The organism is Aliidongia sp., from assembly GCF_035943795.1.
In the GTDB taxonomy this organism is placed as follows: Bacteria; Pseudomonadota; Alphaproteobacteria; order ATCC43930; family CGMCC-115725; genus Aliidongia.
Map to the genome: position 1 here is coordinate 1 of NZ_DASZBY010000003.1, position 41,691 is coordinate 41,691.

Annotated in this window: 39 protein-coding genes; 11 read left to right on the top strand and 28 right to left on the bottom strand. The window is 67.2% G+C overall.

All coding sequences use genetic code 11. The features are described 5' to 3' along the window. Positions 1–139: 139 nt before the first annotated feature. From VGV37_RS00325 to VGV37_RS00345, 5 genes are all read right to left on the bottom strand, one after another. Positions 140–1,666, bottom strand: a complete 1,527-nt coding sequence (locus VGV37_RS00325) for an L-aspartate oxidase (RefSeq protein WP_326877590.1) — start codon at positions 1,664–1,666, stop codon at positions 140–142. Positions 1,667–1,673: 7 nt separating this feature from the next. Then, the gene (gene nadA, locus VGV37_RS00330; RefSeq protein WP_326877591.1) at positions 1,674–2,657 is read right to left on the bottom strand and encodes a quinolinate synthase NadA; all 984 of its coding nucleotides are present in this window, start codon (positions 2,655–2,657) and stop codon (positions 1,674–1,676) included. A gap of 126 nt (positions 2,658–2,783) precedes the next feature. Beyond that, complete coding sequence (locus tag VGV37_RS00335; protein ID WP_326877592.1) at positions 2,784–3,722, bottom strand: NUDIX hydrolase; 939 nt, start codon at positions 3,720–3,722, stop codon at positions 2,784–2,786. A gap of 96 nt (positions 3,723–3,818) precedes the next feature. After that, positions 3,819–5,687, bottom strand: a complete 1,869-nt coding sequence (locus tag VGV37_RS00340; RefSeq protein WP_326877593.1) for an aspartyl protease family protein — start codon at positions 5,685–5,687, stop codon at positions 3,819–3,821. A 208-nt stretch (positions 5,688–5,895) separates the two neighbouring features. Continuing rightward, the gene (locus tag VGV37_RS00345) at positions 5,896–6,162 is read right to left on the bottom strand and encodes a hypothetical protein (protein ID WP_326877594.1); all 267 of its coding nucleotides are present in this window, start codon (positions 6,160–6,162) and stop codon (positions 5,896–5,898) included. Between the two features lie 309 nt (positions 6,163–6,471). Between VGV37_RS00345 and VGV37_RS00350 the strand changes: the two genes are divergently transcribed. Next, a complete protein-coding gene (locus tag VGV37_RS00350; RefSeq protein ID WP_326877595.1) occupies positions 6,472–7,680 on the top strand; it encodes a sensor histidine kinase in 1,209 nt (402 codons plus the stop codon). Positions 7,681–7,689: 9 nt separating this feature from the next. Here the strand turns inward: VGV37_RS00350 and VGV37_RS00355 are convergent, their stop codons facing one another. After that, entirely contained in the window at positions 7,690–7,977 is a 288-nt protein-coding gene (locus VGV37_RS00355) for a hypothetical protein (protein ID WP_326877596.1), read from the bottom strand. A gap of 66 nt (positions 7,978–8,043) precedes the next feature. Between VGV37_RS00355 and VGV37_RS00360 the strand changes: the two genes are divergently transcribed. Beyond that, positions 8,044–8,283 carry a hypothetical protein gene (locus tag VGV37_RS00360; protein WP_326877597.1) on the top strand — a complete coding sequence of 80 codons (240 nt, stop codon included), beginning with the start codon at positions 8,044–8,046 and terminating at the stop codon, positions 8,281–8,283. Here VGV37_RS00360 and VGV37_RS00365 read toward each other — a convergent pair. Continuing rightward, entirely contained in the window at positions 8,266–8,475 is a 210-nt protein-coding gene (locus VGV37_RS00365) for a DUF1289 domain-containing protein (RefSeq protein ID WP_326877598.1), read from the bottom strand. The two genes, VGV37_RS00360 and VGV37_RS00365, sit on opposite strands and share 18 nt — an antisense overlap. A 138-nt stretch (positions 8,476–8,613) precedes the next feature. Here VGV37_RS00365 and VGV37_RS00370 point away from each other — a divergent pair, with 138 nt between their 5' ends. After that, positions 8,614–9,030, top strand: coding sequence for a GFA family protein (locus VGV37_RS00370; protein ID WP_326877599.1), 417 nt, complete (start codon positions 8,614–8,616; stop codon positions 9,028–9,030). A gap of 11 nt (positions 9,031–9,041) precedes the next feature. Here VGV37_RS00370 and VGV37_RS00375 read toward each other — a convergent pair whose 3' ends face one another. From VGV37_RS00375 to VGV37_RS00405, 7 genes are all read right to left on the bottom strand, one after another. Continuing rightward, on the bottom strand, positions 9,042–10,412 hold the full coding sequence (locus tag VGV37_RS00375) for a virulence factor family protein (RefSeq protein WP_326877600.1): 1,371 nt from the start codon (positions 10,410–10,412) through the stop codon (positions 9,042–9,044). 8 nt (positions 10,413–10,420) lie between these two features. Beyond that, positions 10,421–13,000 carry a bifunctional lysylphosphatidylglycerol flippase/synthetase MprF gene (gene mprF, locus VGV37_RS00380; RefSeq protein ID WP_326877601.1) on the bottom strand — a complete coding sequence of 860 codons (2,580 nt, stop codon included), beginning with the start codon at positions 12,998–13,000 and terminating at the stop codon, positions 10,421–10,423. Between the two features lie 157 nt (positions 13,001–13,157). After that, positions 13,158–14,213 (bottom strand): DUF4340 domain-containing protein, encoded by a 1,056-nt coding sequence (locus VGV37_RS00385; protein ID WP_326877602.1) that lies wholly within the window; start codon positions 14,211–14,213, stop codon positions 13,158–13,160. 13 nt (positions 14,214–14,226) lie between these two features. Further along, the gene (locus tag VGV37_RS00390) at positions 14,227–16,188 is read right to left on the bottom strand and encodes a GldG family protein (RefSeq protein WP_326877603.1); all 1,962 of its coding nucleotides are present in this window, start codon (positions 16,186–16,188) and stop codon (positions 14,227–14,229) included. A 10-nt stretch (positions 16,189–16,198) separates the two neighbouring features. After that, on the bottom strand, positions 16,199–16,933 hold the full coding sequence (locus VGV37_RS00395; protein ID WP_326877604.1) for an ABC transporter permease subunit: 735 nt from the start codon (positions 16,931–16,933) through the stop codon (positions 16,199–16,201). Positions 16,934–16,959: 26 nt separating this feature from the next. Continuing rightward, positions 16,960–17,904 (bottom strand): ABC transporter ATP-binding protein, encoded by a 945-nt coding sequence (locus VGV37_RS00400; RefSeq protein ID WP_326877605.1) that lies wholly within the window; start codon positions 17,902–17,904, stop codon positions 16,960–16,962. 68 nt (positions 17,905–17,972) lie between these two features. Further along, positions 17,973–18,872, bottom strand: a complete 900-nt coding sequence (locus VGV37_RS00405; RefSeq protein ID WP_326877606.1) for a LysR family transcriptional regulator — start codon at positions 18,870–18,872, stop codon at positions 17,973–17,975. 86 nt (positions 18,873–18,958) lie between these two features. Here VGV37_RS00405 and VGV37_RS00410 point away from each other — a divergent pair, with 86 nt between their 5' ends. The 3 genes from VGV37_RS00410 to VGV37_RS00420 all read left to right on the top strand — a co-directional run bounded on the left by VGV37_RS00410 (position 18,959) and on the right by VGV37_RS00420 (position 22,721). Continuing rightward, positions 18,959–19,891: a DMT family transporter gene (locus VGV37_RS00410; protein WP_326877607.1), complete on the top strand. Its 933-nt coding sequence runs from the start codon at positions 18,959–18,961 to the stop codon at positions 19,889–19,891. An 81-nt stretch (positions 19,892–19,972) separates the two neighbouring features. Further along, entirely contained in the window at positions 19,973–21,640 is a 1,668-nt protein-coding gene (locus VGV37_RS00415) for an adenylate/guanylate cyclase domain-containing protein (RefSeq protein ID WP_326877608.1), read from the top strand. A gap of 148 nt (positions 21,641–21,788) precedes the next feature. Beyond that, complete coding sequence (locus tag VGV37_RS00420) at positions 21,789–22,721, top strand: hypothetical protein (RefSeq protein ID WP_326877609.1); 933 nt, start codon at positions 21,789–21,791, stop codon at positions 22,719–22,721. Between the two features lie 4 nt (positions 22,722–22,725). Here VGV37_RS00420 and VGV37_RS00425 read toward each other — a convergent pair whose 3' ends face one another. Further along, on the bottom strand, positions 22,726–23,202 hold the full coding sequence (locus VGV37_RS00425) for a glutathione peroxidase (protein ID WP_326877610.1): 477 nt from the start codon (positions 23,200–23,202) through the stop codon (positions 22,726–22,728). 19 nt (positions 23,203–23,221) lie between these two features. Next, entirely contained in the window at positions 23,222–23,749 is a 528-nt protein-coding gene (locus tag VGV37_RS00430) for a cold-shock protein (protein ID WP_326877611.1), read from the bottom strand. A gap of 181 nt (positions 23,750–23,930) precedes the next feature. Between VGV37_RS00430 and VGV37_RS00435 the strand changes: the two genes are divergently transcribed. Further along, positions 23,931–25,127 carry a phosphoglycerate kinase gene (locus VGV37_RS00435; RefSeq protein WP_326877612.1) on the top strand — a complete coding sequence of 399 codons (1,197 nt, stop codon included), beginning with the start codon at positions 23,931–23,933 and terminating at the stop codon, positions 25,125–25,127. On the opposite strand, the gene VGV37_RS00440 is transcribed toward VGV37_RS00435, so the two are convergent. Continuing rightward, entirely contained in the window at positions 25,116–27,107 is a 1,992-nt protein-coding gene (locus VGV37_RS00440; RefSeq protein ID WP_326877613.1) for a PAS domain-containing sensor histidine kinase, read from the bottom strand. The two genes, VGV37_RS00435 and VGV37_RS00440, sit on opposite strands and share 12 nt — an antisense overlap. A gap of 17 nt (positions 27,108–27,124) precedes the next feature. Next, positions 27,125–28,261, bottom strand: coding sequence for a DUF2336 domain-containing protein (locus tag VGV37_RS00445; RefSeq protein WP_326877614.1), 1,137 nt, complete (start codon positions 28,259–28,261; stop codon positions 27,125–27,127). 279 nt (positions 28,262–28,540) lie between these two features. Between VGV37_RS00445 and VGV37_RS00450 the strand changes: the two genes are divergently transcribed. Further along, on the top strand, positions 28,541–28,762 hold the full coding sequence (locus VGV37_RS00450) for a hypothetical protein (RefSeq protein WP_326877615.1): 222 nt from the start codon (positions 28,541–28,543) through the stop codon (positions 28,760–28,762). Between the two features lie 27 nt (positions 28,763–28,789). Here the strand turns inward: VGV37_RS00450 and ftsY are convergent, their stop codons facing one another. The 5 genes from ftsY to VGV37_RS00475 all read right to left on the bottom strand — a co-directional run bounded on the left by ftsY (position 28,790) and on the right by VGV37_RS00475 (position 33,011). Then, positions 28,790–29,716: a signal recognition particle-docking protein FtsY gene (gene ftsY, locus VGV37_RS00455; protein ID WP_326877616.1), complete on the bottom strand. Its 927-nt coding sequence runs from the start codon at positions 29,714–29,716 to the stop codon at positions 28,790–28,792. After that, positions 29,713–30,954 (bottom strand): tRNA (N(6)-L-threonylcarbamoyladenosine(37)-C(2))-methylthiotransferase MtaB, encoded by a 1,242-nt coding sequence (gene mtaB, locus VGV37_RS00460; RefSeq protein ID WP_326877617.1) that lies wholly within the window; start codon positions 30,952–30,954, stop codon positions 29,713–29,715. Before mtaB ends, ftsY begins: the two co-directional genes overlap by 4 nt. Before the next feature lie 10 nt (positions 30,955–30,964). Next, positions 30,965–31,801, bottom strand: a complete 837-nt coding sequence (gene dapF / locus VGV37_RS00465) for a diaminopimelate epimerase (RefSeq protein WP_326877629.1) — start codon at positions 31,799–31,801, stop codon at positions 30,965–30,967. Positions 31,802–31,866: 65 nt separating this feature from the next. Further along, on the bottom strand, positions 31,867–32,160 hold the full coding sequence (locus tag VGV37_RS00470; protein WP_326877618.1) for a DUF1244 domain-containing protein: 294 nt from the start codon (positions 32,158–32,160) through the stop codon (positions 31,867–31,869). Between the two features lie 68 nt (positions 32,161–32,228). Beyond that, positions 32,229–33,011, bottom strand: a complete 783-nt coding sequence (locus VGV37_RS00475; protein WP_326877619.1) for an SDR family oxidoreductase — start codon at positions 33,009–33,011, stop codon at positions 32,229–32,231. A 203-nt stretch (positions 33,012–33,214) separates the two neighbouring features. On the opposite strand from VGV37_RS00475, the gene VGV37_RS00480 reads away from it, so the two are divergent. Together VGV37_RS00480 and VGV37_RS00485 are read left to right on the top strand one after the other, a co-directional pair. Further along, positions 33,215–34,165, top strand: a complete 951-nt coding sequence (locus VGV37_RS00480; RefSeq protein WP_326877620.1) for a 3-hydroxyacyl-CoA dehydrogenase NAD-binding domain-containing protein — start codon at positions 33,215–33,217, stop codon at positions 34,163–34,165. A gap of 67 nt (positions 34,166–34,232) precedes the next feature. Further along, the gene (locus VGV37_RS00485) at positions 34,233–35,213 is read left to right on the top strand and encodes a zinc-dependent alcohol dehydrogenase family protein (protein WP_326877621.1); all 981 of its coding nucleotides are present in this window, start codon (positions 34,233–34,235) and stop codon (positions 35,211–35,213) included. A 2-nt stretch (positions 35,214–35,215) separates the two neighbouring features. Here VGV37_RS00485 and VGV37_RS00490 read toward each other — a convergent pair whose 3' ends face one another. From VGV37_RS00490 to VGV37_RS00510, 5 genes are all read right to left on the bottom strand, one after another. After that, a complete protein-coding gene (locus VGV37_RS00490) occupies positions 35,216–36,520 on the bottom strand; it encodes a sensor histidine kinase (RefSeq protein ID WP_326877622.1) in 1,305 nt (434 codons plus the stop codon). 210 nt (positions 36,521–36,730) lie between these two features. After that, the gene (locus VGV37_RS00495) at positions 36,731–37,210 is read right to left on the bottom strand and encodes a DUF2147 domain-containing protein (RefSeq protein WP_326877623.1); all 480 of its coding nucleotides are present in this window, start codon (positions 37,208–37,210) and stop codon (positions 36,731–36,733) included. A gap of 8 nt (positions 37,211–37,218) precedes the next feature. After that, positions 37,219–38,448 (bottom strand): acyl-CoA dehydrogenase family protein, encoded by a 1,230-nt coding sequence (locus VGV37_RS00500; protein ID WP_326877624.1) that lies wholly within the window; start codon positions 38,446–38,448, stop codon positions 37,219–37,221. A gap of 10 nt (positions 38,449–38,458) precedes the next feature. After that, complete coding sequence (locus VGV37_RS00505) at positions 38,459–39,511, bottom strand: phosphotransferase (protein WP_326877625.1); 1,053 nt, start codon at positions 39,509–39,511, stop codon at positions 38,459–38,461. 114 nt (positions 39,512–39,625) lie between these two features. Beyond that, entirely contained in the window at positions 39,626–40,570 is a 945-nt protein-coding gene (locus VGV37_RS00510; protein WP_326877626.1) for a hypothetical protein, read from the bottom strand. 341 nt (positions 40,571–40,911) lie between these two features. Here VGV37_RS00510 and VGV37_RS00515 point away from each other — a divergent pair. Then, the coding region (locus VGV37_RS00515) for a hypothetical protein (RefSeq protein ID WP_326877627.1) at positions 40,912–41,691 on the top strand (780 nt) is incomplete at its 3' end.

The window sequence follows — 41,691 nt, forward strand, 5'->3', positions numbered from 1 at the left end:
CCGACGCTACGACGCGCTCGCGAAGATCACTCGAATAGGGACAAGCCATGACTGCTGGCCTCCGTCTCCAGCAGTCATGTTGAATCAGATTTTCGAGCCGGGGGGAATCCCGATTCAGCTAAGAACGAACGCGCTCTAGTCACGCGGCGAACCCCGATACGCGAGCGGTTTCCGCGGCGGTCAGCGGCCGGCGGCGGGCGAACGCCCCGTTCGGGGCGGGATGGTCGGTCCGATAGTGGCCGCCGCGGCTCTCCGTTCGGTCGAGCGCGGCGGTCGCCATCATCAGCGCCACCAGCGCCGGCGCGGCGGCGGCGGTCCGACGGCGGGCGATCGGTGCCAGGCCCCGGATCGCCCGGGCCAGGCCGGTCTCGTCGCGCAGAACGCCCACATGGGCGCCCAGCAGCCGGCGGATTTCGGCCAAGCCATCGGGATCGGCCGGCAGCACCGCCGGCACCGCGGCCGACGATACCGGTCTGGAATGCTCCCGATCGGCCATGTCGCACGCTGCGGCCTGCGCCATCACGACGGCTTCCAGCAACGAATTGGAGGCGAGCCGGTTGGCGCCATGCAGACCGGTCGACGCGCATTCGCCAGCGGCCCAAAGGCCGTCGAGCGCCGTGCGCCCACGCCCGTCGGTCATGATGCCGCCCATGTGATAATGGGCAGCTGGCCGCACCGGGATCGCCATGGTCGCGGGATCGATGCCCGCCGCGCGACAGACTGCCGTTACCGCCGGAAACCTGCTGAGAAAGCGAGAGCCAATCGCGTCCCGCCCGTCGAGGAAGACGCGATGGCCCGCCTCGAGTTCAGCCCAGATCGCCCGGGCGACCACGTCGCGCGGCGCCAGTTCGGCGCGCGGCACGGCGGCCATGAAGCGTCGCCCGGTTTCGTCGATCAGGATCGCGCCGTCGCCGCGCAACGCCTCGCTGGCGAGCGGCATGGGATCGGCACCGATGTCGATCGCGGTCGGATGGAACTGCATGAATTCGAGATCGACCAGCGGCACGCCGGCCCCGGCCGCCAGGGCCAGGCCCTGCCCGATCGCACCCAGCGGGTTGGTGGTATGGCGCCAGAGCCCGCCGAGGCCGCCGGTCGCGAGCAGGACGCGGCCGGTTGGTAGCACGAAAGCTCGGCCGTCCTGGGCGAGTGCCATCCCTTCGACGCGGGAGCCGGCGACCAGCCGATACGCCTCGGTCGCTTCGAGCACGGTGATGGACGGCGTCGCCCGTACCGCGGCGATGACGGCTTTCATGATCTCGCGTCCGGACGTGTCGCCGCCGATATGCAGCACGCGTGGCCGACCGTGCGCCGCCTCCAGGCTCGCCAGCAGGCGACCTTCGCCATCCCGGTCGAACGGCACGCCGCAGCGGAGCAGTTCTTCGACGGCTGCAGGAGCGGCCTCGACGATCTGCCCGACCATCGCCGGATCGCACAGGCCGGCACCGGCCGCGATCGTATCCGCAGCATGCAGTGCCGGCGTGTCGCCCGGCAGGATGGCCGCGGCGAGACCGCCCAACGCCCAGCCGCTCGCCGCCCCCGTGCCGAGTGGCGCCTTGGTCACGACCACGACCGGACGTGGCGCCAAGCTGAGCGCAGCCATGAGGCCGGCGAGACCGGCGCCCACGATGACCGGACGGCCGGCGAGCCCCTGTGGATCGATGGTCATGGCAACTTCACCCGATCGCGATCATGCGTTCGACCGAGCGGCGCGCCCGGTCGGCCAGTTCGGCCGGGATCGTCACCGCATGGCTCATGGTTTCCAGCGCATGACGGATCTTGGGCAGGGTGATGCGCCTCATGTGCGGGCACAGGTTGCACGGCCGCACGAACTCGATGTCGGGATAGTCGACCGACACATTGTCGGCCATCGAGCATTCGGTGACGAGCGCCACCCGCGCCGGCCGATGGCTCCCGACATAGCCGACCATCGCCGCGGTCGACCCGGCGAAATCGGCAGCCTCGACCACCTCGCGCGGGCATTCCGGATGGGCCAGCACGACCACGCCCGGATGGCTCTGGCGCAAGGTCGCGATGTCGGCGGCGGTGAAGCGCTCATGCACCTCGCACTGCCCCGCCCAGGCGATGATCTCGACCTTGGTTTCCGCCGCGACGTTCTGGGCCAGGTATCGGTCGGGCAGCATGATGACGCGCGGCACCCCCAGGCTTTCGACCACCTTCACCGCATTGCCCGAGGTGCAGCAGATGTCGGACTCCGCCTTCACCTCGGCCGAGGTATTCACATAGGCCACGACCGGCACGCCCGGATAGCGCTCGCGCAGCAGCCGCACGTCGGCGCCGGTGATCGAGGCGGCCAGCGAGCACCCCGCCGCCGGATCGGGAATGAGCACAGTGCGGCCGGGATTGAGCAGCTTCGCCGTCTCGGCCATGAAATGCACGCCGGCCAGCACGATCACGTCGGCCCTGACACGGACCGCCTCGCGCGCGAGCGCCAGCGAATCGCCGACGATGTCGGCGACGCCGTGGAAGATCTCCGGCGTCTGGTAGTTGTGCGCGAGCACGATGGCGTTGCGCTCGCGCTTCAGCCGTTCGATCGCGGCGATATCCTCGGCGAAGAACGGCCACTCCAGCGGCGGAATGAACCGGGCCAACCGGTCTTGAAGTGAAGTGCTGTCGGTGGGAGCAGGCAAAGTCGGCATCGCGGACTCCTTTATACTCGTTTGGAGCATTTCTGGGGAGAAAAAGAGCCGGAACGATCCGGCCGACTTATGCTACTCATGAGTATAAATGGTTTGTCAACCGTCTCCGCCGCCAAGGCGGTCGGGTCAGACGGTACGCGACAGCGGCAGCTTGGTGCCGGACACGGCACGCTCCGCCAGGATCTCGCGGCGAAAACGCACCAGCTTGGCGGGGCGGCCGCCGGTGCCGGCCTCGATCTCGCCGGTCTCTTCGACCAACCCTTCGCCCTCGATGAACCGGCGGAAATTCTGCTTGTGCAGGCGGCGGCCGGCCAACGCCTCGACCGAGCGCTGCAGGTGCAGCAGGGTAAAGGCCGCGGGCAGCAGCTCGAACACGACCGGTCGGTATTTGATCTTGGCACGCAGGCGGGCGATGCCTGTCGCCAGGATGCGCCGATGGTCGTGCTCCATCGCCTCGCCCGGGACCAGCCGGTCGGTCGGGACCGGACGGGTCCGGGCGGCTTCCGGCACGAGGCCCGCCTCGTACAGCAACTCGAACCGCTGCAGCACCAGATCCTCGTTCCAGCTGCGCTCGGTAGCGCCGAAGGTGACGGCGGCACGCTGGCTGCGCTGGCGGCGGACGGCAGGATCCGCCGCTTCCTCTGCCCAGGCGGCGAGGCGGGGCAGGATGAGTTCGACGACCAGCCGGTTCGGCCCGCCGCGCCAATCCTCCCACGGCAGATAGCGATACCAGTTCTGCCAGCCGGCGCCCGGTCGCGAGCCGCCGACCTCGCGGGCCAGGCCGAGATAGCTGAGCGAGATGACCCGCTCGATATGCCCTGGCGTCCGGTCGCGGTCGGCGAAGGTATAAAGCTGTTCGACATAGCCCAGCGGCTGACGGGTCTGCGCCTCGACCCAGGCGCGCAGGCCCAGCTCGAGCGTGCGATGATCCGGCTCGAACGGTCCCGACGGCAACGCGCCTCCGGCACCGACCACGAGTACGCGCGGCTCGTCCGCCGTGACCGCAACCACGACGGCGCTCAGTTCGAGCCGCAAGGGCTCAGAAGCCGGATCGATCGGAGGCATCGCGCCCTTCATTTGAATACCAACGGTATTCTATCCGACCCGAACCTCCGGACCAAGCACGCAGGGGCGGCCCGAGCCACCGCCCCCGTGCCGGAGCTAGATCAGATCGCCCAAGGTCAGTGGCACGTCATGGGAAGCACCCCCGTCCTGCATGACCCGGAGCGTCAGCGTCGTTCCCGGAGCGCCCTTGAACTTTTCGCGCAGGTCGCTGAGCGGGATGTCGGACGATGGTGTGCCATCGACCGCGACGATGCGGTCGCCGGCCTTGAAGCCCGCCGTCTCGCCGCCGCTTCCGGCCGTCACGTCGGCGATCGACACATTGCCATCCGGCTCGCGCATCAGCCACAGCCCGGAACGGTCGAACAGGTCGGCCGTGTCGAAGGCGGCATTCGGCTGCAGGTAGAGCACCTGATGACCATAGTCGAGCGTCAGCGTGAAGCGCCGCAGCAGATCGCCGCCAATGTTGCCGGCGGTCCGGGCCGCGGCACCGACGCCGCGCGTGCCGCCGGCGATCAGGGTTACCGGCTGCTTCAGGATGATCGAGCCGATCTTGAACTCGTCGGCCCGCGCCAGCAATTCCCGGGCGGGACCGCCCAGGCCATAGCCGGCCGTCGCCAGGCGCGTCGCATGATAGCGTTCGGTCAGATGGTTGGCCTCGGCGAACGGCCCCATCACGGTCAGCGCCGAGCGGGCCCCGGTATCGATCTCGAATTCACCGGAAACGCCGTCGATCGACGCCTCGATCATCGGGATATGCTCGTCGAACTTGAACGGAACGGCAACGGCACCCGCCGGCGGCTTGAAGGCAGAGGGCCGGGTCAGCGTCATCTCGCCCTTGGCATAGTCGATCGTCATGACCGTCCGCTTCGGGATCTCATAGCCCAGCAGACCGGCGGCATCGAGGCCCTCGACCTTCGCGGCCATCGAAAAATCCGTCGTCAGGAAAACCTGGTCGCTCAGCTTGAATCCGCCGAGATCGACCGACCGGACCTTGGCAAGCCCCATGGCCGACGTGGCCTGGCCGAAGCCGCCGCCCGGCAACGCGCCTTCGGCCTTGACGCCCAGCGACATCGCGTGCGCGGTGTCGAGCAGGGCCGACGCCCCGGTGTCGAACATGAACTGTTGCGGCGCCTGTCCGTTGATCGCCGCTTGGACATAGATGTGGTTGTTGGCCAGCTTGAACGGGATCGTGAGCTGGTCCCGCCCGACCGGGAACGGGTCCGTCTCCTTGGGCGGCGGTGGTGGCGCGAAACGCTTGGCGGCAAGGGTGCCGCCCGCCTGCAGAACGGCCGCAGTCGATATCGTATCGAACTTGGCCTCGCCCATGGTGTCGCGGTTTTGGAAGGGCAATCGAACCCCGCCGACCTCGCGATAGTCCGACAGGATCTGCGTGTGAGGTTGCGCGCCGGTGATTTCCACCTCCCGCGCGATCCGATGGCTGGTCCGCTCGAACCAGAGCTCGAACGGCTCGGACCCCTTCGGGGTGACCTTCACCGCATCGTAGGTGACGCCGTCGGTGTGCCGCTCGCCGACATAGAGGCGGGTGGCCGGCCAGCGCGCCGGCCAGAAGAAGGCGTAAGCCGATCGATAGGACTGCTCGATGGCGGAGGCGAGTGCCTCGCCGCCCTCCTCTATGCGGACCTGGCCCGACGGATCGGTACTCCAGGCGGCCTTGCCGTCCCATCCCTGGGATCCGGTCGCCGGCCCCAGCACGAATTTCTGAATGCTCAGCACGTGGCGAAGATCGATCAGGTTCTCATACGTGCCTTCCAGACCATTCGCGGCGAGACTGCCACGCTCGGTCAGGCTCTTCAGCCTGTCCCAGCCGGCGCCGCCGGTCGCCGCCTTGGCTTCGGCCAGCAGATGATCGGCCCGGATCGCAGGGTCGTCGGCCGCCATCGAGGCCGTAGCCGCCGCCAGAGCGAATCCGGCCAGCGCCGGCGCCATCTTATTCAATAGCCTCATCTTACCCCCTTCTCGGCGGAAACGGCGTTCCGCACTTGCGACGCTTGAAGCACGCCGCGTGCCGAAGGCAGAATCTCGCTTAAGAGGTTGGAATTGATGAGATTTATTAAACGATCCGCAGAGTGTGGTGAAATTCCCCACCGCTCGATCGCCGATCTCGCCACTCGCATGGCGAAATCGCCATTCAGCCCTGAGACGCCTTCGGCACTCAGCAGAGCGACGGCGCCGCCGTCATTTCCAGATGGTCGAACTCAGTGCACTGGCAGATATCGCGATCCGGCGGCACGGCGCGGGCGACCAGTCGCGAGATCGCCCGGTCGGACGAGGGCGAATTGCCGGTCGGCGCGCCGGTGAGCGTCGGAACGACGAACACGATCGCAAACAGGGCGACCACGACGGTCCACGCAGCCACGGTAGCGCGGCGCATCCCGTGCCGCCGGTCGGCCTTCGACCGGTCGAAATAGGTGTTGCGCATGAGGGCACCTCGGAAAAATCGAAGAAGCGTTTGCACCGCAATCGCTTTGAATGAACCGAAACATGGCGATGGCCGACAATTAATAAAACTGCAATATCGCCGCACTGGCATGCGGGCGCCGGATGGGTCTCCTCTCTATTGCAGCGCCGCGAACGCCTGGAAAAATCAAGCTTATTTCGATGCATGCCGGCCATGCCCATGCCAACGCCGTCCACACGGCGGAATTGTAAAGGGCTTCGCAAAAAATCAACCTTCTTCGGGTATGGTCCTCCTACGTTCTTTCAAGAACATTGGGGACCCTGCATCGTCATGGCCGTCTCGCTGTCTGCCAATGCCCCCTGGCGGGCCAATCTCCTGACGCTGCACGCCCGCTTCCTGCCGCCCTCGGCAAGCTGCGGCGAGGCTTATCGCGTGCTGGCGGACGACCTCGAACTGCCGGGCCTCGCGATCATCGAGGACGGGCGGATCGTCGGGTCGATCGACCGTCACAGCCTGCTCTCGACCTTTGCCCGCCCCGTGGTGCGCGACGTCTACGAGCGCCGGCCGATCGCCCTGCTGATGGACCGCGCCCCGCTGATCGTCGGCCCCGAAACCAGCATCAGTGAATTGTCGGAACGCATCGGTCGCGACAAGCCATCGGCGCTGATGAGCGGCTTCATCATCGCCGACGATGGTCGTTTCGTCGGCATTGGTTCGGTCTTGGACATCCTGCGGCTGCAGGTCGCGGAGAGCCGCCAGCGCGGGCTCGAACTCGAAGCCGCCCGGGCCGAGGCGGTGCGGGCGGATGCGGCCAAGTCGCAGTTCCTCGCCCACATGAGCCACGAACTGCGCACGCCGCTGAATGCGGTGATCGGCTTTGCCGACATCATCCAGAGCGAAATGTTCGGGACCGGCGAGGCCGCCTGGAAACGCTACAAGGATTATGCCGGGGACATCGGCGCAAGCGGCCGGTTCCTGTTGGAGGTCATCAACGACATCCTGGACCTGAGCAAGGCCGCCGCCGGCAAGGCGGAATTGCGCGAGGATCGCGTGTCCGTCGCCACCCTGCTGATCGGGGTCGACCGGTTCTTCCGCGAGCGCGCGCGGGACGCGGGCCTCGCCCTCGACATGCGGATCCCCGACCAGGACATCGAGTTGTGGGCCGATGAAACCAAGCTGAAGCAGGTAGCGCTGAATCTGGTCTCGAACGCGGTCAAATTCACGCCCGCAGGCGGACGGATCAACGTTTCGATGGCACTTCAGGCCGACGGGCAACTTCGGCTGACGGTGGCCGACACCGGCATCGGGATCGCCGAAAGCGACCTCGCCCGGATCTTCGAGCCGTTCATCCAGCTCGACAGCTCGCTGTCGCGACGCCATGCCGGCACGGGCCTGGGCTTGCCGCTCGCTCGCAGCTTCGTCGAACTGCACGGCGGCACGCTCGACGTCGCCAGCCGGCCGAACGCCGGCACCACCGTGACCGTTCTGCTGCCGTCCAGCCGCATCCAAGCGATCGACGCGTTCCGCACCGCGGTCTGAACGTCCGCGTCAGAGCGGTCGATAGCCCTTGTCGGTCATGCAGCTTTGCATGATCTGGGCGGCATAGTCCGCGTCGCCGCCGGTCAATTGAGACCTCTGCGACCCATAGTCGCCCATTTTACGCCAGTCGCCACCGCGGCTGGCCGTGATATCCTGGTCGATATCGGCGCTCTGCTTGGTGACGGCCCGCATCTCGGACCTGCATTCGGCATAGTCCGCGTTGCGCTGGTTGTCGTCTCCACCGGACTTGGTCCAGTTCCGGGCACCGGTCGAGCAGGCGGCCAGACCGGCCAGCACGGCGATTGCCCCGAGGCGGCAAGAAAGTGTTAACGCATTTACAGGCTTCATGAACGGATGCGTCCCATGCTTTGCATTTCCCTGCTTGTCCTGCTCGGTGCCGTGGTCGCCGGCTGCGCGCCTGCCGTCGACACCTGCGACCAGTTCGCGCCGGCCGCCGGCAAGCTGCCGAAGGATTGCCAGCCCAAGCCGGTCACCAGCCAGCCCTACAAGCAGGCCAAATATTGCTATTCCAGCCTTGGCCAGACCGATTGCTATGCCGAGCCGCAGCCGGGCCGCGCCGGCTACCTAGGCGCCGGAGACTAACGCCGGGGCCGCCGCCACGGCGCAGCGCCGCTCGGCCAGGCTCGACTTCACCATCCGCCGCTCGCCCAGGCTGAGCCCGCCCCAGCGTGCAATCTCCTGCAGCGTCCGAAGACAGCCCCGGCAGAAGCCGCTCGCCTGATCCAGCTCGCACACGCCAACGCAGGGCGAAGTCGCGGTCGCGTCGCAAATCACATCCGGCCCCATCCAAAATGCGTCAAACCGCCGGACCTTAGTCGAGCCGGGCCGCGCCGTCCAGCAATGGGCTCGTCCGGCAGTGTCCCGGCTTGAAATCCGAACGCGATCCCGCTTCACGAAACGGAGGGTTTTCCAATGATTGATGCCCGATGCACTTGCGGCGCTCTCACACTGACGCTTTCAGGACCATCGAGGCTGGTTGTCGCCTGTCATTGTCTCGACTGCCAACGGAGAACCGGTGCGCCATTCGGCGTAGGCGCCTTTTATCCGGTCGACGCCGTCGCCATTGCCGGGATCGCGAAAGAATTCACCCGCGATTCAGCAAGCGGCGGCAAGGTCCACACCTATTTTTGCCCAACCTGCGGATCGACGATCTATTGGAAGGCCGATAATCTGCCATCGCTGATCGGCGTTGCTGTCGGCGCCCTGGCCGACCCCAACCACCCGGCGCCCGTCAAATCGGTTTTCGAGCGGTCGAAACATGGTTGGGTTCGGATCGCGAGTGCCGTCGAACATTTCCCGCAAAGCAGCGTGGCAAAGCATTCGACCTGAGACGACACCATTCATCCCCCGCGCTTGCGCACCCCGTCCAGGATCCGCTTCGCCAGCGCCGCGTAATCGCCGTCGAAATGGTGGCCGCCGGTCGTCTTGACCTGCTCGACCCCTTTGTCGGCCAGCGCCGGACAGACCGTGTCGTCTTCCTCGGCGCCATAGAAGCACTGGATCAGCGCGGGCGGCACCTTCGAGACCTCGGGCAGGATCGGCAGGGCGTCGTCGCTGGGCGCGGCGCCCAGCCAGCCGCCCATGGTGATCTCGAAATCGGCGTTGTTGGCGAAGCCCAGCAGCGCCATCAGCACGACGTGGCCGCGCTGCTCGTTGGTAAGCCGATTATAGGTGAACGGCAACACGTCGGCGCCGAATGAATAGCCGATCAGCGCGACCTTGCTGGCATGCCACTTCGCCATGTAGGCCTTCATCACCGCCGCCAGCGCGTGGGTCGTCTCCTCCGGCGTCTTCTTGCTCCAGAAATAGCGGAGCGAGTCCCAGCCGACGGTCGGCACGCCCTGGCGCTGCAGGTTCTCCGCGATCGTCTTGTCGAGATCGCGCCAGCCACCGTCGCCCGACAGCACGATCGCCATGGTGGTCGAGGGATGATCGACCGGCAACTCGACCAGCGGCAGCGATGCGAGCCCGGTGGGGTCGGCGTCGGGCTTGTCCAGATGGGCTTGGACGAGCGCGGCGAGCCCGTCGCCAGGCGACATGCCGGCGGCGAGATCCTCGACGGCGACGGGCGTCCCCTCGCTGGCGAGCAATGCCAAATGCGTCCGTATCGGCTTCGGCACCGTCGAGGTCAGGCCGACCGACCAGAAACCCTGCAGATCCTTGTCAGGTCCGTAAGTGTAGCCGCCGATGATCAGGTTCGCCGCGGCCTCCGGGCACAGCGGTCGACGGGTCGGGATCGCGATCGCGGGGTCGATCGACACGGCGCCGGCGAAGGTCGCGGACGGCACCTGGGCCAGCGCCGCCTCGGCGAGCGCCCCGCCCAGCCCGATGCCGGCGAGGATCGGCGAACGATAGGTCGCATAGGCGCGATCATGCTGGAGCTGCCGGCTCAGCCCTTCGATATCGCCGCCGAGGTTCAGGCATTTGTCGGGCACCCCGTCGAGCGTCACGAGATAGCCGTCGGTATCGACCTCGATGACCAGCGCGCCGCCCGCGGATAGTTTGGCCGCGGCACCGTCGTCATCCGCCGCCGGCGCGCCATGCCGGGAAAACAGCACGACGAGGCCGCGCATCTCGCCCTCCGGCTCGCTCAGGCGCACCGTGCCCAGGCGCCCGCCGTCGATGAGCGCGGGCGGGGCGGCCGAGGCCGGCGCAGCCGCGATGATTCCCCCCGCCACCATGGACCAGGCCAACAGCCGCTTGCTCGTCATCCGGCCCCTCATGCCTTGCTGCTGCCGGCCAGCACGACCACGTCGGCCAGCGCCACGAACGGCCCGATGGCGCCCGAGGCCGCCAGGTAGCGCGGTTCCCACAGCGGATGGAACTTGTTCTTGAAGGTCCGCAGCCCCTGGAAATTATAGACGCGCCCGCCATGTTCCCAGACCAGCCCGGCGATGCTGTGCCAGCGCGACGCGAGCGGCGTGCGGCCGATGCCCGACAGCGGCGCCATGCCCAGGCTCAGGCGTTCGAAGCCGTCCTCGCGCAGGCGCTGGGCGAGGCAGGTGAACAGGAATTCCATGGCATAGGGCGAGGCGTCGGCGGTATGGCGCATGATGCCGACCGTCGCCTCAGTCCGCCGATCGGTCGTCATCAGGCTGACGAACGCGACCGGATCGCCCGACTGGCTCAAGAGCGCCACCGAATGGGCGGCGATGAAGCTCGGCTCGAACGCGGCGACGGAAAAGCTCTTTTCCTTGGCGCGGCGGGCGGCGAGCCAGGCGTCGGAGATCCGGGTCAGGGTGGCGATGCGCCGCTGGGCCGCCTCGGGCGTCAGCATCTCGAGGGTCAGACCTTCGCGCTCGCCGCGCTTCAGCGCATAGCGCAGCCCCGACCAGCGGCCGCCCTGCAGCGTGAAGTCGGCGAGCGGCACGATCGCCTCCTCACCCAGCTTCAGGATCTTCAGGCCGGCATCGAGATAGAGCGGCAGGCTGTCGGCACGCACCTGGTAGAAGGCGGCGCGGCCGCCATGCTCGTCAGCCAGTTCCACGAAGCGCCAGATCAGCTCCGGCCATTCGGCGCGCGGACCGACCGGATCGTAGAGGGCGACCCAGCTACGCCCGCGCTTGGCATACATCAGGAAGCTCTGGCCGGAAGCGGAGAACAGGAAGCTCTTGTCGCCCATCATGGCGAGCATGGCCTCGCTGCGCCCCTGCTCGCCGATGATCTTCTCGACCTGCCCAAGCTCGGCCGGGCTGGGCGGCGCCACCCGGCCGGGGGCCGTGCGCAGCAGCTGGCCGGTGCCCAGCACCAGCGCCAGCACCGCCATGCCGAACAAGGCGCGCAACGCCCGCGGGGCCTGCTCGTCGAACTCGAAATGCCACCAGAGGTCGCGGGTATAGGCGACGTCGCGGAAGGCGAAGAACAGGATCCAGGACGAGCCGGCGAGTACGACTGCGACGCCGACGAACCATTCGACCGTGAACGGCTGTCGCAGGAACGAGGCGGGCCGGCTGAATTGCCGGCGGGTCGACAGCAGCATCAGGATGAAAAAACTGATGAACGCCAGTTCGTCCCAGGCCAGCCCCTTGCCGATCGACAGGCCCAGATTGACGAAGGCCAGCAGCAGGGCCAGCCACCAGGCCCCGTCCAATCGGTGATAGAGGCCGCGCGCCACGAACAGAAGCAGCACGCCGGCGAGGCTACCGAAGAAGTTCGACATCTCGACCGCCCAGAGCGGAAACAGGTCGTGCAGCGCCGCCAGCCGTTTACCGAACGCCGGCGTGGCGCCCGACACGATCAGCATGACGCCGACGAAGAAGGTCATGACGCTGAGGTAGATCGGTGCCAGCAGCCCGGCGCCGCGCAGCACCCGTTCCGTAGTGCCGGTCGTGCGCCCGGCCAAGCGTGTGAGTTCATAGGCCGCCAGCAGCACGCCGGCCAGCATCAGCGGCAACAGGAAATAGACCGCGCGATAGGCCAGCAGCGCCGCGGCGGCGAGGCTGGGCGAAACGCGGCTGCCGAGCGAGAAGACCACGACAGCCTCGAACACGCCGATGCCGCCCGGCACGTGGCTGAGCACGCCCAGCGCCGTCGCTGCGGCATAGATCGCCGAGAAGGTAGCGAAATCGACCCGCCCGTCGGCCGGCAGCAGCAGCCAGAGCGCCGCCGCGGCGCCCGCCAGGTCGATGGCGGTCAGCAGGATCTGCGCGAGCGTGAGCCCGGCGCCGGGGATCTCGATGATCCATTGGCCGAAGCGGATCGGCGTGCGACGGGCGCCGCAGAACACGATGACCAGCGCCGTCGCCACGAGGACCGCGATGCCGCCGGCATGCAGAGCCTCGACGGAAAGATGCAACAGGTGACCGACGATCTTGCCGGCGAAGACCACGCTGGCGCCGGCATAGGCGGCGAGCCCGATGCCGAAGCCCGCGGTGATGAACAGCATGATGCGCGTGATCTGGTCGGGCTGCACGCCCACGGCACCATAGGCGCGATAGCGCACCGCCCCGCCGGTCAGCGCCCCGAACCCGACCGCATTGCCCAGTGCAGACCCGCAGAACGACCCCAGCAGCAGGGCCGAGGCCGGAATCTTCGCGCCGACATAGCGCAGGGCGCAGACGTCGCGCGCAACGAGCGCGGCGTAGCTGATCGCGGTGGCGCCGGCCGACCAGAGCAGCAGCCGGTTCGGTGTGCGGCGCATGGCCCGGATCATCGCGTGATAGTCGATGCCATGAGACAGGCCATGCAGCAACGCCAGCACGATGCCGCAGGCGACCAGCGCCGTGACCGGCGCAATGAGGCGCCGCAAGAGTCCCACGGCACCCTGGGGTCCGTCCGCCGGGACCTCTACCTCCTCCACCCGATCACCTCCGCTGGAATCTCGCGAGAGGTGTAGCGCATCGGGAGGCCTTCCCGCCACTCACGACCCCAGGAGGACTATCAACGGTGCCATTCTCCAGGCGGTTCCGTCGCGGGACGATGGGCAGCGGCGCGTCCCTCACGCCCCCAACGTCAGATCACGAACCCTTCGCCGCCGGCGCCTGCAGGTCGGCGAGCTTTGTCTCGAGCGTCTTCACCCGGGCATCCGGGATCTTATAGGCCCAGCCGTTCGTCCTCTGAGCGATCTCCTCGGCGGCTTTTGCACCGTCGCCGGTACCCTTCGCCGCGAATTTGACCCAGGTGGCGCCATCCTGATCGACCAGTGTCAGGTCGAGCGCCAGCCCATCGAACGTTTCGACATGCGCGGTCGCGACCGGCAACGCGGTGAGTTTCGCCGCCGGCTCGATGTCGGTCAGATCGAGATACCGAAATGCCGCCGCGAGATCGCCGCCCGGATTGTCCGACTTCGGCTTGAAATCCTTAGGCAGGTCCAGGATCGCCAGCTTGGCTTCGGCCTTGTCGCGCGTGAGCACCAGAGGTTTCGTCCCAGCGGCCGCCGGCGTCAGGCTGATCAGCCTGATCTTGTCGGCATCGAGATCCACCAGCTTGCGATCAACCCAGCTCAGCGTATCGCCGGGCAGGTCGAACGCCGGCGCGGCCAGCCAGGTATGCGGATCGTCCGGCTTGCGGACATAGAGGCCGTCGTCGCTGCCGGCCAGACCATAGCGCCGGCGGCCGACGATCAGCTTCACGATATCGGCGCCGTTGGCATCGCCGAGCGCAACCGCCTTCGACTCCGAGCCCTTGTCGCCCGGGTTGCCGAGATCGAGCCGATCGTAGAGTTTCGGCCGTTCCGTCTTGGGTTCGACCGTCTTGAGGTCGACCAGAGCGGCCAGGATCGGGCGCAGGATGCTGCCATCGACCGGATAGCCGCCCTTGTCGGCCAGCATCCAGCCGTCGAGCGGCAGTTCCCCGGCCTTGGCCGCCGGGCCTTTACGCTCCAGCGTCACGGTGCCGCTGGCACCGGTCACCGTCAGCTTGGCGGCGCCGGCGATCCAATCCTTGAGGCTCGGGAAAACCGACCCGGTCGCGACATTGGCCATCCGGGTGCCACCCGGGGTCGGCACGAAGACCGCTGCCGCGGTCACAAGTACGGTGGCGGCAGCGAAGGTGATGAGAGTGTTGCGGCGCATCTCGTTCGCTCCCTCAGACCGCATGCGCGCGGCGCTTGCGCCGCTGCGCCCGCACCATGCCGATGACCAGGGCCAGGAGCGCGATCGCGATCGGCACCAGCGCCACGTCGAGCCCGACCAGCAGGCCCTTCAGCCGGTCGATGTCCTGGCGCAGCGCCAGCTGGACCTGCCGCAATTGCTGGCGCGTCTGGATGATGGTCGAGGACAGGTCGTTGATCGACTGCTGCTGCTCGGCGGTCAGAGGCACCTCTTTACCGTCGGGCCCCTTGGTGGTGCGCAGTTCGCTGAGCTTGGTCTGGGTTTCGCGCAGCTTGTCCTGCAGCTCCTTTTCCTTGGCACGGTAGCTGTCCTCGGCCTGGCGCTGCAGTTGATCGACCACGGTGAACGGCCGCACGGCGCTGCCACGCGAGCGCAGGCCGATCAGGTCGCCGGTCCCGGCCAGGCTGTCGACCGCGTTCTGCACCAGATCGCCATTGTTGGCCGTGGGGGTCGCCGCGCGCTGGCCGAAGAAATCCTGCACCTGGACCCAGAAGCGGTCGTCGAGCAGGTCGCTGTCGGCGACGACGATGACGTTGATCGGCTCCTGGGCCGTCTTGACCTGGTTCGGGTCGGCCGCGAATTTCGGCGCATCCGGCTTCGGCGCATCTGCCGCTTTGGAGGGATCCGGCTTGGCCTCTTCGGGCTTTTCGTCGACCGGCTTGCCGTCGGGGAAGGCGGTGTCGGCCGGGCCGGTGATGCGGGCGGCGAGCGTGTAGCGCTCCCCCGTCGCCTTGAAGCCGGCGAGCAGGCCCAGCACGTCGGGCAGGCCCTGAACCTTGGCGGTATCGATCAGCTCGGCCTGGGCGGACGAGCGGACCAGCCACTCGAACTTGGTCTTGGCCTCCTTTATCGGCCGCAGTGCACCCGCGGTCGCGAAATTGAGCTGGCCCAACTGGCCGGTCACCGGATCGTCATGGTTGATCTGGTCGCCCTTGAGGTTGAGCCACGCCAGATATTCGGCTGCCTGCACGCGGGTCCCGGTGCCGGCATTGACCTTGCGCGCGGCCAGCCGGTCGCCGACCACCTTGCCCGGCACCAGCTCCACGCCCCAGGCCTTCAGCAGCCGGTCGAAGCTGGCGGTCGACGGACCGCTGCCCGGCGGGCTGAGCATCGAGGGGTGGGCCTGAGCGAATTCCGAGCTGGGATCGGCGAACACCAGGGCATGGCCGCCCTTCATCACGAACTGGTCGATGGCATATTCGGTCTTGGCCGGCAGCTTCTGCGGCTGGACCACCATCAAAAGATCGATGTCGTCCGGCACCTTGTCGAAGCTCGTTGAGACGTCGCGCACGTCGAAGCCCTGGCGCAGCTGATCGAGCACGACCTGACTCTGCGTCGGCTGCCCCTGCATGCGCGCCATCGGGTCGCCGTCGAGCGACAGGCTGGAGACCAGGCCGATGACCTTTTTCTTCGGAAACGCCAGCTGTTGGATCAGCTTCGTCAGGTCGTATTCGAGGAAACGCTCGCGATCCGGTTGGAAGAACGCGATGTTCTGCTTGTCGTCGGTCGAGTTGGAGCCGGCCAGGCCGAAATAGACCTGCTCCCCGCCCTCGTCCAGGGGCACGCCCTGCAGACCGGCGGCGGTCGCCTGGTCCTCGACCTCGGAATAGGGCTGCGGATCAAGGATTTGCAGGTTGATCTTGCCGTGCGCATCGGCGGCATATTCCTGCAGCAGTTCCCGCACCCGCTGGGCGAATACACCGAAGCTGGGAACCTGGTCGCCCAACTCCTTGGAATAGAACAGCTTCAGCGTGACCGGCTCGTCGATCTTGGCCAGCACCGCCTTGGTGCCGTCCGACAGGGTATAGAGGCTCTGGTCAGTCAGGTCGAAGCGGTCGCCGCCGAGCAGCTTGCCCGACAGCGCATTGACCGAGATCAGCAGGACCGCGGCGAGGCCGAGCCCCGCCAAAGTCATTCCGGTAGCGGAACGGCTCATGGAATGCACCTCAATCCGCCTTCTTCAGCTCGACGAGGATCGTGTTCGCAAACAGGAACAGGCCGATCACCGAGCCGAAGAAGATGACGTCGCGCAGGTCGACCACGCCGCGCGTGATCGCCGCGAAATGCGACAGGAAACTCATGGAGGCGACGGTCTCGACCACGCCGCCGGGAACCCAGGCCGTGACCGGACCCAGCACGAGCGGCGAGCCCGATGCCGTGAACAGGAAGCACACGACCGCGCTCACCACGAAGGCGATGACCTGGTTCTTGGTGATGGCCGAGATCGCCGAGCCGATTGCCAGGAACGCGCCGGCCATCAGGAAGCTGCCGATGTAGCTGGCCAGGATCACGCCATTGTCGGGCCGGCCCAGGTAGTTGACCGTCAGCCAGAACGGGAAGGTCAATGCCAGCGCGATTCCGGTGAAGGCCCAGGCCGCCAGGAACTTGCCAACCACCGCCTCGCCCGTCGTGATCGGCAGTGTCAGGAACAGCTCGATCGTGCCCGTCTTGCGCTCCTCCGCCCACAGCCGCATCGACAGGGCCGGGATCAGGAACAGGTAGAGCCAGGGGTGGAAGTTGAAGAATACCTGGAGATCCGCCTGGCCGCGTTCGAAGAAGCCGCCGACGTAGAAGGTCAGCGCCCCGGCCATGACCAGGAAGATCACGATGAAGACGTAGGCGAGCGGCGTAGCGAAATAGCTGGCCAGCTCACGACGGAATACGACACCGACGGTGCCCATGGGCAGGATTCTCCCGGAAGCTTTTTCTAGTTCTTGGCGGCGGTGATGTCGCGGAACACGCCGTCGAGCCGGCCGCGCTCCAGCCGCAGTTCGGCGATGACGATGCCATGGCCGGCCATGAGTTCGCGCACGACGGGCAGCAGGTCGGCTCCCGGGCGCGCCAACACGTAGAGCCCCGCGGCCTCCGCGCGGCCGCCCGGTTCGACCCCGGCGACGCCCGGCAGGGCAGCCAGCTCGCCCGCGATGCCGTCGCCCAAGGGTTCCACCCCGCGCACGAACACCGCATGGTGATAGCGTGAGCGCGCCTCGAGTTCGGCGGGCGTGCCGTCGGCCAGGACCGATCCATGGGCGATCACCATGGCGCGGGTGCAGACGGCATCGACCTCTTCCAGGATATGGGTCGAGATGATGATCGCCTTGTCCCGGGCCATGCCGTGGATCAGCGCGCGCACCTGGTGTTTCTGGTTGGGATCGAGCCCGTCGGTCGGCTCGTCCAGGATCAGTACCTCCGGATCGTGCAGCAGCGCCTGGGCCAGGCCGACGCGCCGCTTGAAGCCCTTGGACAGGGTCTCGATCGGCTGGTACATCACCCGGCCCAATTCGACCCGCTCCGCCGCCTCGCCGACGCGGCGCTTCGCCTCGGCACCACGGTAGCCGCGCACCTGGGCGATGAAGCCGAGAAAGCCGGCCGGCGTCATGTCCGGATAGGCGGGGGCTCCTTCCGGCAGGTAACCCAGCTTGCGCTTGGCCTGCAGCGGCTCCCTGGCCACGTCATGGCCGCAGATGACCGCGCGGCCGGCGCTCGGCGCCAGGAAACCTGCCGCCATCTTCATGGTCGTCGACTTGCCGGCGCCGTTCGGCCCGAGAAAGCCCAGCACTTCGCCCCGATCGACCGTGAAGCTGATGCCCTTGACCGCCTCGACCGGCCCGAATCGTTTGACGAGGCCATGAATTTCAATGAGATGAGTCACCGGCTCGGCACCCCCTGTACGCGTGGCTGCCGGGTTAGCAGAAAGCTTCGGCCTTGGGAACCTTCCCGTCACGCCGGCTCCGCGCGACCGAAAGTCGCGAGCGCCCGCAGCGGGACGTGATCGAGGAACGCCTGCCCCGCCGCGCCCAGCGCCCCCGGGCGGCTCACACACCACAGCGTGCGATGCAGCACCGGATCGAGCCGGAGGATCGCCAGGCCGCCGCGATCCTCCGGCAGCGCCAGTTCCGGCATGATGGTGAAGCCCAACCCCTCGCGCACCATGGCCGCGAGCGTCGTGTTGTCGCGCACCATGAAGCGCACGTCGGGCGCGCTGTCGGCGGCCGCCAGCAGTTCTTCGATCATGGTCTCGCACCCGCCGCCGGACAGGATCATCGGCAGGCCGTCGAGTGCCGCCAAGCGGATGCGCCGGCGTGCAGCAAGAGGGTCGGCGGCTGCAGCCACCACGACATATTCGTCCTCGGCCACCGCCTGGCGGTCGAGATCAGCATGGCTGCGGCTGGTGATGCCCAGGTCGACCGCGCCGGCCAGCACCCAGTCGCGGACCTCGCCGTCTGTGCCCTCGTGCAGGGTGACCGTGACCTTGGGGTAGCGCGCCTGGAACGGCTTGATCCATTGGGGCAGCAGCCGGACGGTGGCGCTCTGCACGCCGCCGATGCGCAGTCGCGCGCCCGCGAGATCCGTGCCGCGCCCACCGCAGGCCTGGAGCCGGTCGAGCGCCGCCAGTGCGGCCAGCGCCTCGCGGTGCGCCGCAGCGCCGGCCCGGGTCGGCACCGCCCGGTCCTTGCCGCGCACCAGCAACGGCAGGCCCAACCCCGCTTCGAGCGCCGCCACCGCCTGGCTGACGGCCGATTGGCTCAGATGCAGGCTCGCCGCCGCCGCAGTGAAGCCGCCGCTCTCCACGACGGCGGCCAGGCATTGCAGCTGGGTCACTGTGATATTAGTTCTCATGATTCAATCCATAACGAGGATTAATTTTTCTTATTTTAAATCACCGCCTATGCCTGGGCAATCTTCCATCGTTCCCGAGCCCGCCGATGCCTCAGCACCTCCGCCCATCCCGTCGTCTGGCCACGGATCTTTGTCTGCTCGCCGTTGCGATCGCCTGGGGCGGCAGCTACGGCGCCACCAAGGTGGCGCTGCGCTCCGACGGGGTGCTGACCTTCCTGGCGCTGCGCTTCGCGCTGACCAGCCTCGGCCTCGCCCCGTTCGCCGGTCGCGCACTCATCGCACGGCCTGGGATCCATCTTCGGATCGGCGCGCAGATGGGGGCGATTCTGTTCCTGATCTTCACGCTCGAGACCTATGGCGTGAAATATACCTCGGCCTCGAATGCCGCCCTGCTGATCAGCCTGTGCGTGCTGTTCACGCCGCTCGTCGACGGCCTGCTGACGCGGCAGCGGCCGGATCCGGCAATCTTCGGCTTGGCGATCCTTTATATGGCAGGTGCAGCGCTGTTGACCGGCGCGGGCGCGGAAGGTCTGCGCTCGGGCGACCTGCTGATCCTGGCGGCGGCAGTCTGCCGGGCGCTGATGGTGACGGCGACCAAGCGCTGGACCCTCGGCCGGCAGGATTTGTCGTCGGGCGCGCTCACGCTCGTGCAACTGGCGACCGTCGCCGCGCTGACTGCGACCGTCAATCTATCCCTGCCGACACCGGAGCCCTGGACGATCCCGCTCGACGGACCGTTCCTCACCTCGCTGGTGTTCCTCGCGGGGATCTGCACCGGCTTCGCCTTCTTCGTACAGACCCATATGGTCCGCGCCACCAGCCCGACCCGCGTCGCCTTCCTGATGGGCCTCGAACCGCTGTTCGGCGCGGCGTTCGGCATCCTGCTGCTGGGCGATCGGCCCTCCCTGGGCGGCATCGCCGGCGGGATGTCGATCCTGGCGGCGGTGCTGCTCGGGTTGCGCCAGGAGGGGCGGCGGGCGCAGCCGGCACTCGTGGTGGCCGCGAGCGAAGGTGCGTGATATTTCTTGGGGCAGAAAATGCCATGGCGCCGAGTCCTTCTGGCATCGCGCCACTCATCCCCGCAAGGAATGCCCGTTCCCGTGCTCAACCCGCAGCTCGTCAACAAGGCACGGCTCTACAGCGGGCTGACCCTATTCACCTATGTCTCGATCCATTTGATCAACCATGCGCTGGGGTTGGTTTCGGTCGAGGCGATGCAGGCGATGCTCGACGTGGTCGAGCAGATCTGGGAGAGCCTGCCGGGCACGATCGTGCTCTATGGCGCGCTGCTGCTGCATATTTCCCTGGCCCTGCTGGCGTTGTACCGGCGGCGGTCGCTCCGGATGCCCGGCACGGAAGCAGCCCAGCTCTGCCTGGGTTTCCTCATTCCCTTCCTGCTGGCCCAGCATCTGGCTTCGACCCGGCTCAGCTACGATCTCTATGACGGTGACGACACCTATCGCGCCGAGTTGCTGAAGTTCTTCACGCTGAGCCCTTCGAGCGGCGTGCTGCAGATCGTGCTGCTGATCGCCGCCTGGATCCACGGCTCGATCGGGGTCAACTATTCGCTGCGGCTCAGGCCCTGGTATCCGGAACTGAAGACGTCGCTGTTCGCGCTGACGGTCCTGGTGCCCGTGCTGGCGGTGCTGGGTTTCCTGGAGGGCGGTCGCGAGGTCGCCGAGATGGCCCGGGATCCCGAATGGCGTGCGCGCCAGATCGCCCATCACGCCCTGACGCCCGAGGCCATCGCCCATCTGGAACATCTGGTAGCCTGGATGCGCGGCACCATGGCGGTGCTGATCCTGGCCGTGCTTGCCCTGCGCCTGGTGCGGCGGCAATGGCAGCGCCGGCGCGGCACGTTCCGGGTCAGCTATCCGGACGGTCGACGCATCGAGGCCCTGTTCGGCACGAGCGTCCTCGAGGTCAGCCGCATGGCGCGGATACCCCATGCGTCGGTCTGCGGCGGACGCGGGCGCTGCTCGACCTGCCGGGTGCGTGTCGTAGCCCCGGCGAGCGCGCTACCGGAGCTGTCGGATCTCGAGATGAAGGTGTTGCATCGGGTCGCCGCGGCACCCAACGTTCGCCTGGCCTGTCAGCTGCGCCCGTCGGGCGACCTCACCGTGACGCCGCTACTGATGCCGACCGTCGGCGTCGGCGACAAGCAGGTCCAGTCCCGCCACATGACCGGCAGCGAGCGCGAGATCGCGATCCTGTTTGCCGACATCCGCTCTTTCACCGAATTGGCCGAGACCAAGCTGCCGTACGACGTGGTGTTTCTGCTGAACCGCTATTTCGAGGAGATGGGTCGCGCCATCGAGGGAGCCGGCGGCCGGGTCGACAAGTTCATCGGCGATGGCATCATGGCCTTGTTCGGAGTCGAGAGCGGCATCGAGGCCGGCTGCCGCGCGGCGCTGGCCGCGGCAGCGGCCATGTCCGAGCGGCTGGTCCACCTGAACCAGGTGCTGAGCGCCGACCTGGCGAGCCCGCTCAGGATCGGCATCGGCATTCACGCGGGTCCGGCCATCGTCGGCGAAATGGGCTTCGGCCAGACCGTGTCGGTGACCGCGATCGGCGATGCCGTCAATACCGCGAGCCGGCTCGAAACCATGACAAAGGAAGCGGGCGTGCAACTGATCGTGTCGGAGGAGGTGGCGCGCCATGCCGCCGCCGACCTCGACCGTTTCCCCGCCATGGAGATCATGGTGCGAGGGCGCGTGCAGCCACTGACGATCCGCAGCATTCCGCTGGGCAGCGATCTGGCGGGCTAGCGGCAATCCAAAAAAGGATTCGGGCGGCGGCGGGCCTGCGTCATTGCAGCGCAACATACTCTCCGGATAGGGTCAAAACCCGGTTCCCCCTCAACGTGACGGCGGTGCTATGGAAGACACCGAGGTTCGAGCTCCGATCACGGTTCCGGTGAAGCGCCGGTCCTTTGCCCGCCTGCGCCGCATCGCGACGCGCATCCCGACCTATTTCGCCGACGCGGTCGACAATCCGGAATGGCTGGTCATGTTCGCCCTTGGCCGGGTCATGCCGGTCCGACGCGCCTACCGGCGGTTCCGTGCGGTCCCAGCCCCCATCCCCACCGTCGAGCGCACGATCTTCGCCACGCGCGATGCCGCCGCCATCGCCACGACGGTGCGGACCGACGGCATCCGGCCGGCCCTCGACCTGCCCGAAGCGATCACACGGGAAATCCACGACTTCGCCCTGGCCACGCCGTGCTACGGCAACATGGACCGGCGGCTGGAATTCCTGGCGCCCGACCATGGTGCCGCCGAGCAGCAGTTCGGCCGTCCTCTGCTGACCGGTCATTATTTCGACCGGGTCGAGCAATGCCCCGCCATGACGACCGTCCGGCAGGACCCTCTGCTGCACGCCGTAGCCGCGGCTTATCTGGGTCCCCGGGTCCGGCTGGCTGCGGCGCGGCTGTGGTGGAGCTTCCCGACCCGGCCGCGCGAGGAGGACCTGCACCTGGCCTCGCAGGACCGGTTCCATTTCGATCTCGACGATTGGCAGACGCTGAAATTCTTCTTCTACCTGACCGACGTAGACGAACGGGCCGGGCCGCACGTCTATATTCGCGGCAGCCATCGCCAGCGGCTGTGGAGGCACCAACTGACCCTGCTCGTCGGCCAGCCGACCGATGAAGTGGTCGCCGCCTATGGTGCCCGGAATGTCCTGTCGGTCATGGGCGAGGCCGGCTATGGCTTTGCCGAGGATCCGTTCGGCTTTCACATGGGCACGGCGCCACGCGCTACGCCACGCCTGATGATGGAGATCGCCTTCGGCGTCTCCGCCGCGTCCAGGCGGCGTTTCTACGGCGAGCCGGTCGTCGGTCTGAAATAGCCGCTCAGCCCTTCAGCGCCGCCTCGATCGCCCCGAGCAGTTCCGGCGCATCGGGTGCCGTGCGCGAGCCGAAGCTCGTGACTTTTCCATCGCGGCCGACCAGGTATTTGTGGAAATTCCATTTCGGTGCCGCGTCGGCACCCAGCTCCGCCACTACCCGTTCATAGAACGGGTGGGCGGCCGGGCCGACCACAGGCACCTTCGACGTCATCGGAAAATCGACTGCGAACCTGGTCGTGCAGAAACTGTGGATCTCGGCTTCGGTGCCCGGCTCCTGCGCCCCGAAATCATTCGCCGGCACCCCGATCACGACCAGCCCCTGGTCGCGATACTGTTTCGACAACGTCTCCAGCCCCTCATATTGCGGGGTGAGGCCGCAGAAGGAGGCGACATTCACCACCAGCAGCACCTTGCCCCGGTAGGCATCGAGCGGCATCGGCCTGCCGTCGATCGACGTGAATGCGAAATCAAAAGCGTCCATGGACATTCCTTCGCCTCGTTCAGAGCAGTTCGACCGACGTCGCCTCGCGGCCGCGCGGCGCCGCCTTGACCTGCATCTTGACCAGTTGGCCGGTTTCGAGCGTGCCCAGGCCCGAGCGGCGCAGGACCGTACCATGGACGAAGACGTCCTTGCCGCCGTCGCTGGCCGAGATGAAGCCGAAGCCTTTGACCTCGTCGAACCATTTGACCGTGCCGTCGAGTTCCTCGGTCGGACCCGCCGGCCCGCGATCGTACCCGCCGCCGCGCGGTGCCCGGGGGACGGCACTCGTCTCGTCGACCGACAGGATGGCCGCGACCGCCAACCCCCTGGGTCCCTGGATCACGTCGCAGACGATGGTGGCACCCTCGGCAATCTCGTCGTGTCCGGCGTGGCCCAGCACGGCGGCCGGCAGGAACACGTCGCCGGTCCCATCGGCTGGGGTCACGAAACCGAACCCCTTGGTCCGATTGAACCATTTGACCGTTGTCGTCAATCGACGCGGATCGCCGTTGCCCGAGCCGCTCCGCGGCCCCTGAGAGTCGCCCATGAAATTCGCCGCCTTCGCCGGTCCGCATCGCCAGAGCCGAAAGCCTAGCATTCCTGGGCAGCCTTGAAAACGACCGGGCCGAGGCGAACCGGAAGCCGCGCCGACCGTTGACACGAGGCGGGCCCGCGCCCTATGGCAACGATCCAGCCGACATTTCATTCGCCCCCGGGAGAGAGACACCATGGCCGCATACAAGACGCTGGATCAGCTCGAGGTGGCGGGCAAGCGCGTGCTCGTGCGGGTCGATCTCAACGTCCCGATGCAGGACGGCAAGGTTACGGACGCCACGCGTATCGAGCGGCTGGTCCCGACCATCGAGGCGCTGGTCAAGGCCGGCGGCCGGGTCGTGCTGCTGTCCCATTTCGGCCGGCCGAAGGGCAAGCCCACACCGGAAGCCTCGCTCCGCCAACTCGTGGCGCCGCTGTCGGCGGCGCTCGGCGGCCGCACGGTCGCCTTCGCCGAGGATTGCATCGGGCCGGCCGCGGAGAAGGTCGTCGCCGACCTCCGGGACGGCGATGTGGCGCTGCTGGAAAACCTGCGCTTCCATCCGGGCGAAGAGATCAACGACCCGGGCTTCGCCTCGGCCCTGGCCAAGCTCGGCGACTTCTACGTCAACGATGCCTTCTCCGCCGCCCATCGCGCCCATGCCTCGACCGAGGCGCTGGCCCACCTGCTGCCGAACGCGGCTGGATTGCTGATGCAGGCCGAATTGGAGGCGCTGTCGGCGGCGCTGGAGAAGCCCGAGCGCCCGGTGGCTGCCATCGTCGGCGGCTCCAAGGTCTCGACCAAGCTCGATCTGCTGAACTCGCTGGTCAGCAAGGTCGACCTGCTGATCATCGGCGGCGCCATGGCCAATACCATGCTGCTGGCCCAGGGGGTCGAGGTCGGCAAGTCGCTGGTAGAGCGCGACATGCTGGAAACGGCGCAGGCCCTCTTCGGCGCCGCCCGCAAGGCCGGCTGCACCATCGTGCTGCCCGAAGATGCGGTCGTGGCCGCCAAGCTGGCGGTCGGACAGGACACGACGACCGTTCCGATCGGCCAGGTGCCGGCCGACCAGATGATCCTTGATGCCGGACCCAAGACGGTCGCGACCATCGTCGCCAAGCTGGAAGGGGCGAAGACCCTGGTGTGGAACGGCCCGGTCGGCGCGTTCGAATTTCCGCCGTTCGATGCCGGGACGAACGCGATCGCCCGGGAAGTGGCCCGGCTGGTCGCGGCCAGGAAGCTGCTGGCGGTCGCGGGCGGCGGCGACACGGTCTCGGCCATGTCCCATGCCGGCGTGATCGACAAGCTCAGCTATGTCTCGACCGCCGGTGGCGCCTTCCTCGAATGGCTCGAGGGCCGGGAATTGCCAGGAGTGAAGGCACTAACTGCCTGACAGCGAGGGCGGCTGTTCGATCGCCTCGTCCTCCAGGAGGTCGAACCGGTCCGACGGCAGCCGGATCGTGACCGTGGTGCCCTGGTCGATTTCGCTTTCGATCAGGATCTGCCCGTTGTGCAGTTCGACCATGGCGCGGGTCAGCGGCAGGCCGAGGCCCGTGCCCTCGTATTTTCGGCTCAAGGTACCGTCGACCTGGCCGAACGGCTTGAGGGCGATCGCGATATCCTCGGCCGCGATGCCGATGCCGGTATCGATCACGCGCATCAGCAGGTCGCCGTCCGGTGCGCGCTCGGCCTCGACCCGGACCGAGCCGCCGGCCGGCGTGAACTTGACGGCGTTCGAGATCAGGTTCAGCAGGATCTGCCGCAGTTTGCGGGGATCCGCGCGCAGCGGCGCGAGCCCGTCCGCCACTTCGGCCACCAACCGCAGGCCGCTGCGCATCGCGCGTTCCCGCATCAGGCGCACCACACCGTCGATCACGCTCTTGAGATCCAGCGCTTCCTCGTTGAGGTCGAGCTGGCCGGCCTCGGCCTTGGCCAGGTCGAGGATGTCGTTGATGAGTTCCAACAGGTGGCGGCCGCTGTTCAGCACGTCCTGCAAGTATTCGCGGTAGGGCTTGGCGATCGGCCCCATCGTCTCCGCGATGATCAGTTCGGAAAAGCCGATGATCGCGTTCAAGGGCGTACGCAGTTCGTGGCTGATGTTGGCCAGGAATTCCGACTTGGCGCGGTTGGCGCTTTCGGCCACTTCCTTCGCCTCGAACAGCGCGCTCTCGCGACGTTTCAATTCGGTGATGTCGGTGCGGATGCCGACGATCGACCCGTCGGCCGTGATCCGGTCGGTGGCCCGGATCCATCGACCGTCGGCCATCTGGTATTCGATCGCCGACATCATCGTCGCCCGCTCGGTCAGCGTCACGGCCAGCAGTCGCTCTGCGATCTCGTTTTCGTGCATGTCTCCGCAGGCGAGCGAGGTGCTGACGATGTCGTGAAAACTCTCGCCGGCATGGATCCGGCGCGCGCTGAGCGGATACATCGCAAGGAAGCGCTGGTTGCACAGCAGCAGCCGCTCGTCGCTGTCGAACAGCGCGAAACCTTCCGAGATGCTGTCGATCGCCTGGGTCAGCTGGGTGCGCGACTGCGCCACCATGCCCAGCGCCATCGCTTCTGCCGTCACGTCGCGGTTGGTACCGCGATAGCCGCGAAAGCGACCGTCGGCCGGATCGAACACCGGCAGGCCGGCCATACGGCATTGCCGTTCGGTGCCGTTCGCATGGCGCATCAGGAACGGCTTGTCGCGGAACGGGCGGGGCTGGAACGGGTCGAGCGCGCTCGGCGCCATCTCGCCCTGCTCGTCCACGAAGCGACCGAGATCGAGCAGGTTGCGGCCGATCAGTTCGCGCGGATGGAAGCCCAGAAGCTCGTTGACCCGCGAAGAGACCGCGGTCAGCACCAGATCCGATCCGGTTTCCCAGATCCAGTCGGAAACCAGGCGGGCGACGTCGTCGAGCCGGTCTTCCGCCGCGGCCAGCTGTTGGCGCAGACGACCGGTCAACGACGATTCCTCGACCGCGGTCGCGATGCCGACCAGCGTCCCGTCGGGCAGGAAGGCACCCCAATGCTCCGAGCGGACAGTTTCCCGACCGGTCGGTGTCTCGACCTGGTCTTCGCGCAGATGGGTCGCCCCGCGCGCCAGCCCCGCGACGACCTCGGCCAACGGCCAGGGCAGCAGCGGGGGCGCGCCGGCATCGCCGCCGATACGCTGGGTGAAGTCGCGCCAGGCCAGATTGCTCCACAGCGCCCGGCCTGCGGCATCGCTGATGAGGATACCGCCGCCGCGGCCGAGGAAATCCAGCCCGACCACGTCGAGGATGAGCCGGCACCGCGGATCGAGCATACCCGAATATTCGGCTGTGGCGGCGACCGGCTCGGCCGAGGTCGTCAGCTGCGGCCTCTCGGCGATCGGAAGAGACGACACATTCGCTCCCCTCGACGTCAGTGCCGCGTCGGCGCGCGTTGCGGCTGTTCGATCTGCCAGATGGCCCGGAGGAAATTCGGATCGCGCTGCCATTTCTTCAACAGCATGCCCGCCGCGTCGTCCTTGATCCGGTCGTAGAGACCCAGGATGCCGGCCATATCGGCCAGGTGATTGACCGTATCGCGACCGCGCGCCTTGCGGGTCAGCACATAGATCGAGGCGAAGGTCGACTTGTCGATCCCGCTGCCCTTGCAGGCGATCGCCAATCCCTCGCCGCCCGGCTCGAACAGCATGCGTTGCACCAGTTGCAGGCGGATGCCGGTATATTTCCCGAACAAAGCGGCAAACAGCGCCACCTCGCCTTCGCGCAGCGTCTTCACGATCAGCGCCGGCGTGATTTCCTGGCGCTCGGCCAGTTCGTCCGCCAACTCGACTGCCTTCGGCCGATGATCGTCGCCGTTCTCGGTCAGGGCCTTGACGGTGGATTCCATCGTCTCGTCGAGTTCGCCCGGATCGATTTCATAGCGATCGAGAATGTAGGTCCGGAGCGCTGCCGAAACCCACCAATACATCCGCTTCGCGAGCGTCGTATCGAGGTCGGGCCGGCGCAGCAGCGGATTCTGGTAGGTATCGACGCGCTGCGACTGCTCGACCAGATATTCCATCGTCCGCTGCGAGATCTTGGCGTTGTGATTTTCGAGCAGGGTCTTGATGACGTCGACGCTGTCCGTCGCGATCAGCGCCTCGGAAACTTCCTCGGACACGGACTTGCGGATGCCGATCGCCAACTGATGCTCGAGCGTGCGGTTGCGGATGATCTCGATCAGTTCGAGATCCTGCAGCACGTCGCTGTTGACCAGCAGCGGGTGGGCCACCTCGATGTCGTCGTTCGCCAGCGCGATGACCAGGTCGTGCGGCGCCCGCGGCTGCTCCGACAGCCGTTCGGCCAGCGCCCGGCGCACGGAGACCTCGACGTCGTGGATCAGCTGGCGCAGGATTTCCGTCATCAGCGACCGTTCGCGGTCGCTCAGTACGTCATGCTGCGAGAAGAACAGGTCGCCGATGGTCGCAACCAGCATGCGTCGCCCGGCGACGGTCTTGTCCCGCGCCAGATCGAACAGATACTCGAGATCGTCCCGCTCAACCTTCGACATTACGATCCCCTGAAGGATTGGCCGATGGCAGCGCCAATCCTGAAACGAACGTGAGCACCAGTGATACCAGGTCTCGTAACTTGTCCGGCATTCAACGCAAATTCATCTGCCTCGTTCGTCAATACAATATCCGATCTGGCGTCTTGAGAAAGTGTTAAACGAACGAATTTCGCCGGCGATTGACATATCCGTTGCAACCGCAAAGTCGCGAGGTCGCCAAGCACTTCTCGTCGTGGCCGATTGGTGGTAGAGTGCTCGTAGCCCAACTAGGATTTTCCGATGTCGATCGCCCTGTCCAACGCGATCCCGCCCCCTCCGCCGCAGCCGACCGTGCTGCCGGCGCAGGTCCAGGTCGCCCAGGGCTCCTCCGTGCCGGTGCCGGCCATCGCCGTGACCGCGAACGACAAGGGCGGCAACTCCCGCGAGTCGAAGAACGATACCGGCAGCAAGTCCGAACAGAACGACCAGCGCCGCGGCAAGGTTGTCGATCTCTACGCTTGAGGCCAATCAAGCTGGGAGCTTGAGACCTTAACTCAGCCCGACCAAGCTGCGTGCGAAGGACGACGCCTCGAACGGGCGCAGGTCTTCCGCCGTTTCACCGACGCCGATGGCGTGCACCGGGATGCCGTAGCGTTCGGCCAGGCTGACCAGCACGCCGCCGCGCGCCGTGCCGTCCAGCTTGGTCATGACGATGCCGGTCACGCCGACCAGCTCGCGGAAGATCTCGGCCTGAGCATGGGCATTCTGGCCGACCGTGGCATCGAGCACCAGCAACACGCTGTGCGGAGCCGCCGGATCGCCCTTTTTCAGCACGCGCACGACCTTCTGCAACTCGGCCATCAGGTCCGTGCGATTCTGCAGCCGACCGGCCGTGTCGATCAGCAGCACGTCGGCACCCTCGGCGCGGGCCGCCTGGAGCGCGTCCAGCGCCAACCCGGCGGCGTCGGCGCCGGTCGGCCGCGTCGTGATCGGGCAGCCGGTCCGGTCGGCCCAGATCTTCAGCTGCTCGACCGCAGCCGCGCGGAACGTGTCGCCCGCCGCCAGATGCACGGCCATGCCGGCATCGCGATATTGCTTGGCCAGCTTGCCGATCGTCGTGGTCTTGCCGCTGCCGTTCACACCCACGACCAGGATCACGTGCGGCTTCAGCGCGCGATCGATCTTGAGCGGCTTGGCGATCGGCTCGATCAGCTCGACGATGACCTCGGCCAGGGAGGCGCGGACCTCTTCGGGCGAGACCTCCTGACCGAAGCGCGTCTTGCGCAGACGGCCGGTCACCTCGGTCGCGATCGCCATGCCCATGTCGGCCTGGATCAGCAGTTCCTCGAGTTCGTCGAGTGTCTCGTCGTCGAGCCGCCGGCGCGCGAAGATGCCGGTGATGCCTTCGCCGAGCTTGGCGGAAGACCGGCCGAGGCCCCGCTTCAGCCGTTGCAGCCAACCGCCGCCTTCGCTCACTCGACCTCTCCCATCAACTCATCACCTTCGACTGCGGTCACCCGCGCCCGGAACAAGGCACCCACATCGACCGGCCGGTCGGGCCGCAGCGGCGCGTAATGCGCGGTATGGCCGATCCCACCCCGTTCCATCAAGACCTCCGCGATGGTCCCGACCTGGGCCGCGAGAAATTCCCGGCTCGCCACCGCGCCCCTGGCGCGAAGCCGCGCCGCGCGATCCTTGACCTGCTCGCCCGGCACCGGCGGCATGCGCGCGGCCGGCGTTTCCTCCCGCGCACTATAGGGGAAGACGTGCAGATGGGTCAGCCCGGCCTCGTCGACCAGATCGAGCGTGCGCTGGAACGCGTCCTCGGTCTCGGTCGGAAATCCGGCAATCAGGTCGGCGCCCAGCGCCACGCCGGGACGCAGCGACCGGGCGCGCGCCGTGACCGCCAGCACATCGGCGCGGGCGTGACGTCGCTTCATGCGCTTCAGCACCAGATCGTCACCGGCCTGGACCGACAGGTGCAGATGCGGCATCAGCCGCGGCTCGTCGGCGATCAGGCACCACAGATCCTCGTCGATTTCGACCGGGTCGAGCGACGACAGGCGCAGGCGCGGCAGGTCCGGCACCAGGGCCAGCAGGCGCCGCGCCATCTGCCCCAGCGACGGCTTGCCCGGCAGGTCGGCGCCATAGGCGGTCAGGTCGACGCCGGTCAGCACCAGCTCACGATAGCCGCCATCGACCAGCCGGCGCGCCTGGGCGACGATCTCGCCGACCGGCACGGACCGGTTCGGTCCGCGCGCCAAGGGGATGACGCAGAAGGTGCAGCGATGGTCGCAGCCCTGCTGCACCTGTAGGAAGCCGCGGGCATGGCCGTCGAAACCGTCGAGCAGGTGGCTCGCCGTTTCGGCCAGGGCCTGGACGTCGCCGACCAGCAGCGGGGCGGCATCGGCGGCCCAGCCGGCCGCCGTCAGCTTCTCGCCGTTGCCCAGCACGCGGGCGACCTCGGGCATCGCGGCGAAACGGTCTGGATGCAGTTGCGCGGCACAGCCGGTCACGATGATAGGCGCATCGGGCCGGCGGCGATGGGCGCGGCGGATCGCCTGGCGCGCCTGGCGCTCAGCCTCGGCCGTCACGGCGCAGGTATTGACGATGACCGCGTCCGTCAGGCCCGCCTCGCCGGCCAGCCGACGCATGACCTCGGACTCGTAGATGTTGAGCCGACAGCCGAAGGTCAGGAGTTCCAGGCCTGCCATGTCGGGCGGATCAGGCCGCGTCGAACAGCGACGGGTCGAGCGTGCCGGTGAAGCTGGTCGCGACCGGCCCGGTCATCAGCACATGGCCGTCCTCGCGCCATTCGATGGTCAGGCGCCCGTGCTTCACCAGGATCTCCGCCTTACGCCCGGTCAGCCCGCGCCGCGCGGCCGCGACGAGGGTGGCGCAGGCGCCGCTGCCGCAGGCGAGCGTCAGGCCGGCGCCGCGCTCCCAGACCTGAAGACGGATGCGGCCGGGCGAGACGACCTGGGCGAAGCCGATGTTGGCGCGAGCCGGAAAGATCGCGTGATGTTCGAGAATGGACCCGAGCCGCGCCATGTCGACCGCGTCGAGATCGGGCACGAAGAAGGTCGCGTGCGGATTGCCCATGGAGCAGCAGGTGGCGTCGCCCAGGCCGTCGAGCCCGATCGGCACCGCGAGCGTATCGATGGCCTGGGCCAGCGGCACCGCCTGCCAGTCAAGCCGCGCCGGTCCCATGTCGACGGTGATCTCCCCGCCCGCACGGTTGGCCGGCAGCAGGCCGGAGATGGTCTCGACCACGATCCGGTCGCGGCCGCTTTCGTCCAGCACCTTGGAAACGATGCAGCGCGTAGCGTTGCCGCAGGCGCCGGACTCGCTGCCGTCGGCATTGAGGATGCGCATGAATACGTCGGCGCCGGCCGATTGCGGCGGCTCCAGCACGATCAACTGGTCAAATCCGACGCCGGTGTGGCGATCGCCGATCGCCTGCGCCGCCGCCTCGGACACGCGGATCGGGCGCACGCGTCCGTCGATCACGACGAAGTCGTTGCCCAGCCCATGCATCTTGGCGAACGGTACGGTTTCCATAAGGATCATATAGGATGCCGCCCGATCGCCTGTCCACCCGTGCCCGGCGCGGATCGGTCCCGACCTTAGAGCTTATGCAGCTTGTCGAACGCGGCTTTCTGTTCGGGCTTCGCGTCGCGCTGGTGCTTCGCCTTCCACTCGTCGTACGGCATGCCGTAGACGATTTCGCGCGCCGCCGGATCCGGTACGGTGATGCCCTGCTCCTCTGCCGCCTCGCGATACCAGCGCGACAGGCAGTTGCGGCAGAAGCCGGCCAGATTCATCAGGTCGATGTTCTGCACGTCGGTGCGTTCCTGCAGATGCGCCACCAAACGACGGAACGTCGCCGCCTCGAGTTCGGTCTTCGTCTTGTCGTCCATCGGGATTCCCTTCGATCAGACGCCGTCGACCGCGTCGGAGCATATATGGGCGCTCAGAGCGGATGTGCTTAGAGACTTCCGCCGACCATGGCTCCACCATCGACGACGATCGTCTCGCCGGTCATGAAATAGCCGGCCTTGGAGGCCAGGAACACCGCGGCGCCGGCGATGTCGCGCGGATCGCCGATGCGGCCCAGCGGCGAGGCGTTCAGCACGTTCTTCAAGGTCGCCGGATCGTCCCACAGCGCCTTGGCAAAGTCGGTCTTGACCAGGCCCGGCGCGATCGTGTTGACGCGGATGCCCTGCTTGCCCCAGTCGAGCGCCAGGTTGCGCGCCAGATGCATGTCGGCCGCCTTGGACACGCCATAAGCGCCGATGACCGGCGAGCCGCGCAGGCCGGCGATCGAGCTCAGGAAAATGATCGAGCCGTCGCCCTTCCCGATCATGCCGGGCGCCACCATCTGGGACAGCCACAGGTTCGAGCGCACGTTCGCGTTCATGATCTTGTCCCAGGCATCGTCGCCGATGCCGGAGACCGGGCCGTAGTACGGGTTGACCGCAGCGTTGCACACCAGGATGTCGACCGGGCCATGGGCCGCGACCGTGCCGTCGACCAATGCCTGCAATTGCACCTTGTCGTTGATGTTGGCGCCGATCGCGATCGCCGTGCCGCCTTCCGCCTGGATTTCCGCCACGACCTCATGGCAGGCGTCGACCTTGCGGCTGGAAACGGTGACCCGCGCGCCATGCCGCGCCAGTTCGACCGCAATGGCGCGGCCGATGCCGCGCGACGAACCGGTGACGAGGGCGGTCTTGCCGGTAAGGTCGAAAAGCGAGGGAACGGTCGACATGGGACGGGGCTTCCTTCGGAGGTTTCCTGGATCCTGATCGGCGACGGCTCCGTGGGCCGACCGCTCGTTTGTTTGGTGATGCTAGCCTCTGGGGCTCATGACGCGCAACAGGTGCCACCCGTTTTGGCGTCTCCCGATTTGACAGCCGGTGCGGCGCCCCCGATCATCGGGGACGACACGCGAGCATCGAGGAGGAAGCGGCCATGGTCGAGGCGAGCGAGCAGCAGATCCGACGCGTCGCCTGCATCGGCGGCGGCACGATCGGGGCCAGTTGGGCCGCCTATTTCATGGCGCGTGGCCTGGACGTCACCTTGGCCGATCCGGCCCCCGACGGCGAGGACGCCGCCCGCCGCATCATCGACGGCGCCTGGGGCACGCTGGAACGGCTGGGTCTGGCGCCGGACGCCTCGCCCGACCGCTGGCGCTTCTTCAGCGATCCGGTCGCGGCGACCGACGGCGCCGATTTCGTGCAGGAGAGCGCACCGGAGCGCTATGAGATCAAGCTCGAGCTGCTGGAGCATCTGTCGGCGGCGCTGCCCCGCGAAATCATCATCGCGTCCTCTTCGTCCGGCTTGTTGATCAGCCGGCTGCAGGAGGCTTGCACCTATCCCGAGCGCTGCGTCATCGGCCATCCGTTCAACCCGCCGCACATCGTTCCGCTGGTCGAAGTGGTCGGCGGCCTGAAATCCGCACGCTGGGCGATCGACCGCGCGATGCACTTCTATCGCTCGATCGGCAAGCATCCGATCGAAATCCGCAAGGAGGTGCCGGGCCATCTGGCGAACCGGCTTCAGTCGGCATTGTGGCGCGAGGCGGTGCATCTGGTGGCGGAAGGTGTCGCCACGGTCGCCGACGTCGATGCCGCGATCAGCGAAGGCCCCGGCCTGCGCTGGGCATTGATGGGACCGCACCTGACCTTTCATCTGGCCGGTGGCGCCGGCGGCATGGCGCACTACATGGATCACCTGGCGCCGGCCGTCTCTGGCTGGTGGCCGCACCTGGGTCATCCGACCCTGACATCGGAACTGCAGGCACAGATCATCGAAGGTGTCGCGGCGGAAGCCGACGGCCGGTCGGTCGAGGAATTGGCTCGCCGCCGCGACGAGTTCCTGGTCCGGGTTCTGGAGGCCCGCCGCCTGGTCGAAGGAAAATAGATTTTCCCGCCATTCCCGCGGACACGGGGAATGATGGTCAGGCAAACTTCCGACAAAAGGAGCCTTCATGCGCAGCCTCATCTTCAATCGCTTCGGCGAACCGTCCGACGTGCTGACCCTGGAGGACGTGCCGGCGCCGGAGCCGGGCGAAGGCCAGGTGCGCGTCAGGCTGGGCGCGCGATCGATCAACCCGTCCGACGTGCTGACCGTGCGCGGCCAATATGGCCGCCGCCCGAAGCTGCCGGCGACGCCCGGCTATGAGGCGGCCGGCACGATCGACGCGGTCGGTCCGGGCGTCACCGGCTGGCAGGTCGGCCAGCGGGTCATCCCGCTGGGCATCGAAGGCACCTGGCAGGAGGCGATCATCGCGCCGGCCAAGGCGCTGATGGCGACGCCCGAGGGGCTGCCCGACAAGATCGCCTGCCAGATGCTGGCCAATCCCCTGACCGCGCATCTGCTGCTGTTCGACCTGCTGGATGCCAAGGCCGGTGACTGGGTCGTGCAGACTGCCGCCGGCTCGACGCTCGGCCAATTGATGATCCAGTTGGCGAAGCTGAACGGCGTCAACCTGATCAACGTCATCCGCAGCCGCGGCGGCGTCGAGGCGCTGAAGGCGGCAGGCGCCGAACATGTCGTGGTGACCGAGGACGAGGACCTCGCCGCCCGCTTCACCGAGATCGCCGGCAAGACCCCGATCACCAAGGCGGTCGATGCGGTCGCGGGCGAGACCGGCGGCAAGCTCGCCACCGCATTGGGTTTCGGCGCCACCCTCGTGGTCTATGGCGCCCTGTCGATGCAGCCGATCCCGCTCGATGCCGGGCGGCTGATCTTCCGCGGCCTGACCGTCAAGGGTTTCTGGCTGACCGATTGGTTCCGCACCGCGACCCGCGAGACGCGGGACAAGACGCTCGGCGAGATCGGCAAGCTGCTGGCGAGCGGGCAGCTCGTGCCGCCGGTCGAGGCGGAATACGACCTGGCCGACGTCCAGGCCGCGATCGTCCATTCCGAACGGCCGGGCCGCACCGGAAAGATCATCCTGGTCGGCTGACCTCAGGCGACGCGACGCGCGGCCGGTGGAAAGACCAGCCGCGCGGTCGTTCCCTTGCCCGGTGCACTGTCGATCGCGAAGCTGCCGCCATGCAATCCCATCAACCGGGCGACGATGGACAGGCCCAGCCCCGAACCCGCGCCTTCACGCCGGGCCGTCATCGCGCCCAGCTTGCCGAACGGCTCCAGCGCGTCATGCAGGCAATCGTCGCTCATGCCGATCCCCGTATCGGCCACTTCGACCAGGGCACCGCCGCCGGGAGCGGGCCGGACGCGGATCGCAAGCTGACCCTCGCGCGGGGTGAACTTGATGGCGTTCGACAGGAGATTGAGCAGCACCTGGCGGAACGCCAGATCGTCGGCCTCGATCTCGACCGATGGATCGACCGATACCTCGACACTCAGCCGCTTGGTCTCGATCTCCGACCGGACCAGGCGCAGGCAGGCCCGGGTCAGCGCCGCGGCATCGAGCTTGCCCGGCGCGATCTCGCGCTTGCCCGCCTCGATCTTCGACAGGTCGAGGATGTTGTTGATCAGGCTCAACAGCAGATTGCCGCTGCGGTGGATGTCCTCGACATAGCCGAGGTACCGGGGATGGCCGAGCGGGCCGAAGGCCTCGCACAGGATCGTGTCGGAAAAGCCGATGATGGCATTCAGCGGCGTCCGCAGGTCGTGGCTCATCGCCGCCAGGAACATCGACTTGACCTTGCTCGCCTGCTCGGCCTGATCGCGCGCGAGCGCCAGTTCGCGGGCGATCCGCCGATTTTCGGCGATCTCCGCCTCCAGCTCGGCATTGATCCGCGTCAGATCGGCCGTCCGTTCCGCGACGTGACGTTCCAGCTCGGCGTTGAAGCGTACGAGTCCGGTCTCGATCTCGGCATGGCTCCGAAGTTCCTCCGCCAGGAACAGGTTCGCATCGCGCAACTGCATGGGACTGGCCGCCGCCAACAGGCGCGGCAGCAGCGGCCATAGCGTGAAGGCGGTGGCAAGCGAGGCGAACGCCGTCGCCGCCTTGGTCATGCCTTGCAGGACATAGACCGGTTTCCAATAGGTCACCACCTCGATCACGTGGGTGAAGCCGCACAACAGGATGAAGGCCGAGAACAGCAGGAAGGTGCCGGGGATGGTGATGTCCCGGCGGCGAAGCACCAGGATCACCAGGAACACCGGGATCGAGAAATAAGCGGCGGCGATCGCCAGGTCCGAAATGAGGTTGAGGGCCGCGACCCGCCCGTCGCCGGTCAGGCAGAACTCGTGGGGCAGGAAACCGTCGGTGGAAAACAGCCAGTCGAGCGCTTGGGAGAACATGTCCGTCCCTCCACCAAAGCGCGCCATCCGGCAGGCCGTCGCCTTCGCGCAAGAAAGTGGCGGCCCATCCGATCGCCGGAAACCAGCTGGTCGCGCGGTGAGATTCAACAAGCAGCCGAATTGTACCGCCCGCAGAACGGGAAACACAATTCACTTTTCCTCCAGGGGTCGAAAACCAATGGGCCTGCGGATTGAGCAGACCGGGTGGCTTCAGGCCGGCATGCACTCGGTCAACGCCGTAGGCGGGCGCGACCAGACCTGGCTCTTGCCCAGCCACGGCACACCGATGAAACCACGGACGCGCAGGTTGCCGTCGTCCTGCAGGACCATGCGCGACTTGTAGGTATCGCCGTCCTCGGGATTGTAGATCCAGCCATCTTCCCATTCGCCCTGGCCGGTCTTGTTGAAGCCACCGATCATCGGCAATTGGCACAGCGTCCGCGTCTTGAGCTTCGCGTCGGGATTTTCGTTGTCGAGTTTGGGCTTGCCGGCCGGATCCAGCGGCTCGCGCAGCCAGGCGATCTTGCCGCACAGCTGCTGGCCGCAGGGCGCGATCAGGATACCGGCGCGCTGGGTCTGGTCGAACCACCAGCCGGTAATGTCGTCGCCGCCCGCCCGCGCCGGCATCGCCGACAGGAAAGCACCGGCGCCGATGAGCAGCGCCAGTCCCAGGATCGATTTGCGAATCATCGCCTCCTTCATTGTGCCTTCGGCCGCCGCGCGGCCTGTTCCTTGACTTCCAGGCGGGCGATGGTCCGCAGATGGACCTCGTCCGGGCCGTCGATGATCTGCAGCGCCCGGCCCCAGGTCCAGAGTGCCGGCAAGGGTGTGTCCGGCGTCAGCCCGGCAGCGCCGAAGGTCTGGATCGCCCGGTTGCAGATCGCCGTCTGGATGCGGGGCACGATCACCTTGATCAGACCGACCTCTTTGCGGGCACCCTTGGTGCCATACTTGTCTATGAGCCAGGCCGCTTTCAGCACCAAGAGCCGCGCCTGCTCGATTTCCAACCGGGACAACGCGATCCATTCGGCGACCGTTCCATGGTCCCGCAGCAGGCTGCCAAAGGTCTTGCGGCGCCCGGCCCGCTCGACCATCAGTTCGAGCGCCAGCTCGCATTGACCGAGCGAGCGCATGCAATGGTGGATGCGGCCGGGGCCGAGCCGGGCCTGGGCGATGGCGAAACCCTCACCCTCCTGGTGGACCAGATTCGCGACCGGCACGCGCACGTTGGTGAAGCGCATCTCGCAATGCCCTTCGTGCGCCAGGTGGTGCATGATGGTCGGGTTGCGCACGACCTCGACGCCGGGCGTGTCCATCGGCACCAGCACCATGGAATGCCGGCGATGGCTCTCCGGCCGATCCGGGTTCGACAGACCCAGCAATATCAGGATCTTGCAGCGCGGATCGGCCGCGTTGGTGATGAACCATTTGCGCCCGTCGACGACATATTCGTCGCCCTCGCGCCGGATCGTGGTGCGCACGTTGGTCGCGTCCGATGAAGCCACGTCCGGTTCGGTCATGGCAAAGGCGGACCGGATCCGGCCGTCGAGCAGCGGCACCAGCCAGTCCCGCTTCTGCTCGGGCGTGCCGAACATATGCAGCACTTCCATGTTGCCGGTATCGGGGGCGCTGCAGTTGAACACTTCCGACGCCCACATGTAGCGGCCCATGATCTCCGCACATGGTGCGTAATCCATGTTCGACAGCCGCGTGCCTGGCTCGTCATCATTCAGGTGCGGCAGGAACAGGTTCCACAGGCCGGCGGCGCGCGCCTTGGCTTTCAACTCGTCGATGAACGGCGGCGGAAAGATGCCGTCCCGCTCGACCACCTGCTGCCATTCCGGATCGCGCGAGGCGACATGCTCGGCCATGAAACCCTTGAGACGGGCCTGGATCGCCTGCGACGTCTCGGAAAATTCGAAATCCATCGATCCTCTCCTACGAAACCAGGGCCCAGGCCCGGTCGGCCAGCAGCAGCCCGCGCGCGCCGACCCGTTCGGCGTCGGGGCTCGACGCGTTGCCGAGCTTGGCCCGCGCCAGCACGCCTTCGACGATGACCGCCAGGCGGAACATGGCGAAGGCCTGGTGGAAGGCCGTGATGCCTTCGGTCCGCCCGGCGAGCGCGCAATAGTCGGCGACATGCTCGTCGAGGCCGGGAATGCCCTCGGCCGCGAGATCAAGGTCGGCGATGCCGCCCATCTCGCCGGCGGGCACATGATAGCTGATGCAGTTGAAGGCGAGATCGGCCAGGGGGTGGCCGAGCGTCGACAATTCCCAGTCGAGGATGGCAATCACACGCGGCTCCGTCGGATGGAACATCAGATTGTCGAACTTGAAGTCTCCATGGGCGATCGTCGCCTCGTCGCCCGGCGGCACATGGTCGGGCAGCCAGCGGCACAACGCGTCGATCGACGGGTTCTCGCGGGTCTTGGAATGGGCCCACTGATCGGTCCAGCGGCGGATCTGGCGGGCATAATAATTGCCGGCCTTGCCGAAATCGCCGAGCCCGATCGCGACCGGGTCGACCTGATGCAGGGCGACCATCGCCGCGGCCATGGCATGGTAATGGGCACGCCGCTCTGAAGGCGGCAGTTCGGGCAGTGCCGCCGTGCGGAACACCCGGCCGGTCAGGCGCTCCATGACGTAGAACGGCGTGCCGATCACGCTCGCGTCTGTCGCGTAATGCAGCATGCGCGGCACCGGCACATCGGTGTCGGCCAGCGCCGCCATGATGCGGTACTCGCGATCGATCGCATGGGCCGATTTCAGCAGCGGCCCCGGCGGCTGCTTGCGCAGGATATACTCGCCGGATGCCGTCACGACCAGATAGGTCGGGTTCGACTGCCCGACCGACATTTGCCTGATCGCCGTGATCGGGCCGGTCGCGAGCACGCGGTCGAGATAGGCGCCCAGCTCGGCCTCGGGCAGCCGGTGCGCCGCCCGGACCTCGGTCGTCTCATTCTGGCCGACCAGGCCTCCCGATCGCGCCATGTCGCCTCCCCTCGCCCGCGGCAAACAGCCGTTTGTTCTTCAGGTTCGCCGGGGACGATGGCCGATCGCGCAGCACTTGTCCATGCGGCGCGAGGCCGGTTGCAAAGGCAGATCTCAGGCAGAGATATTGATGGCCACCTTCGACAGATCGATCGATTGCGCCGCGATCTCCGCACCGCTGGCGCCGGATGCAATGGCCGATTGCGCGGTGGACGCCGCCGCCTGGTTGAACTCGCCGCCGAGCTTCTTCGCCTCGTCCTTCTTATGCTTGTCCGGGGAAAGATTGAGCAGGGACAGCGCCTTGGTCTCCAGCTTCTTCAGTTCCTTGAACGCCGCCGTGACCTCGCTGAAGAAGTCGCCCGGATTGTCCGCCGCCGCCTGGTCCGGATCCGGCGGAGTGCCCTGGCCGTTGCCGGAACCGGCCGCGGTCCCGGCAACCGGAGAGGCCGCAGCCGGCACGTTCGCCGCGGCAGGACCGGATGGGGCCGTCTTCGCGTCCTGTTGCGCAGATTGGGCCGCCTTGTCCGCTGCGGCCTTCGCCGCCTGGGATGCCTGATCGGTCGCGGCCTTGGCGGTGCTCGCCGGATCGTCGCCGGTCGCGGCCGCGCTGGTCGCCTGTGCCGCAGCCGTACCGGCTTCGGACGTCGCCGCGGCGGCCGGCGTGGGCGCGCCCGGCAACGCGCTGCCGCTGTTCGCGGCATAGTCTTTGGCAATGCTGGCGATCTGCTTCGCGAGGCCTGTGGTCTGCTTGGCCAGCTCTTCCGGCCCGAGGCCGATGCCCAGCAGCTGCAGAATGCGCAACTGCTGAATGGCGGCCTTCAGCTGCTTGGCGTCGAAATCCTTCTGGGATTCCGAAGAGAGCTGCGAATTGAGCGCGCCCAGCACCAAGCTCGCGGCCGGGCTGGTCGCGATGATGTCGGTCGGGTCATCGGCTGTCGCGAGCCGATGCCGTTGCTGAGCGGTGGTCGTTGAGGGACCCGGCTTCGCGGCGGTGCCTTGTCCCTGCCTGGCCTGGAGGTTGGGGCCGACAGAAAGCCGCTGAACGCTGAAGTCAGACATCGGGTTTCCTTTTAGGATGCCGAGGACGCGCCCGAATTTTTCGGCCGGCGTGCGAACATGCACAGATATATATGACGACTGCGACCTGGGGTGCGGAATTTATATGTTGGATGTCGTCATGGTTGCTTAACCCTTTGCAGTGAACTGAGCGGCCCGCCAGGTCGCTGGCTATAGCTGACCGATGCGAACCTGTTTCCGGGGCACAGCAAAATGTTCCCATTTTGTTCTCTACAGATTCCGAAACATCTGAGATAGATTTCCCATCGCTCGCATGACGCCCGCCCGGATCCCTCCGCGGCGGGCTTTTTGTTTTGCGCTTCCAGCAAGAAGGACCCTGCTTCATGGCAGCATCCCCCGGCCCTTCCGAGGCGGGCCTGTTCGCGCGCGTGGTCGGTGGCCTGCGTTATGCGGTGACCGGTACGGCGCCCGCCTGGTTCGGCCCGTCGCAGCCGCTCCGGCCCGAGGCGCCGGCCGAGACCGCGGGCCGGCAGTTCGACTATCCGGTCGGCTATAATCTGCGGCTCCAGCCGCGCCAGGACGAGGGCACCGGCTTCGCGGAACTGCGCGGTTTGGCCGACGCCTACGATCTGGTCCGCCTGGTGATCGAGACGCGCAAGGACCAGATCGAAGCGCTCGACTGGACGGTGCGGCCCCGGCGCGGCGGGTCCTCGGACGATCCGCGGATATCCGCGATCCAGGACCTGCTGCGTTCGCCGGACCGAGAGCATCCCTGGGGCACCTGGGTGCGGCCGCTGCTGGAGGACCTGTTCGTGCTCGATGCGCCGACGCTCTATGTCCGGCGCACCGCCTCGGGCGCGCTCTGGGGCCTGGAGGTGGTCGACGGCGCCACGATCAAGCGGCTCTTGGGACCGGACGGGCGCACGCCGCGGCCGCCGGACCCGGCCTACCAGCAGGTGCTGAAGGGCGTGCCGGCGGTCGATTATACCGCCGACGAGCTGATCTACGCGCCGCGCAATCCGCGGCCGCACAAGGTCTATGGCTATTCGCCGGTCGAGCAGATCCTGATGACGGTCAACATCGGGCTGCGGCGCCAGGTCAGCCAGCTCAACTATTTCACCGAGGGCAACACGCCGGAAGCACTGATCGGCGTGCCGGAGCAA

Excerpts from the sequence above, each read along its gene's own strand:
- VGV37_RS00480 (WP_326877620.1), top strand. The coding sequence starts at position 33,215 with ATGGTCGAGGCGAGCGAGCAGCAGATCCGACGCGTCGCCTGCATCGGC.
- nadA (WP_326877591.1), bottom strand. The coding sequence starts at position 2,657 with ATGCCGACTTTGCCTGCTCCCACCGACAGCACTTCACTTCAAGACCGG.
- VGV37_RS00485 (WP_326877621.1), top strand. The coding sequence starts at position 34,233 with ATGCGCAGCCTCATCTTCAATCGCTTCGGCGAACCGTCCGACGTGCTG.
- VGV37_RS00435 (WP_326877612.1), top strand. The coding sequence starts at position 23,931 with ATGGCCGCATACAAGACGCTGGATCAGCTCGAGGTGGCGGGCAAGCGC.
- dapF (WP_326877629.1), bottom strand. The coding sequence starts at position 31,801 with ATGGAAACCGTACCGTTCGCCAAGATGCATGGGCTGGGCAACGACTTC.
- VGV37_RS00445 (WP_326877614.1), bottom strand. The coding sequence starts at position 28,261 with ATGTCGAAGGTTGAGCGGGACGATCTCGAGTATCTGTTCGATCTGGCG.
- VGV37_RS00345 (WP_326877594.1), bottom strand. The coding sequence starts at position 6,162 with ATGCGCAACACCTATTTCGACCGGTCGAAGGCCGACCGGCGGCACGGG.
- VGV37_RS00375 (WP_326877600.1), bottom strand. The coding sequence starts at position 10,412 with ATGACGAGCAAGCGGCTGTTGGCCTGGTCCATGGTGGCGGGGGGAATC.
- VGV37_RS00475 (WP_326877619.1), bottom strand. The coding sequence starts at position 33,011 with ATGTCGACCGTTCCCTCGCTTTTCGACCTTACCGGCAAGACCGCCCTC.
- VGV37_RS00390 (WP_326877603.1), bottom strand. The coding sequence starts at position 16,188 with ATGAGCCGTTCCGCTACCGGAATGACTTTGGCGGGGCTCGGCCTCGCC.
- VGV37_RS00500 (WP_326877624.1), bottom strand. The coding sequence starts at position 38,448 with ATGGATTTCGAATTTTCCGAGACGTCGCAGGCGATCCAGGCCCGTCTC.
- VGV37_RS00505 (WP_326877625.1), bottom strand. The coding sequence starts at position 39,511 with ATGGCGCGATCGGGAGGCCTGGTCGGCCAGAATGAGACGACCGAGGTC.
- VGV37_RS00385 (WP_326877602.1), bottom strand. The coding sequence starts at position 14,213 with ATGCGCCGCAACACTCTCATCACCTTCGCTGCCGCCACCGTACTTGTG.
- VGV37_RS00510 (WP_326877626.1), bottom strand. The coding sequence starts at position 40,570 with ATGTCTGACTTCAGCGTTCAGCGGCTTTCTGTCGGCCCCAACCTCCAG.
- VGV37_RS00325 (WP_326877590.1), bottom strand. The coding sequence starts at position 1,666 with ATGACCATCGATCCACAGGGGCTCGCCGGCCGTCCGGTCATCGTGGGC.
- VGV37_RS00395 (WP_326877604.1), bottom strand. The coding sequence starts at position 16,933 with ATGGGCACCGTCGGTGTCGTATTCCGTCGTGAGCTGGCCAGCTATTTC.
- VGV37_RS00425 (WP_326877610.1), bottom strand. The coding sequence starts at position 23,202 with ATGGACGCTTTTGATTTCGCATTCACGTCGATCGACGGCAGGCCGATG.
- mtaB (WP_326877617.1), bottom strand. The coding sequence starts at position 30,954 with ATGGCAGGCCTGGAACTCCTGACCTTCGGCTGTCGGCTCAACATCTAC.
- VGV37_RS00430 (WP_326877611.1), bottom strand. The coding sequence starts at position 23,749 with ATGGGCGACTCTCAGGGGCCGCGGAGCGGCTCGGGCAACGGCGATCCG.
- VGV37_RS00495 (WP_326877623.1), bottom strand. The coding sequence starts at position 37,210 with ATGATTCGCAAATCGATCCTGGGACTGGCGCTGCTCATCGGCGCCGGT.
- VGV37_RS00410 (WP_326877607.1), top strand. The coding sequence starts at position 18,959 with ATGCCTCAGCACCTCCGCCCATCCCGTCGTCTGGCCACGGATCTTTGT.
- VGV37_RS00370 (WP_326877599.1), top strand. The coding sequence starts at position 8,614 with ATGATTGATGCCCGATGCACTTGCGGCGCTCTCACACTGACGCTTTCA.
- VGV37_RS00405 (WP_326877606.1), bottom strand. The coding sequence starts at position 18,872 with ATGAGAACTAATATCACAGTGACCCAGCTGCAATGCCTGGCCGCCGTC.
- VGV37_RS00350 (WP_326877595.1), top strand. The coding sequence starts at position 6,472 with ATGGCCGTCTCGCTGTCTGCCAATGCCCCCTGGCGGGCCAATCTCCTG.
- VGV37_RS00450 (WP_326877615.1), top strand. The coding sequence starts at position 28,541 with ATGTCGATCGCCCTGTCCAACGCGATCCCGCCCCCTCCGCCGCAGCCG.
- VGV37_RS00490 (WP_326877622.1), bottom strand. The coding sequence starts at position 36,520 with ATGTTCTCCCAAGCGCTCGACTGGCTGTTTTCCACCGACGGTTTCCTG.
- VGV37_RS00340 (WP_326877593.1), bottom strand. The coding sequence starts at position 5,687 with ATGAGGCTATTGAATAAGATGGCGCCGGCGCTGGCCGGATTCGCTCTG.
- VGV37_RS00470 (WP_326877618.1), bottom strand. The coding sequence starts at position 32,160 with ATGGACGACAAGACGAAGACCGAACTCGAGGCGGCGACGTTCCGTCGT.
- VGV37_RS00335 (WP_326877592.1), bottom strand. The coding sequence starts at position 3,722 with ATGCCTCCGATCGATCCGGCTTCTGAGCCCTTGCGGCTCGAACTGAGC.
- VGV37_RS00360 (WP_326877597.1), top strand. The coding sequence starts at position 8,044 with ATGCTTTGCATTTCCCTGCTTGTCCTGCTCGGTGCCGTGGTCGCCGGC.